At 46.8% G+C, this 44,597-nt stretch carries 44 protein-coding genes, 4 tRNA genes and 1 pseudogene; 8 read left to right on the top strand and 41 right to left on the bottom strand.

Annotated features, from left to right (window positions below; all coding sequences use genetic code 11):
* The 16 genes from RJ32_RS02420 to RJ32_RS02495 all read right to left on the bottom strand — a co-directional run.
* The coding region (locus RJ32_RS02420) for a GTP-binding protein (protein WP_034818770.1) at nt 1-389 on the bottom strand (389 nt) is incomplete at its 3' end.
* An 82-nt stretch (nt 390-471) separates the two neighbouring features.
* A tRNA-Thr gene (locus tag RJ32_RS02425) sits at nt 472-547 on the bottom strand.
* Nucleotides 548-559: 12 nt separating this feature from the next.
* Nucleotides 560-634: transfer RNA gene (locus tag RJ32_RS02430), tRNA-Gly, on the bottom strand.
* Nucleotides 635-679: 45 nt separating this feature from the next.
* Nucleotides 680-764: transfer RNA gene (locus RJ32_RS02435), tRNA-Tyr, on the bottom strand.
* 19 nt (nt 765-783) lie between these two features.
* Nucleotides 784-859, bottom strand: a tRNA-Thr gene (locus tag RJ32_RS02440).
* 150 nt (nt 860-1,009) lie between these two features.
* Nucleotides 1,010-2,308, bottom strand: coding sequence for an adenylosuccinate synthase (locus tag RJ32_RS02445; RefSeq protein ID WP_034818786.1), 1,299 nt, complete (start codon nt 2,306-2,308; stop codon nt 1,010-1,012).
* A gap of 102 nt (nt 2,309-2,410) precedes the next feature.
* The gene (gene hflC / locus RJ32_RS02450; protein WP_034818788.1) at nt 2,411-3,304 is read right to left on the bottom strand and encodes a protease modulator HflC; all 894 of its coding nucleotides are present in this window, start codon (nt 3,302-3,304) and stop codon (nt 2,411-2,413) included.
* Nucleotides 3,304-4,458: an FtsH protease activity modulator HflK gene (hflK, locus tag RJ32_RS02455; protein ID WP_034818790.1), complete on the bottom strand. Its 1,155-nt coding sequence runs from the start codon at nt 4,456-4,458 to the stop codon at nt 3,304-3,306. Before hflK ends, hflC begins: the two co-directional genes overlap by 1 nt.
* 44 nt (nt 4,459-4,502) lie before the next feature.
* Nucleotides 4,503-5,792, bottom strand: a complete 1,290-nt coding sequence (gene hflX, locus RJ32_RS02460) for a ribosome rescue GTPase HflX (protein ID WP_034818792.1) — start codon at nt 5,790-5,792, stop codon at nt 4,503-4,505.
* Between the two features lie 24 nt (nt 5,793-5,816).
* Complete coding sequence (gene hfq / locus RJ32_RS02465) at nt 5,817-6,074, bottom strand: RNA chaperone Hfq (RefSeq protein ID WP_011233595.1); 258 nt, start codon at nt 6,072-6,074, stop codon at nt 5,817-5,819.
* Nucleotides 6,075-6,251: 177 nt separating this feature from the next.
* Nucleotides 6,252-7,202, bottom strand: coding sequence for a tRNA (adenosine(37)-N6)-dimethylallyltransferase MiaA (gene miaA, locus RJ32_RS02470; protein ID WP_034818795.1), 951 nt, complete (start codon nt 7,200-7,202; stop codon nt 6,252-6,254).
* Nucleotides 7,195-8,928: a DNA mismatch repair endonuclease MutL gene (gene mutL / locus RJ32_RS02475; RefSeq protein WP_034818797.1), complete on the bottom strand. Its 1,734-nt coding sequence runs from the start codon at nt 8,926-8,928 to the stop codon at nt 7,195-7,197. Before mutL ends, miaA begins: the two co-directional genes overlap by 8 nt.
* On the bottom strand, nt 8,928-10,238 hold the full coding sequence (locus RJ32_RS02480) for an N-acetylmuramoyl-L-alanine amidase (RefSeq protein WP_051018716.1): 1,311 nt from the start codon (nt 10,236-10,238) through the stop codon (nt 8,928-8,930). Before RJ32_RS02480 ends, mutL begins: the two co-directional genes overlap by 1 nt.
* Nucleotides 10,235-10,693, bottom strand: a complete 459-nt coding sequence (gene tsaE, locus RJ32_RS02485; RefSeq protein ID WP_034818801.1) for a tRNA (adenosine(37)-N6)-threonylcarbamoyltransferase complex ATPase subunit type 1 TsaE — start codon at nt 10,691-10,693, stop codon at nt 10,235-10,237. The genes RJ32_RS02480 and tsaE overlap by 4 nt, the downstream gene beginning before the upstream one ends.
* Entirely contained in the window at nt 10,686-12,206 is a 1,521-nt protein-coding gene (locus RJ32_RS02490) for a bifunctional ADP-dependent NAD(P)H-hydrate dehydratase/NAD(P)H-hydrate epimerase (RefSeq protein ID WP_034818803.1), read from the bottom strand. Before RJ32_RS02490 ends, tsaE begins: the two co-directional genes overlap by 8 nt.
* A 20-nt stretch (nt 12,207-12,226) precedes the next feature.
* Nucleotides 12,227-12,430, bottom strand: coding sequence for a YheV family putative zinc ribbon protein (locus RJ32_RS02495; protein WP_011233589.1), 204 nt, complete (start codon nt 12,428-12,430; stop codon nt 12,227-12,229).
* An 81-nt stretch (nt 12,431-12,511) separates the two neighbouring features.
* On the opposite strand from RJ32_RS02495, the gene RJ32_RS02500 reads away from it, so the two are divergent.
* On the top strand, nt 12,512-14,425 hold the full coding sequence (locus RJ32_RS02500) for an ATP-binding cassette domain-containing protein (protein WP_011233588.1): 1,914 nt from the start codon (nt 12,512-12,514) through the stop codon (nt 14,423-14,425).
* On the top strand, nt 14,422-14,658 hold the full coding sequence (locus RJ32_RS02505) for a YheU family protein (protein ID WP_011233587.1): 237 nt from the start codon (nt 14,422-14,424) through the stop codon (nt 14,656-14,658). Before RJ32_RS02500 ends, RJ32_RS02505 begins: the two co-directional genes overlap by 4 nt.
* Here RJ32_RS02505 and cysQ read toward each other — a convergent pair.
* Together cysQ and nudE are read right to left on the bottom strand one after the other, a co-directional pair.
* Nucleotides 14,630-15,442 carry a 3'(2'),5'-bisphosphate nucleotidase CysQ gene (gene cysQ, locus RJ32_RS02510; protein WP_181813911.1) on the bottom strand — a complete coding sequence of 271 codons (813 nt, stop codon included), beginning with the start codon at nt 15,440-15,442 and terminating at the stop codon, nt 14,630-14,632. The genes RJ32_RS02505 and cysQ overlap by 29 nt on opposite strands.
* 11 nt (nt 15,443-15,453) lie before the next feature.
* A complete protein-coding gene (gene nudE, locus RJ32_RS02515; protein ID WP_034818853.1) occupies nt 15,454-16,011 on the bottom strand; it encodes an ADP compounds hydrolase NudE in 558 nt (185 codons plus the stop codon).
* A 127-nt stretch (nt 16,012-16,138) separates the two neighbouring features.
* Here nudE and sthA point away from each other — a divergent pair, with 127 nt between their 5' ends.
* On the top strand, nt 16,139-17,557 hold the full coding sequence (sthA, locus tag RJ32_RS02520; RefSeq protein WP_011233584.1) for a Si-specific NAD(P)(+) transhydrogenase: 1,419 nt from the start codon (nt 16,139-16,141) through the stop codon (nt 17,555-17,557).
* A gap of 6 nt (nt 17,558-17,563) precedes the next feature.
* Here the strand turns inward: sthA and envZ are convergent, their stop codons facing one another.
* The 5 genes from envZ to RJ32_RS02545 form a co-directional block, all read right to left on the bottom strand.
* The gene (gene envZ / locus RJ32_RS02525; RefSeq protein WP_011233583.1) at nt 17,564-18,874 is read right to left on the bottom strand and encodes a two-component system sensor histidine kinase EnvZ; all 1,311 of its coding nucleotides are present in this window, start codon (nt 18,872-18,874) and stop codon (nt 17,564-17,566) included.
* Nucleotides 18,874-19,599, bottom strand: coding sequence for a two-component system response regulator OmpR (gene ompR / locus RJ32_RS02530; protein ID WP_011233582.1), 726 nt, complete (start codon nt 19,597-19,599; stop codon nt 18,874-18,876). The genes envZ and ompR overlap by 1 nt, the downstream gene beginning before the upstream one ends.
* Before the next feature lie 92 nt (nt 19,600-19,691).
* A complete protein-coding gene (locus RJ32_RS02535) occupies nt 19,692-20,114 on the bottom strand; it encodes a potassium channel family protein (RefSeq protein ID WP_011233581.1) in 423 nt (140 codons plus the stop codon).
* Nucleotides 20,115-20,117: 3 nt separating this feature from the next.
* Nucleotides 20,118-22,670 (bottom strand): EAL domain-containing protein, encoded by a 2,553-nt coding sequence (locus RJ32_RS02540; protein WP_034818806.1) that lies wholly within the window; start codon nt 22,668-22,670, stop codon nt 20,118-20,120.
* A 156-nt stretch (nt 22,671-22,826) separates the two neighbouring features.
* Nucleotides 22,827-23,081: a DUF4282 domain-containing protein gene (locus RJ32_RS02545; protein WP_011233579.1), complete on the bottom strand. Its 255-nt coding sequence runs from the start codon at nt 23,079-23,081 to the stop codon at nt 22,827-22,829.
* A 257-nt stretch (nt 23,082-23,338) separates the two neighbouring features.
* On the opposite strand from RJ32_RS02545, the gene RJ32_RS02550 reads away from it, so the two are divergent.
* Nucleotides 23,339-24,337: an NADP-dependent oxidoreductase gene (locus RJ32_RS02550; protein ID WP_034818807.1), complete on the top strand. Its 999-nt coding sequence runs from the start codon at nt 23,339-23,341 to the stop codon at nt 24,335-24,337.
* A gap of 84 nt (nt 24,338-24,421) precedes the next feature.
* Here the strand turns inward: RJ32_RS02550 and RJ32_RS02555 are convergent, their stop codons facing one another.
* The 3 genes from RJ32_RS02555 to ybaK form a co-directional block, all read right to left on the bottom strand.
* On the bottom strand, nt 24,422-26,227 hold the full coding sequence (locus RJ32_RS02555; protein WP_145914805.1) for a hypothetical protein: 1,806 nt from the start codon (nt 26,225-26,227) through the stop codon (nt 24,422-24,424).
* A 139-nt stretch (nt 26,228-26,366) separates the two neighbouring features.
* Entirely contained in the window at nt 26,367-26,699 is a 333-nt protein-coding gene (locus RJ32_RS02560) for a hypothetical protein (protein WP_034818811.1), read from the bottom strand.
* 9 nt (nt 26,700-26,708) lie between these two features.
* Nucleotides 26,709-27,173, bottom strand: coding sequence for a Cys-tRNA(Pro) deacylase (gene ybaK / locus RJ32_RS02565; RefSeq protein ID WP_034818813.1), 465 nt, complete (start codon nt 27,171-27,173; stop codon nt 26,709-26,711).
* A gap of 146 nt (nt 27,174-27,319) precedes the next feature.
* Here ybaK and RJ32_RS02570 point away from each other — a divergent pair, with 146 nt between their 5' ends.
* Nucleotides 27,320-29,314 carry a methyl-accepting chemotaxis protein gene (locus tag RJ32_RS02570; RefSeq protein WP_034818815.1) on the top strand — a complete coding sequence of 665 codons (1,995 nt, stop codon included), beginning with the start codon at nt 27,320-27,322 and terminating at the stop codon, nt 29,312-29,314.
* Nucleotides 29,315-29,344: 30 nt separating this feature from the next.
* On the opposite strand, the gene RJ32_RS02575 is transcribed toward RJ32_RS02570, so the two are convergent.
* The gene (locus RJ32_RS02575) at nt 29,345-29,767 is read right to left on the bottom strand and encodes a DUF3617 family protein (protein ID WP_034818817.1); all 423 of its coding nucleotides are present in this window, start codon (nt 29,765-29,767) and stop codon (nt 29,345-29,347) included.
* A gap of 207 nt (nt 29,768-29,974) precedes the next feature.
* Here RJ32_RS02575 and RJ32_RS02580 point away from each other — a divergent pair, with 207 nt between their 5' ends.
* Nucleotides 29,975-30,706 carry a FadR/GntR family transcriptional regulator gene (locus RJ32_RS02580; RefSeq protein WP_011233568.1) on the top strand — a complete coding sequence of 244 codons (732 nt, stop codon included), beginning with the start codon at nt 29,975-29,977 and terminating at the stop codon, nt 30,704-30,706.
* A 149-nt stretch (nt 30,707-30,855) separates the two neighbouring features.
* On the opposite strand, the gene RJ32_RS02585 is transcribed toward RJ32_RS02580, so the two are convergent.
* Both RJ32_RS02585 and RJ32_RS02590 read right to left on the bottom strand, forming a co-directional pair.
* A complete protein-coding gene (locus tag RJ32_RS02585; RefSeq protein ID WP_034818820.1) occupies nt 30,856-31,278 on the bottom strand; it encodes an NUDIX hydrolase in 423 nt (140 codons plus the stop codon).
* A gap of 38 nt (nt 31,279-31,316) precedes the next feature.
* The gene (locus RJ32_RS02590) at nt 31,317-31,670 is read right to left on the bottom strand and encodes a hypothetical protein (protein ID WP_145914806.1); all 354 of its coding nucleotides are present in this window, start codon (nt 31,668-31,670) and stop codon (nt 31,317-31,319) included.
* 76 nt (nt 31,671-31,746) lie between these two features.
* On the opposite strand from RJ32_RS02590, the pseudogene RJ32_RS02600 reads away from it, so the two are divergent.
* Nucleotides 31,747-32,899, top strand: a pseudogene (locus RJ32_RS02600) (IS3 family transposase).
* A gap of 218 nt (nt 32,900-33,117) precedes the next feature.
* Here RJ32_RS02600 and RJ32_RS02605 read toward each other — a convergent pair.
* The 12 genes from RJ32_RS02605 to RJ32_RS02660 form a co-directional block, all read right to left on the bottom strand.
* Entirely contained in the window at nt 33,118-33,963 is an 846-nt protein-coding gene (locus RJ32_RS02605) for a metallophosphoesterase (RefSeq protein WP_235598899.1), read from the bottom strand.
* Nucleotides 33,964-34,136: 173 nt separating this feature from the next.
* Nucleotides 34,137-34,763 (bottom strand): FMN-binding negative transcriptional regulator, encoded by a 627-nt coding sequence (locus RJ32_RS02610; RefSeq protein ID WP_034818828.1) that lies wholly within the window; start codon nt 34,761-34,763, stop codon nt 34,137-34,139.
* A gap of 20 nt (nt 34,764-34,783) precedes the next feature.
* On the bottom strand, nt 34,784-35,086 hold the full coding sequence (locus tag RJ32_RS02615) for a DNA-binding transcriptional regulator (protein WP_011233564.1): 303 nt from the start codon (nt 35,084-35,086) through the stop codon (nt 34,784-34,786).
* A complete protein-coding gene (locus RJ32_RS02620) occupies nt 35,083-35,484 on the bottom strand; it encodes a type II toxin-antitoxin system RelE/ParE family toxin (RefSeq protein ID WP_082815431.1) in 402 nt (133 codons plus the stop codon). Before RJ32_RS02620 ends, RJ32_RS02615 begins: the two co-directional genes overlap by 4 nt.
* 160 nt (nt 35,485-35,644) lie before the next feature.
* Complete coding sequence (locus tag RJ32_RS02625) at nt 35,645-36,694, bottom strand: biotin/lipoate A/B protein ligase family protein (protein ID WP_034818832.1); 1,050 nt, start codon at nt 36,692-36,694, stop codon at nt 35,645-35,647.
* A 77-nt stretch (nt 36,695-36,771) separates the two neighbouring features.
* A complete protein-coding gene (locus RJ32_RS02630) occupies nt 36,772-37,440 on the bottom strand; it encodes a YoaK family protein (RefSeq protein WP_034818834.1) in 669 nt (222 codons plus the stop codon).
* Between the two features lie 243 nt (nt 37,441-37,683).
* Entirely contained in the window at nt 37,684-39,045 is a 1,362-nt protein-coding gene (locus RJ32_RS02635; RefSeq protein WP_034818836.1) for an amidohydrolase family protein, read from the bottom strand.
* Between the two features lie 12 nt (nt 39,046-39,057).
* Nucleotides 39,058-39,780, bottom strand: a complete 723-nt coding sequence (locus RJ32_RS02640; RefSeq protein ID WP_034818838.1) for a LytTR family DNA-binding domain-containing protein — start codon at nt 39,778-39,780, stop codon at nt 39,058-39,060.
* Nucleotides 39,744-40,748: a sensor histidine kinase gene (locus RJ32_RS02645; protein WP_034818840.1), complete on the bottom strand. Its 1,005-nt coding sequence runs from the start codon at nt 40,746-40,748 to the stop codon at nt 39,744-39,746. Before RJ32_RS02645 ends, RJ32_RS02640 begins: the two co-directional genes overlap by 37 nt.
* Nucleotides 40,749-40,892: 144 nt before the next feature.
* Complete coding sequence (locus RJ32_RS02650) at nt 40,893-41,333, bottom strand: hypothetical protein (protein WP_034818842.1); 441 nt, start codon at nt 41,331-41,333, stop codon at nt 40,893-40,895.
* A gap of 1 nt (nt 41,334) precedes the next feature.
* Entirely contained in the window at nt 41,335-42,234 is a 900-nt protein-coding gene (locus RJ32_RS02655) for a lipid kinase (protein ID WP_034818844.1), read from the bottom strand.
* A gap of 78 nt (nt 42,235-42,312) precedes the next feature.
* Entirely contained in the window at nt 42,313-43,425 is a 1,113-nt protein-coding gene (locus RJ32_RS02660) for a DUF4241 domain-containing protein (protein ID WP_034818847.1), read from the bottom strand.
* A gap of 117 nt (nt 43,426-43,542) precedes the next feature.
* Between RJ32_RS02660 and RJ32_RS02665 the strand changes: the two genes are divergently transcribed.
* Entirely contained in the window at nt 43,543-44,367 is an 825-nt protein-coding gene (locus tag RJ32_RS02665; protein ID WP_034818850.1) for a hypothetical protein, read from the top strand.
* The last annotated feature ends 230 nt before the right edge of the window (nt 44,368-44,597 follow it).

Here is a 44,597-nt window from a genome sequence, read left to right on the forward strand (position 1 = left end):
TAAGGTACGCCTACCTGACGTGAAAGCAGGATGTGCTCACGAGTCTGCGGCATTGGACCGTCTGTTGCCGCTACTACTAAGATTGCGCCGTCCATCTGCGCCGCACCGGTGATCATGTTTTTAACATAGTCAGCGTGCCCTGGGCAGTCTACGTGTGCGTAGTGACGAGTTGGCGTGTCATATTCAACGTGTGACGTTGAAATAGTAATGCCACGCTCTTTCTCTTCTGGCGCGTTATCGATGGCTGCGAAGTCTTTCGCCGCACCACCATAAACTTTTGCCAAAACAGTTGTGATAGCAGCAGTTAGTGTTGTTTTACCGTGGTCAACGTGACCGATGGTGCCGACGTTTACGTGCGGCTTCGAACGTTCAAATTTTTCTTTAGACATTGCAGCCTCTCTAACAAAATTCTTCGGTGTGTTACCTAAGCTAAAAAGCATGACCGAGGTTTATTAGGGGCCTAAATTGAAATGGTGCTGATAGGCGGATTCGAACCGCCGACCTCACCCTTACCAAGGGTGCGCTCTACCAACTGAGCTATATCAGCACTGACGGAATGTGGAGCGGGTGGCGGGAATCGAACCCGCGTCATCAGCTTGGAAGGCTGAGGTAATAGCCACTATACGACACCCGCAAATTCACAATTTTATGAGGCCACTTCAAAACCAAGGAAATTGCGTGGTGGAGGGGGCAGGATTCGAACCTGCGAAGGCTGAGCCGTCAGATTTACAGTCTGATCCCTTTGGCCACTCGGGAACCCCTCCCGTGTCTTGCAATTTAAATTGGTGCCGGCACCAAGAGTCGAACTCGGGACCTACTGATTACAAGTCAGTTGCTCTACCAACTGAGCTATGCCGGCACCACCGGTTAGGTGGAGCGCATTCTATGGTACTAGATTTGATAGTGCAATAGGTGCGCGTAATTTTTTTAATTTTTTGTTCTGACTGGTCAGTTTTTATCTACATCGAATAAAAACTGACCGTCTTTTAGTAACATACACTACTTTTTCTTACTGCCCAAATGGGTGACGTAAAACAATGGTTTCTTTACGATCAGGGCCGGTCGAAATGATATCTACCGGTACACCGGTTAACGCCTCGATACGAGCGATATAAGCTAAAGCTTCTGGCGGTAACTCTTTATGCTCTGTTATGCCAACAGTGCTTTGCTGCCAGCCCGGCATTGTTTCGTAAATGGGCTCTACCACTTCATAGTCTTCCGCAGACAGCGGCGGATGCTCTGTCACACTGCCATCGGAGAGCTGATAGCCAATACAAATCTTTAACTCTTCAAGACCGTCTAATACATCTAGCTTGGTTAAACAGAAGCCACTAATAGAGTTGATTTGTACTGCGCGTCGCATTGCCACGGCATCTATCCAGCCAGTACGACGTTTACGGCCGGTCGTTGCACCAAACTCATGGCCTTTTTCACCTAAATGCTGCCCCACTTCGCAATCAAGTTCAGTCGGGAACGGACCACTACCTACGCGAGTGGTATAGGCTTTGACAATGCCTAACACGTAATCAATATAACGAGGACCAAAACCGGCTCCGGTTGCAACACCACCAGCCGTTGTATTGGAAGAGGTCACATAAGGGTATGTACCGTGGTCGATATCCAGCAAAGTACCCTGCGCACCTTCAAACATGATTGATTCACCGTTTTTACGCGCTTTATCGAGTAAAGCAGGTACATCAATCACCATAGGTTTTAATACTTCCGCGAACTCTTCACATTGCTTAAGTACGGTATCGAAATCAATAGCGTCAGCTTTGTAGTATTCCACTAAAGAGAAGTTGTGATAATCCACCAACTCTTTCAGCTTCTCACCAAAGCGTTTCATATCAAATAAGTCACCAACACGCAGACCACGACGTGCAACTTTGTCTTCATACGCAGGGCCAATACCACGCCCCGTTGTGCCAATAGCCTCGCTGCCACGCGCGCGTTCACGTGCCTGATCAAGAGCTACATGGAACGGCAGGATTAATGGACAAGCTTTGCTGATACGCAAACGGTCAGCAACTGGAACATTTCGTTCTTTCAGCATTGCCATTTCTTCCATCAGTGCTTCGGGTGATAAAACCACACCGTTGCCAATAACGCATTGAACATTTTTGCGCAAAATACCTGAAGGAATTAAATGCAGAACGGTTTTTTCACCGTCAATAACCAATGTGTGCCCAGCGTTATGTCCGCCCTGATACCGCACAACCATAGTGGCCTTATCGGTTAACAGGTCAACAATTTTACCTTTGCCTTCGTCACCCCATTGGGTGCCTAGAATTACAACGTTCTGACTCATGATTGCCCCGCGTAAAAAAAATCGGAGCGATCTTACCTTTAATCGGAGGGTTTGTACATCGGAGGTGAGCGCCTGATGGTCACATCAGACGCTCGGTCATGATTACTCTTCGGTTTTTCCCATCATATTTTGTAAATAACGGAAAAAGTCACTGTTCGCATCAAGCACTAACATATCATTGCCAGAGCCAAAGGAACTGCCATAAGCTTCCATGCTGCGAATAAATGCAAAGAACTCTGCATCTTTCTGATAAGCATCAGCGTAGATTTTCGCTGCCTGCGCATCACCTTCACCACGTAATTCACGTGACTGACGTTTTGCATCAGCAAGCATTACCGTTACACGCGCGTCAACATCGGCACGGATAAACTCTGCCTGCTCTTTACCTTCAGAACGATGTTCTGTGGCCACAGCTTTACGCTCTGCACGCATACGTTGATAAATGGACTGACTCACTTCAGTTGGCAAGTTAATTTGCATAACACGAACATCCAGCACTTCAACACCTAAATCTGAAGCACTTTCTGAACCTTGTATTAAAGCTTCACGCATTAACTCATCACGCTCACCAGAAACAATGTCAGAAATGGTACGGTTACCAAATTCACTACGCAAACCGCTGTTAATACGACGAGTTAACAGAGCTTCAGCCTGGAGGTAGTTACCGCCATTAGTACTCAGATAGAAAGTAGAGAAGTCATTAATACGCCACATAACGTAGGTATCAACAATCAAATCCTTTTTCTCACTGGTGACAAAGCGGTCAGGATCTCCGTCTAATGTTTGCAGGCGGGCATCCAGTCTTTTCACTTGTTCAATGAAAGGGATTTTAAAGTGTAAACCGGGTTCGAAAACCATAGCTTCACCAGTTTCTGCATTACGCTCGACCTTACCGAACTGAATTAAGATGGCGCGTTCGCCTTCCTTAACTACATAAACGGAGGAAAGACCCAGAACGACCAGGACCACAACAATTATTGCGATTAGGTTTTTCATTAGTTTCGACCTCCGCTGCGGTTACTGCTGCGCGTATTTTGTGTCTCTGTTCCAGTACTTGAGGAACCACCTGAAACATCTTCAGGAATACGCGTCGGAGAGAATGAATTTGTATTACGACCTTGCTTTTCGAGAAGTTTTTCTAGTGGTAAGTACATCATGTTGTTACCACCTTCAACGTCAACCAGTACCTTAGGCGTTTTCGCATAAAGCTCCTGCAGAGTATCAAGGTAGATACGCTGACGCGTAACTTCAGGTGCGTTTTGATATTGAGGCAGCAATTCTTCAAAGCGAGCAACTTCACCCTGAGCCTCAAGAATAATTTGCTCACGATAAGCTTGCGCTTCCTGCAACATACGACGTACCTGGCCTCGTGCCAAGGGTTCTACTTCGCGGGCATAAGCTTCAGCTTCACGAATGAATCGTTCTTCATCTTCCTGTGCCGATATAGCATCATCAAAGGCGTCTTTAACAGCCTCCGGTGGCCGTGCTGGCAGCAAGTTAATATCAACTACCTGCAAACCAACCGTGTATGGATTCATCGTTTTTTCGAGCATATCCAGAGTATTCGCTCTGACTTCCTCACGACCACGAGTCAGCACTTCATCCATTGTTGTGTGACCCACCACAAAACGTAAGGCACTGTCAGTAGCTCGTGATAAAACACCATCAGCATTTTCTACGTTAAATAAATACGCACGCGGATCAACAACGCGATACTGAACATCCAGCTCCACACGAACCACGTTCTCATCCTGAGTCAGCATGTAGCCATCAGTTTTATCTGAGCGGATGTTGTTTACGTCTACATGTTCTACCGAATCAATAAACACGGGGCGCCAGTGAAGTCCCGACTCAACCAGGGTATGAAACTGACCGAAACGCAGCACAACACCACGGTCTGCTTCTTTAACCGTATAAAAACCAGCGATAAACCAAACAATTATCGCAATAATTGCGATAATGCCGACGCCTTTTGCCGGGATACCTGAACTGCCGCCCGAGCCGCCGCCTTTTTTCCCACCAAAACCGAATTTGGAAAACAGTTTGCGAACTGCTTCGTCGAGATCAGGCGGCCCTTGATCTTTGCCGCCTTGATTTTTCCATGGGTCACGGTCATTGTTATTACCGTTTCCCGGTTGATTCCAAGCCATTGAGTGCTCCAAGTTTTTTAAGAAAACTGTTGCTATAAAAAATTCTATTGCTGCACGACTAAGTCGTCCAGTTGGTCGCCATAAGCCTTGTGTAAACGCTGCCAGTCTACCGATGACATGCGCACTTGCAACGCAAGTTCACCATTTTCGTTAACATCTTCCGATGTCACGCTATTCCAACGGTATAATGTACCACGTAATTTACCCATTGAGTGGGGGATTTTCAGAGTCAGCTCGACCATCTGCGGGCCAAGTATCTGCCGTAAAGCCTCCAGTACTTCCTCAATGCCAAGGTCTTGCTGCGCTGAAACCCAGACCCTTATTGGCCTTTGATTGTCATCGTAATCAATCCGGGGCTCGGCCCCTTCCACTTGATCTATTTTATTACAAATAATTAACTGTGGTACATCGCCAGCATCGATTTCTTCCAACACCTCAGCAACCTGATCAATATTATTTTGCTGCTGTTCGTCGCTGACATCAACCACATGTAACAATAAATCGGCCTCTTGAGTTTCCTGTAGCGTCGCTTTAAAAGCTGCGACCAGGTCATGAGGTAAGTGACGAATAAAACCAACGGTGTCAGCCAGAATCACTTCACCAATATCTTCTACTGCAAGTTTTCTAAGGGTTGGGTCAAGTGTTGCGAATAGCTGATCCGCTGCATAAACGCCAGCTTCCGTCAGGCGATTAAATAGCGTCGATTTACCTGCGTTGGTATAACCCACCAGCGATACGGTAGGAATATCCGCCTTTTTACGAGCCCGACGCCCCTGCTCCCGCTGTTTCTGGACTTTCTCCAGGCGCTTTAAAATATTTTTAATACGTCCGCGAATTAAGCGTCTGTCGGTCTCAAGCTGGGTTTCACCGGGCCCACGTAAACCAATACCACCTTTTTGTCTCTCAAGGTGAGTCCAGCCTCGCACCAGTCGTGTCGATATATGACGCAGTTGCGCTAATTCAACCTGCAACTTACCTTCGTGGGTTCGTGCCCGCTGCGCAAAAATATCTAGAATAAGACCCGTACGATCTAACACCCGACATTTGCAAATGGCTTCCAGATTTCGCTCTTGCGTTGGTGATAACGCGTGATTAAAGATAACAATGTTAGCGTCCAGCAGCTTTACCTGCTCGGCAATTTCTTCTGCCTTACCACTACCAACAAAGTATCTGGGGGTTGGGGAGTTACGACTTGTAGTCATCACTCCCATAGTTTTCACGCCCGAAGAATCAGCTAAAAGTTGTAATTCGGAGAGATCTTCTCGGTCAACTTCCGCGGGTAAATCCACATGAACCAATATTGCGTAGTCGCCACCTTCATACCTATCGAACAAGTTGTTCAGACCTCTCTTTCACCATTAATCTTCTATTTCAGCCATATCTTCGCCAGCTTGTTGCGGCAAATAATTTTGAGGAATACGCGCAGGTACAACTGTTGAAATTGCATGCTTATACACCATTTGGCTAACCGTATTCTTTAATAAGACAACGAATTGATCAAAAGACTCAATTTGTCCCTGCAGTTTAATGCCATTAACTAAGTAAATAGATACTGGTATGCGCTCACGACGTAACGCATTTAAGAATGGGTCTTGTAAAGTTTGCCCCTTAGCCATCTTGGATTCCTTTTTATCGTTATTAATATCCAATGTGTAAATAGTAAGCTACAGCACTGCCAATTTGCAGTTCCCTGTATAGACACACTAGACCAGTAAAGAATTTTTGCAATAAGAAAAACGTTAAGAATTACTCATTTAGTCCAGAATTGGATCTGCGGCCTTGGTCGTCTAATTTCAATCCTTACTATTAAAAATCTCTGCGGGCTGCTGCATTGCTGTCATGACTTTCGCCTGCATATTGAGGTCGCCGGTTTCCAGCCAGTGCACTCCCGGCCAGCCCCGCAGCCAGGTCATTTGTCTTTTCGCCAACTGTCGGGTAGCAATAATTCCGCGTTCGCGCATTTCATCATAGCTTAGCTCTCCGGCCAGGTGCTGCCACATTTGCCGATAGCCAACACTGCGTAAGGACGGAAGGTCCGGATGCAAATCGGATCTGGCAAACAAAGTTGCAACTTCCTCTTTAAAAGGTTGCGCCAACATATGGTCGAAACGCTGTTCTATACGCTGATGTAAAACTTTCCGGTCAACTGGCGCCACCGCAAACTGATAAATGGGTTTAGTTAACTGACCATGACGCTCCCTGGTAAGTTCTGTCAGGGGTTTGCCCGCAATTTCATAAACCTCCAAAGCTCGCAGAATTCGCTGAGGATCGTTAGGGTGAATGCGTTTCGCACTTGTGGGATCAACCTTTTGCAGCCGACTGTGCAGTTCGGCTAAACCTTTCTCATGCAGTTCGGCGGTCAGTTTCTCACGCACGCTGGTATCGGACTCGGGCAAATGGGAAAGCCCTTCCAGCAACGCCTTAAAGTACAACATGGTTCCGCCAACCAACAAAGGCACCTTGCCACGTTGCTGAATATCATCAATTAAAGCCAAAGCGTCTTTTTGGAAGTCGGCCGCCGAATAAGTTTCGGCAGGGTCGCGAATATCCAGCAAGTGATGAGGAACTAAGTTTTGCTCTTCGGCGCTGGGTTTCGCGGTACCAATATCCATTCCCCGATAAATCAACGCAGAATCGACAGAAATAATCTCACAGTCCAGTTGCTCACAAAGCGCCAGCGATAACGCGGTTTTCCCTGAAGCTGTAGGCCCATAAATGGCAATAACGGCGTCCTTGCTATGCATTATTCTCTCCGGGTAACGGCAACTTTTGCAACACATCCGCGCTTTCAGCCAATTGCGAACGCCACTGAATAAGCCAGTGCTCTGCCTGAGTCAGACTGTATGATTCAAGACCGGAAAACTGTGCCAACCAATGAGCCAGTTGATCAGCTTCAGCGCCTTCGGTCAGTAATGTCAGTAATTGGGAGAAACCGCTCACTACATTACCCTGACGTAACATTTCCGGCATTTGCTCGATAATTGCCTGCTCACGCTGAATTTTATACACCACACCGCACTGGTTTAATTGCTGCTGCGGCCACTGACTTGCAGGACCGGGCAGATTCGCCAAACTGATTGCCACAGGAACCAGTAAAGGCTGCCCGTTCAGTCCGTCCTGCAATTGCTGAGTAAGTTTTCTGCTAACACACTCAATGTGAACTTTAGCCAGATTAAGCCAGGCCAGACTGTACTCATTGCGAATAAGAGCATAAACACCATTAAACACCGACAGCACACGCCAGTTTTGTGCCGCTTTAAACTCTGCCTCTGACTCCGTGTTTAGCTGCGTGCCAGCATTGCTTTGATGGGCCCGTGCGGCATTTGGCAACAACGACCCGGATGCTTTTCTCTCACCCAGAAAACTCGCACCTGACGCGCCCCGACAGGAGTTCGACTGGGTCCCTGATGACCGTTCATGCGAGCTGTAAGAATGCTGATGACTCATCGCAGGTTGTCCGTTTTCTGTGGCAACCAACTGGTTTAAAGCCTGTTCAATGCGGGTCAGAATAAAGTCATGCACTTGTCGCTGGCGGTGAAAGCGGACTTCATGCTTTGCCGGATGCACATTCACATCGACTTCTTCTGCAGGCAGTTCAAAGTAAAGTACAAAGGTCGGTACCCGCTCGTTCGGCAAATATTTTTCGTAGGCCTGACGTACCGCATGCGATAACAATTTATCGCGCATCATTCGGCCGTTGACAAAAAAATGCTGAATATCCCCCTGATGCCGACAATGCTCCGGCGGGACTAACCAGCCACTTAAGTGGAAGTCACCATCAACAGCGTCAATTGCTGAAGCCTGCTCAGCAAATCCACCGCCGCAAATTTTCGCCAACCGTTGTAATTGCTGTTTTTCAGTCTGAGCAGAAGGAAACGCTCTTACCGATTTGCCGTTATGATTAAGCTGGAATCCAACTTCAAAACGGCTAAGCGCAATCCGTTTTATAACTTCATCTATGTGGCTGAATTCAGTTTTTTCTGTGCGTAAAAACTTACGTCTGGCTGGCGTATTAAAGAATAGATCCTGTATATCGACGGTTGTGCCGTCCGGATGCGCAGCTGGTTCAACAGTCACTTGCATATCCCTACCTTCGGCCCACGCCTGCCAAGCTTCTTTCTGCTCTGGCGGCTTGGATATTAAGCGCAATCGCGACACAGAACTGATACTGGCCAGAGCTTCTCCCCGAAACCCCAGGCTACCAATATGCTCTAAATCGTCCAGACTCTGAATTTTACTGGTGGCGTGACGGCTCAGTGCCAGTGTCAGCTCCTGCTTAACAATACCACCGCCGTTATCGCGAATTCGGATGCGCTTGCTACCACCCTGCTCTATATCCAGAGTTAACTGCGTAGCCCCCGCGTCTAAAGCGTTCTCGACCAGCTCTTTCACCACCGACGAAGGGCGCTCAACCACTTCGCCCGCAGCAATTTGGTTAGCGAGTTCTATAGGTAATTGTTGAATGGCCATCAGCGACTCGGAATCGTCAGTTTCTGACCGATTTTCAGGCTGTTGCTGGTCAGTTTATTTTCAGATTTTATGGCTTTCACTGTGGTGTTATATCGCTGTGCCAGTACCGACAAAGAATCGCCTGACTTCACTGTGTAGCTAAAGCTACTTTGGTTTGCCAGGTAAGTGTTATCTATTGGGTTACTGACAAAATAACGGCGAATACCATTATAAAGAGCCCGGGCCAGCTTTTGCTGATGAGCATTACTGGTTAACAGCTGCTCTTCACGCGGGTTTGAAATAAAGCCGGTTTCCACCAACAAAGAGGGTTTATCTGGTGACTTCAAGACCGCCAGACTAGCCGCCTGGGGGGTCTTTTTATGCATTTTAGTTATCGTCGACATTTCATCGATAATATGTTTTGCCGCCGTGTAAGCTCCTGCGATGGAACTGTCCATTGACATGTCTAACAAAGTTTCAGCTAAATAAGGTTCATGCCCGTTCTTACTCAGAATATCGGTGACCCCGCCAAGCAACTCAGATTGCTGCTCACGGTTCTCAAGCCAACGACCCACTTCAGAGTCTGCGCGACGTTTGGATAACACCCAGACCGAACCTCCGCTGGGCTGTGGCGTTCGAAATGCATCCGCGTGAATCGAAACAAAAAAGTCGGCTTTGGCATCCCAGGCTTTTTGCGGCCGCTCGTTAAGGCCAACATAGTAGTCCCCGGTTCGAATCAAATAAGCCTGCATACCAGGGTCATCATTAATGAGTTTGGCCAATGCACGGGCAATACGAATAACGACGTGTTTTTCGTAAGTTCCGCGTGGACCAATAGAGCCCGGGTCATCACCACCATGCCCGGCATCAATTGCTATGGTTACGCGCCTGTCTTTCAGCTCTGAAACCGATTTTGCCGGCCCGCTCAGCTCTTTGGATTTACCGGGTAAATCAACCACCAACCGATCTTTATAGGACTCATTAGCTGGCAAGGTAAAAAGGTTAGCGTCGCTTTTAGAGTCCAGCTCAATAACAATACGGGTACTGTTAGCGTTCTTAGGTGAGCTTGTGCGAATTTTATCGACCAGCAGCGATTCTTCGCCCAAGTTCGCCAAACCCGCTTTTAACGAAGTATTGTTAAAATCAATAACCAGCCGGTAAGGCTTTTGCTGATACAACGTAAAGTAAGAATAGTCGGGAGTGTCCGACAAGTCGAAAACCACCCGCGTTTTATCCGGAGATGGCCACACACGCACACTGTCTATACTGTTGTCGGCCCAGGCCCACAAAGGAACACAAGCAAACAAAAACACCCAAAATCGCTTCATCATAATGTTTTAATTATTTGTTGTCCGGCTTCAGTTAGCGCACTGAAAGTAAGTTTACGACCCGTGCCAGCATACTCGATTCTTATCTCAATGTCCGCACCGGGAAGCCAACCATAGCCTTTATCGGGCCACTCTATAAAGTTTAACGTATCTTCAGAAAAATAATCTCGAATTCCCATATATTCGAGCTCTTCCGGATCTGCCAATCGATATAAATCGAAATGATGAATACGCCAGCCCTGAAGCTGGTAAGGCTCAACAAGAGTATAGGTCGGACTTTTCACCGCCCCTGAATGCCCCATAGCCTGAATAACACCGCGACAAAACGCCGTTTTTCCGGCACCTAACTCGCCTCTCAGATAAACCACTAAAGGGGTCTGTAAAACTTGTGAAAATTTCTTCGCAAGTGCTAACGTTTCCTCTTCATCAGCCAACTCACATTGGTGTACCTCAGTCATCATCCCTTCCATATCCGTTCACCAACTGTCGTATATAAGGCAACAGATCCGAAGCTAAGGTTCCCCTCTCACCATCGTTTCCTGCCTCTTCGCCCGCTATAGCATGCCATAGGCTACCCGCAATCAGCGCTTGTGCCGGAGCCATTCTTTGCGCTAATAAGCCCGCGATTAATCCGGTTAACAGGTCGCCCATGCCACCGGAGGCCATTGCTGGTGAACCGCGGTCAATCAAACACCTACCTCTGTCGGTTACCAGCAAAGACCCCGCACCTTTAAGTAGTACCTGCGCACCGTATTTTTCACGTAGTTTTGTTGCCGCAGCAAAACGATCCGACGCTATTTCATCGGTCGTAATTTGCAGTAACCGTGCGGCTTCACCAGGGTGCGGTGTTAGTAATAATTTGGGTGAATGAACGGGGTTACTGGCTAATAGATTTAAACCATCGGCATCAATAACTTTCAGCACATCGGTTTCCATCACCTGCGAAAAAACCTCCTGACTCCAGGAGCCTTGCCCCAACCCGGGCCCCAAAGCAACAGCAGAAGCTTCTCGCAGCAGCGGCTTAAGAGCATCGGTTTCTTTTATGCCATGCACCATAGCTTCAGGCTGAGCTGCCGCAACAATTGCCTGCACCTGCGGATGACACGCCACGGACACTTTGCCCGCCCCCGCACGCAGCGCCGACTGCATTGCCAATATCACAGCTCCGGACATGCCCGGCTGACCACCGACAATTAGCACGTGTCCTTGCTCACCTTTGTGAGTGCAGCGTGAACGAGGCGCTAGCCAGCCGCCAACCCGGCCTGCATTAACCCTGAACCAGTCGGCTTCATTTTGCTGTCTAAACGTGCCGCCAATACCTAAATCTTCAAGTTTTAACTCACCGGTATGCTCTTGAGCCTTCCCGGTCAGCAAGCCGCGCTTTAACGCCACCAGACAGACGGTCAGATGAGCGCGAACCGCCGCACCGGGCACATGACCCGTATCAGCATTCAGCCCCGACGGCACATCCACTGACACCACTGGCGTCGTGCTGCCATTCACCCGCTGAACCCAGCTTACCGGGTCACCCTCAAGCGCACGATTCAAACCGACACCAAATAAGGCATCCACCAACACATCAAACTGCTCGGGCGAGCAATCCAGCAAGGGCTTTTCACTTCCGCCTTGTTCACGCCACGCAGCGCGGGCTTTGTGCGCGTCAGACTCCATTGGCTCCGGCAATTCAACATTGGGTTTAAGCGCAAAAACTTGCACCTGATAACCGGCCTTCTGAGCCAGTCGGGCGACAATATAGCCATCACCACCGTTATTGCCTTCACCACAACAGACCGCAATGCGTGCCGGTGCCGGAAAGTAAGATTGTAGCTGATGAAAAACCGCTTTCCCGGCCGCCGACATCAGTTGCGTCATGTTCATCGAGCAAGCTTCAGCGGCTTTTTGTTCGCCCTGCTGTACTTGCTCAACGCGATAAAGACAGTTGATAAAACGGCTGCCGTCGGTGTCTGTCATAATGGCTCCCTACAATTTGTTTAGTCTGGCTTAAATACCCCAATGACCTGATCAAACTGACGCTGGCTACCACCACCCTGCTCTTTAGGTTCACTAAACCGGTGCTTACATTGCACGCACTCAACTTGTTCGGTATCGTTTTCGATGAAGAGCATGAGTGTGTCCATGGCATCGCATTTGGGGCAAACGGCCCCGGCAATAAATCGCTTCTTTTCTCTAGCCACAACAGCTCCTGTGTTAGAATTGTGAGCAGAACACGTCTATGATACCGCAGCTGAACAGCTGTACAAAATGAAGAGTAGTTTATGATCCGTGCTGAAGCTATCACCTTATTGCGTGGCGGTGATGTTTTATTTGAAGACAGTGACTTACAAGTATTCCCGGGACATCGCGTTGGCTTAGTAGGCCGTAATGGCTGCGGCAAGTCCTCGTTGTTTGCCATGCTGCGTGGTGAACTCAGTGCCGACAGCGGTAATATTCACCTGCCAGCGGAGTGGCGAATTGCCAGCGTAGCCCAGGACACTCCCGCACTGGATAAATCCGCTATCGATTACGTAATGGACGGTGACGCCGAGTTTCGGCAGTTGGAAGCGCAACTCGCGCAGGCCGAAAGCGATAACAACGGCGAAGCCATTGCGCACTGTCACGACAAGTTGGCTTCCATCGGAGCTTATGATATTCAGCCCAGAACCGCCAGTTTAATGGCTGGCCTTGGCTTTACTCAGGAACAATTGCAACAGCCGGTAAAAGCATTTTCCGGTGGTTGGCGTATGCGCCTTAATTTGGCACAGGTACTCATAGCCCGCGCCGACTTAATGCTGCTGGATGAGCCCACTAACCATCTGGATGTTGACGCCATTTTCTGGCTGGAAAGCTGGCTGAAACAGTACGACGGAACCCTGCTATTGATATCGCACGACCGTGACTTTCTCGACTCGGTCACTACCGACATTACGCATATTGAGCATAAAAAGCTGAACAGCTACCGCGGTAACTACTCTCTGTTTGAGCGGCAGCGCGCCGAGCACATGGCTCAGCAACAAAGCGAGTACGAAAAAGCTCAGGTTATGCGTCAGCACTTACAAGCTTACGTTGACCGTTTTCGTTATAAAGCCAGCAAAGCCAAACAAGCACAGAGCCGTTTAAAAGCTATTGAGAAGTTGCCTAACCAGGCGCCACTGCGCGCCGAAAGTGGTATCGACTTTCACTTTTTAACACCAGAGAAGCTGCCAAATCCGCTGCTAACGCTGCGCGACGCCAAAGCTGGCTATGGTGACACCACCATTCTTGAGCAGATTAAGCTAAATTTGGTGCCGGGAACTAGGTTAGGCTTGCTTGGCCGAAACGGCGCCGGTAAATCAACGCTGATTAAACTGCTGGCGGGTGAATTGGAGCCGATGGCTGGTGAGCGGTTGGTTAACCCAGGTCTCAGCATTGGTTATTTTGCTCAGCATCAGCTGGAAACTCTGGACTTGGCAGCCTCAGCTCTGCTGCACTTGCAGCGCATTGATAAACAAGCGACTGAACAAAAGCTGCGTGACTTTCTAGGCAACTTTGGATTTTCCGGTGATCAGGCCACACGGTCGGTCGAACCCATGTCCGGTGGGGAAAAAGCACGATTGGCGTTAGCCCTCATTATTTACCAGCGTCCTAACTTGTTACTGCTAGATGAGCCAACTAACCACCTGGATCTCGGCTTACGGGACGCACTGGTTGCGGCTTTGCAGGAATACGAAGGCGCGTTAATTGTCGTTTCGCACGACAGACATTTGCTACGTACTACGGTAGATGAATTTTGTCTGGTTGCCGACGGCAAAGCAGAAACTTTCGACGGCGATTTAGATGCCTATCACGATTGGTTACAGCAACAGGCGGCTAATGACAAACGTAGCGAGCAACCCGCTACTCGCCAACGCGATGACCGCAAACAGCAAAAACGTAAGGAAGCCGAGGCGCGACAAAAAACTAAGCCTTTACGCCAACAAATAGAGAAGGCAGAAAAGAATATTCATTCGCTGGAGCTGACGCTAGCCGATATTCACGAGCAACTGAGTGACAGCACCTTGTATGACGATGCCAATAAAGCCAAATTGCAAAAGCTGTTAGACCAGCAGGCACAGGCGCAAAAAGATCTGCAACAACAGGAAAACCTCTGGATGACAGCAGAAGAAGAACTGGCAGAATTAACAGAAGAGTTGCAGCAAGCGGAGGATAAATGATCATTCCCTGGCAGGAAATTGATCAGGAAACCCTGAACAATTTAATGGAATCTATTGTACTGCGCGAAGGAACCGATTACGGCAGTCAGGAGCTCAGCTTTGAAACGAAAGTGGAGCAACTGAAGCAACGCCTGAAGTCCGGCGAAGCCGTCATTGTTTACTCTGAGCTGCATGAAAGTGTCGATGTAGTCAACAAAGACAGTGTTACCGGAAACGAGCCTGACGGGCAATAAATATTTCTTCCCAGGGCACGTTCTGGTCACCCAGAACTAAGAAGTTCGGGTTCAGCAGACTAACCGTACGGTTGTAGGTAATGGGCTCAAAGTTCTCATTCACTATGCGACCGCCAGCTTCTCCTACAATAACTTGCGATGCAGCGGTATCCCATTCTCCCGTAGGCCCCAGACGTAAAAAACAATCGGCTTTGCCCTCGGCAATAAAACAGGCTTTTAGTGAACAGCTACCCGTTGGTAAAGGCTGAATATCACGTTTTGTCTGCAAACGATTAAACACAGGCTCTCGTGCCTGTTGGCGGCTTATTGCAATAATAATAGGGTCAGCCTGAGGGTCACTAAACTTGCGCACGCTTATGGACTGCTTTTCGTTCTCTTTTTGTTTAAAGGCGCCAGCACCTTTGCGAGCATAGTAAAGCGTTTCCCCGACCGGCCAGAAAATAACGCCAATGACAGGCTCGTTGTTTTCTACGTAAGCAATGTTGACAGCAAAGTCTCCGGAGCGGGAAATAAACTCCTGAGTACCATCTATCGGGTCGATAATAAAATAGGCCTTCCATTGACGACGCTCATTATAGTCCTGATGTTCGCTTTCTTCAGAAATAACCGGAATATCAGGGAATGACTGCTTGAGTCGATCTTCTATTAGTTCGCTGGCAACAAGATCTGCGGTAGTCACTGGAGAATCGTCTTTTTTCTCGGCCGTTTTATAGTCACGCAGCTCGTACATTGACAGAATAACGCCACCTGCTTCGAATGCTATTTCCTTCAGTTTCTCCAGCATTGTTTCTGCCACTACTGTGCCTCACTCAGATTACGCAAAAGCATTAACAGCGCCGCAACACTTCGCGCTTCAGAAAAATCGGGTTGAGCCAGCAGGTTGTCAATATCGTTTAATGGCCAGGTCACTTTTTCCAACGGCTCAGGTTCGTCGCCCGGCAATCTTTCGGGGTATAAATCGCGAGCTACGAAAACACTCATTTTGGCGGAGAAAAACTGAGGCGCGAGAGACACTTCCATTAAGAATTCAAGTTGACGGCTGCCGTAACCAACTTCTTCTTTTAGCTCACGCTGAGCAGCCTCTTCCGGGGTTTCGCCCGGGTCAATCAGGCCTTTGGGGAAACCGAGTTGATAGTCGTGAAGGCCTGCAGCGTATTCCCGAATCAGTAACAAAGTTTCTTCATCCAGGCAGGGAACAATCATAACCGCGCCGCGACCGCTGCCTTTCATGCGCTCAAACTGACGCTGCTCACCATTGCTAAATTTAAGATCGACGGCCTCAATACGCATTAAGCGGCTTTGCGCTACAACACGACGAGCCAGAATTTGCGGGACTTGTTTTTCTTTACTCATACAACGGTTCCAAGTCATTGTCTCTCTTTACTATAACGACTCTGCGCACAGAAAACAGTGTCAATTTACGCTTTTCTTATACAGTGCTACTATCTAAAGCCCGTACACCGGTAGTGAAGCGAGTAATATGACTGCAATAAAGCCTGAAACCGAAACAGAATTCGATGTCGTTGTCATCGGTACTGGTCCCGGCGGCGAAGGCGCTGCCATGCAATTGGCCAAAAGCGGCTACAACGTTGCCATAGTAGAAAAACATAAAGCCCTTGGCGGCGGTTGCACGCATTGGGGAACCATTCCATCCAAAGCTTTGCGACACTCCGTCAGTCGTCTAATTGAATACAATAATAATCCATTGTTTTCCGGCCCTGGCTGGCAGAGCGGTATGACTTTCAGTCACATACTGCACTATGCAGAATCGGTTATTCGTAAACAGGTGAAATTACGCAGTTCGTTTTACGACCGTAACGACGTTACTGTGGTGCACGGTACAGCTTCTTTTTTAGACAAGAACCGCATTCGGGTCACCAAACTGGACGGCTCTGTCGATGACTTGATCACAAAACATGTCGTTATCGCTACAGGGTCACGCCCATACAACCCGAAAGACGTCGACTTTTCGCATCCGCGCATTTACGACTCAGATAAAGTGTTGTCGTTGTCTCATGAACCTAAAACCATTCTGATATACGGTGCAGGTGTGGTGGGCAGTGAATACGCCAGTATTTTCCGGGGTATGGGCGTTAAAGTTGACTTAATAAACCAGCGTGAACGCCTGCTTTCTTTTCTGGATGCTGAAATTTCAGATGCGCTGAGTTATCACTTGCGCAACAGTGGCGTTGTCATTCGCCACAATGAAGAATACGAAAGCATTACCGGGCACGATGACAAAGTGGTGCTGAAAACTAAGTCTGGTAAGACCATGGCTGCCGACTGTCTGCTTTTTGCTAATGGCCGTTCCGGTAACATTGAACAGCTTGACTGCCAGGCGGTGGGGCTTGAACCCAACTATCGCGGCCAATTGGAGGTAAATGAAAACTACCAGACCAGTGTCGATAATATTTATGCAGTTGGCGACATTATTGGTTACCCCAGTTTAGCCAGCGCAGCATACGATCAGGGACGGATCTGTGCTTCCGCTATTATTAACGGTAATTGCGACAAAGCACTTATCAGCGATATCCCTACCGGTATTTACACCATCCCGGAAATCAGCTCGGTTGGTAAAACTGAAGAAGAACTGACTGAAATGAAAGTACCTTATGAGGTCGGCCGTGCGCAGTTTAAGCACCTTGCACGGGCGCAAATCTCCGGTGCCGACGTGGGTTGTCTGAAATTATTATTCCACCGTGAAACGCGAGAACTGCTGGGGCTTCACTGTTTTGGCGAGCGAGCTTCCGAAATTATCCACATTGGTCAGGCTATTATGGAGCAGAAAAACGGTGGTAACACCATCGACTACTTCGTCAACACCACCTTTAACTATCCGACCATGGCGGAAGCCTACCGGGTTGCGGCTCTTAACGGTATTAACCGCCTGTTGCTGTAATCAAGATTACTGCCGTTGCTGATTCAGCGGCAGTTCAATCCGCACGCACAAGCCGCCTTCCGGGCGGTTTTGCAGTTTTATACTGCCGTCGTGCCGGTCGACAATGCGCTTAATAATAGCCAGCCCCAGACCGGACCCAACGCCACCACGCGCTTTATCCCCCTGAGTAAAAGGCTCAAATAATGTGGCCTGCTGCTCTTCGGGAATGCCCGGGCCGTCATCCGTTACTCTAAACCAAACACGTTTTTGCTTTTTATCATGCCCGGAGCTGACCACCACTTGATGTTTCCCGTAACGTTCGGCATTTTCCAGCAAATTAATAATGACTCGCTTCATAGACAAGGGCCGTAACCAGACTCTGGGCAACTTGCCTAAATCCAGCTCAAACTGCTTTTGCCAGTTATCCGGAACATTCGCCACAGTTTGCTCTATCAGCTCATTCAGCGACTCTCTGCTGCTCGACTCCTGCTGATCAAGACGAACATAATCGATAAACTGATCAATAATGTCGTTCATGTCGTCTATATCTTCAATAATGCCCTGAGCCAGGCAGTCTTCGCCCTGCGGCATCATTTCCGCAGCCAGACGAATGCGAGTAAGAGGGGTTCTTAAGTCGTGAGAAACACCGGCCATTAAAAGGTTGCGGTCATTTTCCAACTCGCGAATACCGCGCGACATTTGATTAAAAGCGCGAGTCACCGCCACAATTTCGGTCGCCCCTTTTTCAGACAGCTGCTCAGGGAACTCTCCCCGTCCAACTCTTCGGGCGGAGTCCTCCAGAGCTTTTAACGGTCGGTTTAACCAGTTGGCAAATAGCATACCGCCGAACACGCTCAGCAAACCAATGAGTACCAGGTACATCACCAATGGCGAGAAGCGGCCCTGCTGCATACTATCCAGGGGCACGCGTATCCAGAAGTCAGGCGCACGCGGAGGTTTTACCCACAAATAGAATTTATTGCCCTGAGCTACCCGTACTTGCGCTTCACCACCCAGCATATCACTCATGTCATCCGATAAATAACCATAATAGGTTGAGTTACCTAAGCCCTGCTTTTCAGCGGCTTCATCATTAAAGACTTCAATGCCGGTCGCTTCAGTATAACTGGTCATGAGCTCGCGCTCGGTTTCAGCTAAATGCTGACGGGGGATAAACATGGTGCGGATGTGTTTAGCAACCAGCTCATTAATTTGTTCTATAGAGGGTCTGACAACATAATTGCTTACCATCACGTAAGAAACGAGCTGGTTAATAAGCAACACCAGAGCCAGCAGCGCAACCGTGCGGGCAAACGCTGACTTAGGAAAAAGTTTCATCAGGACTTCAGTTGACCATCCGGCACAAACACGTAGCCCAGACCCCACACCGTCTGAATATATCGGGGCTTAGTCGGATCGACTTCCAGCATACGTCTTAAACGAGACACCTGCACGTCAATCGAGCGCTCCAGCGCACTGTAGTCACGACCACGAGCCAGATGCATTAACTTGTCGCGCGAAAGTGGCTGCCGTGCATTATTAACAAGAGCTTTGAGTACCGCAAATTCACCACTGGTCAGCGGCATAGGTGTGTCGCCGCGAAACATTTCGCGAGTACCCAGATTCAGCCGAAATTCACCGAAGGTTATTTCCTGATCTTCCTGCGAGGGAGCACCAGGAGCTTCGGTACCCCGCCGGCGCAGTACCGCTCTGACGCGAGCTAACAGCTCTCTAGGGTTAAAAGGCTTAGCCAGATAGTCATCAGCACCGAGTTCCAGGCCAATAATACGGTCCACTTCGTCGCCCTTTGCGGTTAGCATAATGACCGGCAGATTGTTTCCCTGGCTACGCAAACGCTTGCAAATGGAGAGTCCGTCTTCGCCCGGCAGCATTAAATCCAGTACGAGTAAATTAAAGTTTTCCCGGGTCAGCAAGCGGTCCATTTGCTCAGAGTCCTGCGCCACCCGTACCTGAAAGTTTTGCTCAGTAAGATAACGCTCCAGCAAGCTTCGCAGCCGTGCGTCATCATCTACCACTAAAATTTTTAATGTTTCCTGCATCATCAGTTTTGTTTTCCAAGCTGGTATGCCTCAGCCATAAAGATACACCGCCTGACAGCTTTATAGAAGCAGGCTTCTGTTAGCAAATGTTTCAGTTAACGGTGCCAGTAACGCTGCATTTCAACGTATAGAAACGAAGCCGTCCAGGTAATTAAAACTAAACCAGTTAAACTCTCCACACCAGTTAAAAAGCGGAGTGCTCCCGAAGGCTCTATATCGCCAAAACCAACCGTACTAAAAACCGTGAAAGAAAAGTATAAAGCATCCAAAAAACTTCCATCAAAATTACCGACTAAGGTGCCAAAACCTTCTTCGTGATGCATAAAGTAATAAGCAAGCGCAAAAATAGAAACCTCTACGGTATGCGCTATGATTGCGAGCATGACCCCAAACATCAGTCGAATTTGACTGAACATTCTCATGTGAGTGATCAGCCAGCCTATTCGGTTAAGCGCTTCGTAGTGAAAAATAACCGCTAAGCCGACAATAATCGAGTTACAGATAAAGGAAATTAGCATTGCTTAAACTCGCTCATCAGACATCCAGAAGTGGCTTGGTTCTGGCCTGGCAAAATAGTACCCCTGAAAACAAAAACACCCCATTTCCTGTAGTTTATGCAAGTGCTCCTCCGTTTCGACGCCTTCGGCGATAATGGCTAAATCAAGACTTTTGCCCAGTGCTATCACCGTTCTTACTATAGCTTCATCACTGTTACCGTTTTTCATGTCTCGCACAAAAGATTGATCTATCTTTAACGAATTTAAGGGCAAACGTTTCAGATAGCCCAAAGAGGCGTAACCGGTTCCAAAATCATCCAACGCAAAGGTCACTCCCAGGCGTTTTAGCCTTTCCATATTCGCAGCCGTGTTTTCAATATCATCAATGAGTAAACTCTCGGTTACTTCCAGCTCAAGCAACTCTCCGGGAATACCAGCCGCCGTTAAACGGGCTTCAATATCTTCTACAAATCCGGGGTATTTAAACTGGCTGGCACTGACGTTTATCGCAACACGTCCGCCTTTATCACTTATAGCGTGTTGCAATTTGGGAATGGCTGCCAGTACCTGATTCAGCACCAACCGATGCAGGTCGGGCATGAGTCCCTGACTTTCGGCTAACGGAATAAACTCTGCAGGAGACACCCAGCCAAGTTCTTCGTCGTACCAACGGAGTAACGCTTCAAAGCCCAAACAACGCTGGCTGGCCTCATCCGTTAGCTGTTGGTACTGCGGCTGCAAATACACTTCCAGTGACTCTGTCGTTATTGCCTGTCGTAACCCAGTTATCATCTTTTGCCGATAATTAAATTCGCGCTGTATGCCCGTATTAAAAAATTGCAGCTTTGATGCATTGGTCTCTTTTGCCTGCGACAGCGCTAGGTCGGCTCCCTGAAGTAGATCTCCGGTGTTTTGCGCATCGGAAAACAAAGTGACGCCCATACTGACTGATATCGACTCCGTTTTTTCGCCTAATTGGTAAGGCTCACTTAAACGCTCTACCAACACCTGCAGGCGCTGACGCAGATTCTTATCGTCCAGCAGATTAATACCGCTTTTACTCTTTAACAGCACCATAAATTCATCGGCCCCCAGACGTCCGGCAGTTTCAGTCTGAAGCAGCTCAGACTCCAGTCTCTGGCCAAACAGAACCAAAAGCTCGTCTCCCGCGTCATGGCTTACGCTGTCATTCACTTTCTTGAACTGGTCGATATCCAACATTGCCAGCACACCATCATCTCCGCCATTTTGATAACGATAAAACTCGTCTTTCAAACGCTCCAGCATGAAACGTCTATTCGCCAGGCCGGTTAAAGGGTCGAAGTACGCAAGAGACTGAATTTCTTCTTTCATGCTCTGGTATTCTGAAATGTCAGTACAAATTCCGCACAAGCCAATAACCTTCTTATTGGCATCATATAACGGCACTTTTACAGACCAAAAATGAAGCGGATTTTTTTTGTCAGGCAGAAAGCTCATTTCTTCCTGAGCCGCCCGTTTACCGCTTTTTATTACTTTGTTGTCAAAAACTTTAAGCGTATCGGCGGTGCTTTTATCAAACAAATCGGCATCGGTTTTTCCGATGAAATCACCCAGTTTTAACTGAAACAGTTTTAAAACCTGCTGGTTCGCATACTGATACTTCAGGTCTTTATCTTTGATAAAAATATAAGCTTCAACACTGTCTAAAATGGTATTCAAACGATACTTACTTTCAGCCAGCGCTTGTGTTTTTTCGGTAACCTTGCGACGCAAAAGCAGATTAAACCCAACAACAGTCAAGAATAGTAAGACCAATGCCGTCATTAACCACCAAACGTAAACAGAAATTGTTAAGTGACTTTGCCCTGAACTCCAGCGTTCAATAATTTCATAGTAATCGGAGTTTTCATCGGCTTTTAAGCGCTTTAGCTCTCTGTCCAGAGTTGACAGAATATCTGCATGAGAACCTTTAGGAACGGCAAAGAAAACCTCATTAGGAAGAAACATGATGGGGGTCATTTCAATGGCATATTCTGTCACTTGCTTATCGCCAAAAAGCTGATCCGCCGAAGTGGCGTTGACCTTTCCCGCAACAACCGCATCAAACCCTTCGGCAAGGCTCTGCACCGGATAAAGCTCACTGTTTAGATCAAAATTCTCAATTAATTGTTTTAGATACTCTTCCTGAACAGAGTCCCGCAGTACCGCCACACGTTTGTTGTTCAAATCTAAAAGGTTGGTAATTTTTTCTTCTTTCGGCGCATAAAGCTGTGACCAACTCAATAAAGCAGGCTCATTATGAAAACTAGCCCAAGTCTCTCTTTCATCGTTTTTCACAACATCCGGGAAAATATCAATTCGCCCCTCGCGCAAGAGCTTTAAGCATTGATCCCATTCACATTCTACCGGCACCAGTTGCCAATTATGACGCTGTGCAATAGTCATAAGAAGCTGGCCATGAATACCGCTCAACTGGCCGTATTCATCGAACATGATTTTGGGCGGGTTGTCATAAACACCCACTTTCAATGTTACATCCTGAGCCATTGACCCCGAAGCAAGTAGCAATAAAGCAATAGCAATAAGGTTTCGCAAGAAGGGTGGCACCTAATGTTAGTGAGTTGTATAACCCTAGAATAGGCTCATTTGAGTCATGAGAAAAGACCTAAAATAAAAGGCCCTCCAACAGGAGGGCCGCGCAACTTATAGAAAGCTTCACTTAGAAGCGTTACATGTCTTTATTTCTATCATTTACTTCTTACGAAGATCCTGCAGAGCTTCGTTCATTTTAAACAGAACAATAAGAAGCTCACACCAAATTCTGGCACCAACGCCTCCGGCCAGAGCGTAAAATATCCCTTTAAGGAAGTTACCAAAGGTAAAACCTTCATATCCCATAAACATAGTGCTTACCCCACCAACAACGGCGGCCAAAAGCAAAATCCAATACACAAAGGTAATGATCTTCGGTGTCAGCATATTGTTAAAAAATAGAACGTCTTTCATTTTTTATCTCCTTGTTATATAGGCGTAAACAGTTTTTATAGTAAGAAAAGAATAAGCCGACAGAGTTTACGCAATGTCCGACATCCTTTTCAGAACAGCAACTATCTGTTTGATATTAATCGACTTAGATACAGTTCACAATATCCGGCAACTAGTGTTTACAAAAGAATGTGATAAATCTCACAGCATTGGCCTTTCATTAAGTAACCTGAGTAGCCATATATGGCTTACATACAACCTAATAAAGAGGGAACTCTATGACGACTTATAAAGCGATTAAACTGGTTAAGCGCCCTGAGCCGGGCCCAGTCTCAGCGGACATTTTTGAAGTAACGGAAAAGGAGCTCCCGAAAGCCGGTTCCGGTGAAATATTAATAAAACAGCGGCAAATGTCGCTTGATCCTGCGATGTTTGGCTGGATGAGCCCCGATACAGAGAGCTACATACCACCAGTTGAATTAAACACGGTAATGCGCAGTTCGGGTGTTGGAGAGGTTGTCGAGAGTAACCATCCTGAGTTTGAAGTCGGCGACCGGGTTATGGGCATGATGGGCTGGCAGGAATATGCACTGAGCGACGGAAAAGGTATTAACAAGGTTCAGGCCGACGTACCTGACGAAACTGTACTCTCAGTATTCGCCTTACCCGGGTTAACTGCTACGCAAGGGTTACTTAATGTAGGTAAACCTAAAAATGGAGAAACCATCGTAGTAACAGGCGCTGCAGGTTCAGTCGGCTCAATTGTCGGTCAGATAGCAAAAGCCGAAGGCCTTAAAGTGATAGGTGTTGTCGGGAGTGACGAAAAAGCCAACTGGATAGTCAACGAACTTGGTTTCGACGGCGCGATTAATTATAAAACTGATGATTTGCGCGACCAACTGACTAAGCTGACTCCTGATGGTGTAGATTTATACTTTGAAAATACCGGCGGTCCCATTCAAAACCTGGTGGTTGAACGTATGAACGCGCACGGTCGTGTGGTGGTTTGCGGCATGATAGCCGACTACGATAAAGAAGTGCCCAGCCCCGGACCAAGCTGGGTGCCTGTTATTAAAAAGCGCCTGACAATTCAGGGCTTTACCATGCCAGATCACTTCGACCAAATTCCAAGCTTGCTGCAACAACTGACGCCTTACGTTATGTCCGGCAAAATAAAACACCGTTCGCATATTCTTGAAGGGCTGGAATCAGCCATTGAGGGACTGAACATGTTCTTTACCGGCGACAATAAAGGTAAGTTGATTGTGAAGCTTTAAGCCATTTTATATGCGGCTTTTCAGTGAGGCTATATTACAGCCCTGAAAAGCCGCCTTTCTAATGAACTCGATAAATACTCATCATTAAAGCTCAACATCCAATTCAAAATCTACTGATTCAGTTTCACCCTTATACCAAATTTCAAAGCTTTCCGGATGACCATAAAAATAATAGACATCTACTGGCTTGCCATCTTGGCGCGGTAAACTTAGTGTACTTATCTCAGCTAAGTAACCCTGAGAGTCTTTGGCAAAAACGTGATTGCGCCGTTGCACCAACCGCGACTCAACGTCCTCAATTTCTCTTGGCGTAAACTCCGCATAATCAACAATTAGCTTGTTTCCTTCGATATTCACGCCTGTCGGGAGGTCATTTTTTGCGTAGTTCTCTTTAATGATATTGGGCGCGGTTAACACCGATATATTTGCTTTCACGCGCGTTGGTGGCACACTGAAAAGTTCAGGATCATATTCCAGCCGACTAACGGTGAAGCGAAAAGCGCTGTTCTTGTCATCAATTTCCGTTACCGGTTCACCGTCGGCGTCAAAAAACTGCACGTCGCTACTGTACGCTATATCGTAACGATCAAAAATATGAATAAATAAGTCACTTTGCACTGTCGGATAATGCAAAAACACTTGCTTCGGATGCTTTATTCCCGGGTCATGTGTAATATTTCGCTGACGAATTTCGAGCTCGTCGTGCATTGCTTCTGCGCTCAAATCCACATAGCTGGCATTCACCTCTGAACCGCCGTTATATATCGGTAATGTTGTCTTAACCGTCGGTAAGTCATCGAAATCAATCTGCTTCGCTGGAGCTTTTTGTGCAAACGAATATACGGGTAATTCAAGTATCTGCTTAACTTCTTTTCGTGACTCGCCACCGGCTAATATCGTTACTTCGGCAGTCTCAACCGGACCATGAAACGCAAACGCACTATAAAGCGTCGAGCTCTCATCTTCGGCCATACTCTCATTTAAATCATTAAGAGCTTTCTTTGCCTCGGATTTATTGAGGTTACCGTTTGCGGCCTTATCAATTAGTTCTCCTAACAGAGACTCCACGCGCTCATAGTTTTTCATCGGAACCCTGTCAGTAATACGATTCCGGATATATCGTCCGTTCTTAGCTTTCGCTTCGCCAATAATATCCAGCTTACTCAAAGTCGTTTGAGGGTTCGTTTTAACATGGACTTCAATGACATAAGAATAGTCATTCATTTCAACTAGGGTGACTCTGTAACCATCTTTATCTTGAGCTTTCCCAACATCATCTGCGGTTAACTCAAACTGAATTAGCTTCTCCGGTAAGTCAGTAGAGAACTCTCCCTTAATCGCTGTTGGCTGCGGCGCGCTCTTATTTTCCAGAGCTGGCACACAATAAACTTCACCCCGGCGGACAATATCTCTAGTTTCCATTTCCCCTTTTGTAAAGTCCGGAATACGGAGCTTTTCGCCATTATCCAGTAGCAACGCATCAAGCTTCAGTTCGTTAGCAAAAGGAAAGGAAAAGCCTTTGCGCAAAGCAAAACCGTGCCCGTCTGAGTATCTCCTACACTCCATGAAATTCGTACGTTTCACTGCCAGGAGACTACTCACAAAGGCATCACTCATTGCCTGGTAATCATTATAGTCGCTCAGACGCACCAGCACAGAAGTCGAATACTCAATTTCGTAAGGCTTCATATCTAATGAGAGTGATTCCATCACTTCATAATAATTAGACTCTTCTTCCATCCATAAGAACTTAGCCAATGCTTTGTCATCAAGAGTACGGAGTTGCTTATAGCGTGCGTTATTGAGTTGTTTTCGCTGCTCTATCTGTTGCTGCATAGAGGTATTTTCCTTTGGTTCAGCGTCTACTTGCCAAAGCAATGTTGCTAACATTACGGCGATACCGACTCCCTTCATGCCTATGCTTTTCATCCGCTTATTGTTCCCTAACCACCAACGTTTTTTAAAGTGTACCGAAATATATGAAGCCTCATCTATTTTTACAGAACTTTAACGCTGCCAAGTAAGTGCCTTAACCCGCCAAAAATCGTAGTACACTCATTACTGCGCTGTACGCAATTGAAGCCATGGATTTGGCGCGTCGAGGCCGGAGTAGCTCAGAAATAACAATGTTCCCGCCCTGCTCCAGCTTTGCGCGCCAGAAAATAAAAGAAGTCACCTTTAAAGAATAGGTGCTGCTGGAAATAACGATATTTGAGCGGATAAATGGCAACAGCAGCAGAGAGCGGCTGTATATCACATCATCTCCATTAGAAATTTTAAACCGGCTGGTCAGGCGATCGTAGGATACCAATATTCGCGTATCGCCCACCTGATGGCTTTGCTGCTGAATCCTTTTAAACATGCTTTTCCATTAAGTAATATTAGTAAACTCACCGCTCACCAGCATTTTTAGATCTTCAGGGGCTAATTCCATATCTAGCCCCCTACGCCCGGCGCTTATGAATACGGTGGAGTTATAAGTTGCAGAGGTATCAATTATGGTTCTGAGCTGCTTTTTCTGGCCAAGCGGACTAACGCCTCCCAGAACATAACCCGTAGCACGTTCGACATCACTTTTAGTTGCCATTGTAGCCTTCTTTGCACCCAAAGCTTTTGCTATCAACTTAAGGCTTAACCGTGACGAAACCGGAATGATGCCTACAGCCAATTCTTTACCATCAAGGCTGACAACTAAGGTTTTGAATACTTGTTCCTGCGGAACGCCCAACTTCTCGGCAGCTTCGCCACCATAAGATTCACTGGCCGGGTCATGGGAATACTCGTGTACTTTAAAAGAAATCTTATTCTTTCTGGCAACATCAATTGCGGGAGTCATTGCGCTTTACTCTCTATTCGGCACTGCTTGTTTTCTTTAAAAGACGTACATTACTAATTACTTGTCCAGCCTCAAAAAATTGAACTTTTTATTATCTATGTTAATACTTCCTTATAAAGTTTACCTTATTTTCAGGATTGGCTTCTATGACCAAGACAACGCTAATGATTCGCCAGCAAATCAATCTTGGGTTTGTAATCGTCTTGGTATTGGCACTGGCTGTTATCGTTGCCGTTGTCGAAATGAAGGTAAAACCTGATTTAATTTCCCAGCAGCAACAACAGATATCGGTCAATCAAGCCGGGCTGTCTGACTTACTTACCGCTCGACTCGGTCAAATTGAACTGCTGACAAGTACGTTAGCCCTGGCTGCATCAGAACTTCCTAAAGATGAAGATTTATTCAAACAGCTTTTCCCATCCATTATTGATAACCACGGCGACTCGGCTATTTCCGGCGGCGGAATCTGGCCCGAACCCAACACTTTTACCGACGGTGTTCAACGTCGTAGCTTTTTCTGGGGGCGTACCGACAATGGCATAGAATATCTGGATGACTATAACGTAGCCGGTGGCTCTGGTTATCACAATGAAAGCTGGTATAAGGCCGGCAAAGGAGCGCCTTCAGACCGCTGTACTTGGTCAGAAGCTTACATCGACCCTTTTACTCAAACGCCTATGGTAACTTGTACTATTCCTATTCAGGAAAACGGTCGCTTCGCCGGAGTTGCTACAGTGGACATGATGCTTGACGGCATCACTGAGATATTTGAACAGTACGGAGAAGATAATGAGGGTTATGTCTTTGCTGTTGATTCCGCGGGACAAATGATTAGCTTTCCACAATCTTCAGTTCAGATTGTAAAAGACGACGACTCCCTAATGACAGCCAGTGAACTGGCGAATAAAGCGACATGGCTGGAAGATACTCTCAATACTGCCGTCAACCTTCAGGGAACCCAAACAATCGAACTGGAAGAAGACGCTATTTTAGATGAAGCCGCACACGTTGACCTGATAAAGCATCCGCAAACTGGCTGGACAATTGGATTAATTGTACCGAAAGACAAAATGACCTCAGTGGCTCAGGATATGGGACTTTTCCTGATGCTGGCTATTGGCGCTCTGCTATTGGCCGTTGGCATTCTGGCGGCATTCTTTTTCCGTAACCTACTGGCAAAAATTCAGCAAACGACCAAACAGATTCAAGGGCTTATCAGCGGCGGTACCGCTCAGGCTCTTGACGTTGGTACCATGAACGAAATAGGCGAACTGCGACAGGCAGTAAATGCTTATGGCAATAAGCTGAAGTCGATACTCGACGAAATTCATAATGAATCGAACAATCTGGTTCATGATGCCGACAAACTGAAGATATTCAGTAATGAGTTTCTGGATAAAGCCAACAGCCTGAGTGATGAAAACCATACGCTGGCGGCGGCAACTGAAGAGCTGGGCGCCAGCTCACAGGATGTCGCTAACTTCGCCGATGAGACCAAAGTTACCGTTGAAAGAATTCATCAGGATGTACTCAATAGTGGTCAGGAAATGGCGCGCGCAACAACGACCATGCAAACTCTGGCCAAAGCCATTGCGGATGCGCAGCGGAACATTCTAAAACTGGATGAGAACAGTAAACAGGCTAACGGCATGTTGAGTGTGATTCGTGATATTTCTGAGCAAACGAATCTATTAGCACTAAACGCCGCAATTGAAGCCGCTCGTGCCGGAGAAAGTGGTCGGGGTTTCGCGGTTGTTGCCGATGAAGTCCGCAACCTGGCGGCAAAAAGCCAAAGCTCAGCCGTAGAAATAGAAGCCGTGCTTAATCAGCTGCAATTAGGCTCCAAAGAGTCGGTCGCTTCCATGGAGCACGGGCAGAACCAAACTAAGAATGCCGTTGAGTCGACGGAATCCACGTCGGCACACTTGCAGCAAGTGGTTGAGGCCTTCTCTCAAATAACCGAAAAAGCCACCCAGATAGCCGAGGCTTCTGCCGAACAACAAAAAGTATCGAACGAATTAAGCGAGTTTGTTAATCGTCTGCAAGCACTTACAGCCAGTAATGCCGATGATTCAAATCACTTAAGTCAAATGAGCGAAAAGATTGATGCCATTGCCAAGAGGTTAAATGCAATGAATTAGAGAAGCTCCTCCTGACGTCATTGCATCCTCTTATTGCTCGCACTCCGACGATACCCAGGAAGCCTCGCGATAGGTCGTTACTGAGCTATCGTTAGTGGTTGTAACCTCACTGGAATAATGTTCGTTGCTGTGCACCGTAATCAATGCATCGACTTCCGTAGTACGCCCACCGGCTTCGCACGACGCCGCAACTTCAATTTTATCTCCGTCCCGGGAGATATCCATATCCTGACACCCGGTCTCATTCCAACGTTTGCGCATAGTAGCGACCATATCGCTACCTTCCTCAGCTGTGAGACACTCCTGCGAGCTTTGTTCTCGCGTAAGCTGCTTAGGAATACCCTCTCCTTCCATTGAAGAAGTAATTTCCCATACCCCCGGTTTCAGGTCATTCGCCAAAACTGAGAATGAGCAGGCTAGAAGCAGCATGCCTGATAGTAAAATCCGTGACATAATTTTCTCCTTTAAGTGGGCGCGCACGCCCGTTAGTCATTTTTTGGATAAAGCTTAGAGTATTTAGACTAACTTGCATGCATCACACCAGCTTTAGGTACAAAAATTACATTTATTTACACTCACTATTTCATTCGGGTTACGCTTACAGAGAAAAAACGCTAATATGAACAAAATCGCATCATCACCACATGCAAGGGAAGACACATGAAAAGCGCAACCCGAAGCAGACCACAAAGTATCCACTCCTGGGTTGCTCAGGAACTGGGTTCTCGAATCGTGGGTGGCGTCTATTTGCCTGGTCAGTATATCCCGAATGAAAATGACATTGGTGCAGAGCTGGGTGTATCGCGCACAGCATTACGTGAAGCCTTTAAGCTGTTAACCGCTAAAGGGCTAATCGAATCCCGTCCGAAACTGGGCACGAGAGTCCGTCCGCGTAAAAACTGGAATATGTTTGACGCGGAAGTTTTGCGCTGGTGTTTTAGCAGCAACCCAGACACGAAGTTTTACATGTCGCTGTATGAAATGCGGGAAATTATTGAGCCTAATGCAGCCAGTCTGGCAGCTATGCACCGTACTGACGAGCAGTTAGCCGCATTAACTGAAGCTTACCAGGCAATGGAAGAGGCTCAAATTGGTACTGACGCTGTGTACAAAAGCGACTTAGAGTTTCACTTAGCTTTACTGGAAGCCACTAATAACGAATTTATGGCGTCGTTAGGTGTAACCATTGAAACTGCTCTGGAAAATTCATTTCGTTTAAGCAGTGCTATAGCGGAAGAATATGTCGATTCACTACCCGGTCATAAAGCAGTGTTCATGGCCATTAAAGAGCAGAGCCCGGTAGTCGCCCGTGAAGAAATGCAGACGCTTTTAGTCAACGCCAGACATGCTCTGGAGCACACACTGGCGGAACTGCACAAAACACCGGTTTAAGACAACGATAATCTGTTCAACTTTAGTAACGCTATTTACTCACGCACATTTGCATTGGGCGTGCGTTACTCGTTCTAATTTAGATTACGGAATAAGCCAGCTAAAACAAAAAAGCTACCAATAATTGGTAGCTTTTTTTGCTCTGCTGCTCAAGCTTTTGAGTTGCTTGTTAGCGGGGGTGTATAACCCTGGCTGATAAGCGTCGCTAACGGCGGGAATAACGGCTGCGGAAGCTCATTCCAGTCAAACCAGTCCCAACCTTCACACTTATCCGGTTCCAGAGTTTTAGCTTCTCCGTTCAAAGGCTCCGCCAGCGCAAAAATGGTTACATAGTGCTTATTATCTGCCTGAAACACATTGTTGGTGAAAGGCCCGCTCCGAACACTCGACAGTTCAAGCCCGGTTTCTTCCAGAACTTCACGTCGTGCACAGTCTTCAATCGACTCGCCAAATTCAAGATGTCCGCCTGGCGCAGACCAGGTACCAGCACCGTGAGCGCCTTTCCTTTTACCCAGAAGTACACGACCATTTCGAATGATAAGAACACCCACTCCAACCTGCGGTGAAGACATAAATAAAACCTCCTTGTAGTTAATACGTTAGCTCGCCTTTATTCTTTCCAGAATAAATCAGCAGCGTCTTTCTCTCTTGCCATCGCCTGCATGTCCGGCATAACTTGCTTCCCCACAAATACGAATACATCCTCGTATACTGCGTTAACGACGTTCCAGCTTAATTCCGATTCACCGGCCAAAGCATATGGATGAAAACAAACCACTCTATCAGTAATTTTATTCGCAACTATTTCCAACCCCGCAAAATTACCGTTATCTTCACGGCGAGCAAAAACATAAACCTTTCCTGTGCCAGCTCCTCCTCCCCCAACACCTTCGGTAATAAATTCGTATTGGGAGTTCCTGTCCAACAAGGTCCAGGGAGCAAAGTTATGCAGGTTTTGGCTCATAAACCATCGCAAGGGTTCTACCCAGATTTTACGGACACATCCATAAAGAGGCATAATGTGCCCATAAGGAGTGTTCATGACCAAACGAAGAAAATACAGTACAGAATTTAAACGAGAAGCCGTTGAGCAGACACGGCAGCCCGGAGTCAGTTGTCGACAGGTTGCACTGGAAATTGGTGTTAACCCAAATATGCTGTCCCGATGGAAACGTGAGTTAGAAGAAGCGCCCGGTAGTGCGCACAAAGGCTCAGGCACGCCGCGCGACGAAGAGGTTGCCCGGCTTAAGCGCGAGTTGGCTCGGATAAAAAAGGAGCGTGATTTTTTGCGCGAAGCGGCAACGTTCTTCGCAAAAGAGTCGTCCTGAGATATCAGGCGATCGAACGTTGTCGCGAACAGTTTCCGATACGCTTAATGTGTCGTTGTATGAAAGTCTCAGCCAGCGGCTATTATGACTGGGTAAATCGCCAACCGTCGCGTCGTGCCGTTGATAATGAACGATTGCTGACGCGTATTAAAGAGATCCATGAAGATAGCGGCGGTATCATTGGTGCGCCGCGCATGCATGAAGATCTCAAAGAAGAAAAGGAAACGGTCAGTCTAAATCGCGTTGCGCGATTAATGGCATTGCATGGGTTACAAGGTTGGCCGCGCAAAAAAGGGCGTGGTCGCAAAACACCATCTCAGCGCCCGGATGGTATTAAAAACCACCTGGGACGAGACTTCAAAGCCTTTGAGCCGAATACCAAGTGGGTAACTGACATAACCGAAGTGAAAACGGACGAAGGAAAACTTTATCTGTGTGTTGTGTTGGATCTGTTCAACCATGTCGTTGTCGGCTGGTCAATGCACCACCGGCAGGATAGAAAAATGGTTCTGCGAGCGGTGGAGATGGCAGTCTGGCAACGTCCTGAGGCGACACAGGCAATACTGCATTCAGATCGTGGAACGCAGTTTACCAGCGGCGATTATCAACGGTACTTAAAAAACAACGACTTATTGGGGAGTATGAGTGCTGTCGGACATTGTGCCGATAATGCGGCTTGTGAAGGCTTTTTCGGTATGCTCAAACGCGAACGCGTGAACCACCGGAAATACCGAACCAGAGACGAAGCTCGTGCCGATATATTTTTTTACATCGAGCGGTTTCATAATCCGAGAATGCGACGTAGAGTAGCGAATCAAGACAGGAAGTTTACAAACGTTTTAAACCGTCCGTAGAAACGGGGTAGAACCCCAAAGAGTTAGGTAGTTTTTCATCCATTTTGAAGTGTGTCATTACAATCCCTTGTGCGTTTAATGAGATAGTTGAAGTTGTTTATATTATCGATACTTCAGGCACTTTGGGGAAGGTTTGCTTTATCTTTACAACTTATCAGAAAGGCTAGTTGATGGGCAAAAACATAGAGAATAGCCTGCCGGAAACTATTCCGACAGGCTTTTTAAAACATTATTTACCAGGGAGTTCAAACCGATATTCATGACGCGCCAGCGGTTTTTCAACGTCTACCTGGTAAGTTTCTACCAATACCTGTCCGTCATCAAAAATACTGAACACACGGAACATTGGCGTGTGACGGGTTTCGTCCGGTATTTTTGTGCGTTCCAGTGCGGGCATATGTAAATAATGAACACCGTCAATTTGCTTAGAGTGGTTAACTCGTTCCATATCCATATGCAAGTCGCCTGACAGCACTGCTGCTAAATTCGGTTGCGCAACAATGTCTTTAAACCCTTCATGCGTCACGCCTTTATCTGCATTTTCAGGGTACACACCCGTTTGTGCACCGTGAACAACAAGCAGTACAGGTTTCGGAGCCAAACGCTCTATTTGCTCCTTCATCCAGGCAATGCCCTCGTCGCCAAAATCCCGACCGAAATCCGGAGAAGCGAACACCAAAGCAACAGAGTCGCGCTCCAGAACATAGCTTGGTTTCTCTATGGAAATTTTACCGTCATTCCACAAGTTCGCATATTTCAGGTAGCGCTCTACAGTAGAGCCATGCTCCTCGTTGCCCATAATAGGATAGAACGGCAGGCTCAGGCGCTGCAGTACCGGTGTCACGTTTTCGTATTGAATCACCGTGCCTTTATGCGCAATGTCACCTACCCCGACAACAAAATCCATAGTGCCGTCTTCCGCCAATTTGTTTACATCATCAACGGCCGCTGACACACCCGGGAATTCTGCTTTGGGTTTAGGCTCAGCATCACCCAGTACAGCAAACTTCAATACCAGACTGTCGTCAGAACGAGAAGCCTCAGCACCATTAGCAAAAACGCTGGTTAAGGTCATGCATACTAGCAAGGAAATAACAGATAAGACTCGGGTTACGGACATATAGCAACGCTCTGTGTTGGTGTTTAATCACGAGGCCGGATGCTATCGAATGAATGTGTCAATGGCATGACGATTTAATGACAGAGAGTACACTGATACCGCAGTCGAATCGCTAAAATCAGCTTTTACTAACTAACGAATTTAGACATCGCGCAGCTCTGCGGTTGATCACTGCCTTCAAGACCTGCTTTAACTCCTGCTTTATTTCGTTCTGGCAAGTTTTGGCTCGCTTTCAATTTACCGGTCAGGGTTTCAATTTCTATCTCTATACCAACAATAGCCTTAACTAAGCGGTCGGTGAAGTCCTCAGGGGCATCATTTACCTGCCAGGGCTCTTTCATTCCTGACTCGTGCTGATCTGTTAGTTTCATTAAATGCTGCTTTAGCCAAGTTGCATCTTCAACGATTCTCGCTTTACCTGCCGCATGCACAGCCAGATAATTCCAAGTTGGTACAACTCGCCCTGATTCTGCTTTAGAGGGATACCACGAAGGAGAAACGTAACCGTCCGGTCCCTGAAAAACGGCTAACACGCGACCACCATTTTTAAGGCGCTGCCATACCGAGTTATTACGTGCCACGTGACACTGAAGCGTTCCTAGAGATTCGCCTTCTTCGCGACTTAAATGAAAAGGAAGGTGGTTTGCCTCAATGCCATCTTCATCGGCAACAATTAATATGCCAAAACCGTAATCGCGAATATATTGGTGCAACTTTGCGTTGTCATCTTCCTCGAAATGCTTTGGTACGTACATTCTTAGGGTTCCAAATTAGTTTAAGCAATAACTTCTAAACCTTTTTTTTCAGCAATAGAAAGCATTTTAAGCGCCGCTCCGCGTGGCTTACTGTCGCCCTGCTCCCACTTCTTAACCAGTTTATCGCTGACATTCAAATATTGTGCGAATACGGGCTGTGATAACTTATATTTCAGTCTAAGAGCTCTAACCTGTTCAGCGGAAAACTCATGGACAGTGGTCAAGCACAACGCATCAAACTTGCGCATCGTTGTCTTATCTATCACACCCGAGTTTTTCAAACCCTTAGCCGTTTTATGAACAGACTTTAAAATATCACTCATAAATCACCTACCTCGATAAGCTCATCCTCTTTGACAAGCTTACCTAACCGCTTTTTATCAAAGCTGATAAACATTCTAGCTAGCTCTTTTAAAGCAACCTTCTCTTTAGAACTGATATTAGTCTTTTTATTTTTCGCAAACACATAAAGGAAAAAGTACTTTTTACCTATAACAGCACCAACAATTGTTCTATACCCGCCGCGTTTTCCTTTATTGCTATAGGCAATACGCTTTTTATAAACATTACCGCCTAAGTCTGCATCAATAAGGCCTTTACTCATTTCCTTGCAAGCATTAATCAGATCTTCGTCAGACATTGCTTCTTTTTTCATTAAAAAAGCAAATTCCTTTGTCTTATAAATCAAAGTATACTCCGTTAGGGTATATTTTAAAAGCATGCAAACACTCTAAACTAAACATAGCGATCTAGACAGCATGGAACGCGGACTTTTATGTCTGTGAAGAGAGTTTTTTTGTGTACGTATTGGCAAGGGTCAGCTCTGCAGCGTTAGTCAGGTTCTTAGCTGGACGGAAGGTAATCATAATAACTTCCCATGTTTAAGTTACCTTGTATAACCATTCTTCCGTTAAATATTTTGTTTCTACCAGAGCCCTTGCCGCGGATAACTCTTTGGGTAAATAGTCATCAACTTGGGTTTGATAAGCCTGAGTAAACTGATTCATAAACGCATCGATAATGGCGGTTCTGGTTAAGCCTGTCTGGCTACGCATAGGGTCAACTCGTTTATTGGCACTAGTAATGCCTTTATCCGAGAGTTTCTCACGGCCAGTACGTAATACCTGTAGCATTTTATTGGCATCGATATCATAAGCGAGAGTCGCATGATGTACGACAACACCATTGGCAAAGCGCTTTTGTGCTGCTCCGCCTATTTTGCCTTGCGCAGAAGCTATATCATTTAGTGGTTTATAGTAGGCTTTAATACCAACCTCAGCTAACGCCGCCAGAACCCAGGCATCTAAAAACTCATAAGACTTTTCAATGCTCATGCCATCAACTAATGAAGTGGGTACCGTTAATGAATAAGTAATGCAATTACCGGGTTCCATGAACATAGCGCCGCCACCTGTCGCCCGGCGCACAACTTGCACATTGGCCTCTTTCGCAGCGGCCATATCCACTTCATTTTTTACTGACTGAAAAGAACCAATCACCACCACAGAATCGTCCCAGTCCCAAAACCTTAATGTTGGGCCTCGTAAACCTTTGGCAACTGAATCGGCTATCACTTCGTCTAACGCGGCATGTTCTACTGCGGGCAGTGTTACTGGTGGAATAAGAGTAAATTGATGATCTAACCAGCTGCTCGCCTTACCTAAGGCACGTCGTACAGCTGTAGCAACAGCTTCGGCGGAAAAACCAAACATCATTACGTCTTCATCAAGTGCTTCATCAATTGCGGCAGCGAGCGTTTTATGGCTTGATGTTTCGGGTAGTCCGGTTAAAGCCTCATTGATTAAGTTTAGCGCAGAGTCAGGTTCTAAGAAAAAGTCGCCTGAAATACTGACCTCACTCAGACAACCATCTTCTAAATTAACATCAGCAACGACTAACTTACCGCCTGGTACTTTATATTCTCCGTGCATGACTTCCCCTAATTAATTCATTTCAGAATATTAACCCACCCAAGCTCCAGCGGCACATAGCCACCTTTTAGGCGAGTTTATTTATGCTGGCCTGATTTTCTATAATGCACACGATACAAGAAAGCGAGCGCCAGACAAATAACGGCTGGTACTAACAACGCCTGGAACTGTAATAACATGAACAGATAGGCGCCGGATGTTCCTCCGGTAACAAAGCCGGCAATGATTAATCCAAACAATACCGCTTTTCTTTTATCGAAAGCTTTGCCGCGCATAACCGATCCAAACATAATGCCTAAGTCAGTAAAAATACCGGTGAGGTGCGTGGTCCGTACAATGGCACCGCTGTACGTCGTTGCCAGGGCATTCTGCATACCGCAGGCTAATGATGCGGTGAAATGACCGTAAAATGATCCTTCAGACAGTAAGTAAAACGAAGCAAATATCAGCAGTGATTCAGCTGCGAGAGCAATGTCGTAACGACGGCTTAACTTTAGCTGTGTGCCGTGCAATAGATATCCAGACAGACCGGCACCGACAAAAAACGAGAACAACACACCGGCCAAATGCAGCACCTCATCGAAAGAGCCCGACAGCATACTGGTACCAAACAAAGTGGCAGTACCTGAAACATGAGAAACCGCCTGGTGCTCAAAACCAAGCAAGCCAATAGCGTTTATGCAGACAGCTATAAACGCCAGCACAAACGCGCCATACTCAATCCATTTAGGTAATTTAGATATCAATGCTGATTAATCCATAACGGCAAGCTATGCAAAGCGGGACTCGACACGTACCCGCGCTTTAATGGAGTCGCGATACCGGGACTCTTTGCTGGAATCGCAAAACTGTCCCGTCAGCCAATGTATGTCGTATTGTTTTTGTTGTTGTGACAACGTCTTTCCCTGCCTAAACGGTAATTTTTTGCATCCGGTATCTTCTAATTCTGACCTTTTATGCACCGTTTTGCAGTACTTTTTTGCGCTCTCCTACACCTCAAACCCAAAAAACAACTTCATGTACTGAAAGAACCCTGGGTTGGCGTAATTCAGCATAGGTTCTCGACTCACTTTTCTGCCGTGTAGGTAAATGTCCTCCACCTCAGTTGAAAGGCTTAAGTCCTCAAAAATACGGCGGTCGTGCAGAGTGAAGTGCGCAGGACGACCTTCTTCAATTCCCCAGTCTACGCCGAGGAACTCGTAGGCCTTAAGGGTGGAGCCCAACACAATATCCCAGGGAGACATACTCATTTGCTGCAAAAAGTACATTTCTCGATGGAAGCCTACGCCCTGGAATACGGCGAAATTGCCACCGTCGGATCCAACCAGTATATTGACTCCAGCGGCATCTAAACGCTTAATCGCATCGTTCCGGTTTTCGAGAGCGCCATCTGCCTTTATCCCTGCAACCCAGTCAAAATACACTTTATTTTCTGCGGTTATCGGGTAGTCGCTCAACAGATCTTCCTCGACTAATGCGTCCGTCATTGGAACGGAAAGTACAGAGGCTGCAAGCTCATCGGAGCCTGAGTCGTGCAAATACAGTAGCTCGTTTATAACACTCACCGTAGGAATAATGACAGTACCCTGTTTTACCAATAGCTCGGGAATATCGTCAGGCATAGCGTGCCAGGGCAAATGGGTAACAGCATCAGCGCCTAATTCTGAGGCCTTGCGAATATCACTCCAGGAACCGATATGCACCACCGACTTAATATTTAGACGCCTTGCTTCGTTCAAAAAAGCCTTAAGCGTAGCCTTATCAATAGTGGGTTTACTGCCGGCATTATCAAATACAACTTTCACCACATTAGGCTTGGAGCCGCTTAAATCTCTCAGCTCTGCAACCGCCTCCTCTGGTGTGCTGATCAATCGCGTTTCACCAAAGTCACAGTGTCCGGTTGGCACGGTAAAGCAGGGACCTGCGGCAAACACGTAGGCTTCGTCGCGCTCCTCTGTAAATTGCTGATCTCGATACTCGAAAATATCATTCTCATCGCTATATAAATCGAGCCAGCCATGCACTCCGGCATACAACATGGCATTCGCGGTGCCGCGTATACCGATGTATTGATAGTCGCTACGATCCAGCGATGAATTGCCCATGCTGTGAGAGTGCATATCGATAAAGGCAGGCATTATCACTTGCCCTTTACCGTCACGCACATCGGCATGCGACAAGGGGACCGAGCTATCCACAATTTGTTTGAATTTACCGTCCGCAACTTCAATGTTAACGGGCGTTAACTCGCGTGTCTGAAAGTCTGGCAACAACACATTGTTTATCACAAAGTCGCTTGCTAAAGCCTGCGTGGTTATAAACAACGCGACGAATAACCCTAATTTTTTCATATTGTTCTCCGGTTATAAGTTAAGATATTTTCTTAGTGTTGCAGCGCCACGTCGGCTGGTCGTAATGGTGTCGTTTATGCCTTCAAAACGAAGTAAAAGCGCACCGTTTTGCCACTTTTCTATTTGATGAATATGTTGGATATTTACGATGCTGTTGCGGTGCACCCGCAAAAAGGAACTTGGCAACTGGCTCAACAGTGATTCCAGACTTGCATCCAAATGGTGTTCGCGCTCAAGGCATTGCGCTACTACCAGTCCCTGTGAGGCTTTCACAAATCGAATATCGGACGATTGCAGCATGCGTATTTTATCGCCGATTTTCGCAGTGAGCTGCACTGTAGCGGGTTCTGCAACCTGGGGCTGCGCTAATACTACGCGCTCTAAAGCATGACGCAGTCGCGGCAAATCAAAGGGTTTCAGTAGATAATCTAAGGCCTGTTTCTCAAATGCTTTCACGGCATACTGGCTGTAAGCCGTGGTAAATATCACATGGCACGGGTGCTTTATTGCTTCAAGCACGTCAAAGCCTGACAACTCACCCAGCTCAATATCTAACAGAACCAAATCTGGCTTAAGTGAATTAATGCCGTGTATTGCCTGAGGAGCATCAGCACATTCCGCAACAACTTCAACGCCTTCCATTTGCGAGAGCTGCGTATTTAACTTCGAGCGCGCGGGCGCTTCATCTTCGACAATAATTACACGCAGGCGTGAATGGGTAAGGTGATTTCGCACACCGCACCTCCATGCTCTGACGTATCGTTACAAAGCGACAGCTCACCACCTGCAATATCAACACGTTGTTTTACAATATTGAGACCCTTACCAGCTCTAGATTGCTCATCCAACGACTGCTCAGAAAAACCTTTACCGTTGTCTTTTACTTTGAATATCAACTTGCCCTGCTCCACTTGCACGCTAATGATCAACTCAATAGGTCGGCGCTTCACGTGTTTCATAACGTTCTCAATCAGCGGTTGCAGTAACAACGGCGGCACCTTCAATTGCCGCGTATCCACCGAAGACGCAATTTGCCAGCTAATGTTCAAATTGTCGGTGAACCTTGCCTTCTCAACCGTTAAATAGGTTTCACAAACAGCAAGCTCCTGCTCCAGCGGCACCCACTTGTTTTGCTGATCAACGGAGTAACGCAGTATGTCGGAAAGTTTATGCAATACATCGTCGGCTTTGTCAGGTGATGAGTGGATAAGCGCGGAAATGGTGTTCAACGAGTTGAACAGAAAGTGGGGATTTAAACGGCTGGTCAAATCAGCCAGCTGAGCTTCTTTACGCAACCGTTGCTCCTGAACAAAGCGCTGATATAAAAGGTACATGTGCGTCATCGAGAAGATGAACACACCCCACAGAAATGCCGACAGCCCCTGCTCCTTTATCGGAAACTGGTACTGCGGAAACGCCAGCGCATGCAGTCTGCCGACGATATTGGCGCCAGCAAACATCATCAGAACGTACAACACGCCTTGCGCCACTACGTGTAAGCGGGCAACATGCTTGTTCTGTTGAGTCCAGTAGAACAGCCAAAACGGGCCGAGGTAAAAAAAGGCCAGCCAAATTGACAGGCTTATCGCAATAACGTGTAAGTTTTCGCTATCAAACTCTAACCACTCTAGCCCTGCAGGTATTAAGTAGAGAATAATCAGCAGCGCCGTTATCGACAGTTTTTCTTTTTTATTGAAAGTCATGTGTCAGTGCCGTTAGGAAACTGACTGCTAAGCTAGCCCAGCCGCCCGGCAGATACAAACAAGGAATGCGTGAGCGGTAGGAATTTAGGTGTGAATGGTTCTGAATCGTAGGTTAGGTTATTTACCCGCTCGCCGTATTACATACTAATTTTTTAACGCCTGAATTGATTTTTTTGTGTCACTAAGGTTCTCAGCCAACGCGTCGAGTAGCTCCTGATACTCCGCCGACTTTTCGCCCAGTTTGGTGCTATTTACCAAAGATGCCAGCTCTTCATCTTCCTGCAGGCACTTATCCAAAATAGCGGTTTTAGAATCCGCAGAGAAAAACTGAGTGAGTTCCCCTTCAATTATTTGCATCAGCTCTTTATCAGGGTCGGGTTTAGCCGGCAGCTCGCCGAGATCCTTAACGATATTTTCAAACGGCTCAATAAAGGAGGCTCTTTCACTGGCAATGCTATCAAGCTCGTTAGCAAGGTTATCATCTTCAACCACCTTCGCTATTTCACGGTAGTAATCCTTTGTCTCAATGACTAACTTCAGCATTTCCATGCTATCGGCCTGATTATCTGTGCGTAATATCGACATATTATTCCTTGTTTTTATTTGGCACTGGCATATCGCCAACAATAACTTCAATCGCCTTTGGGATCACTTCAAACTCAGCCGGAGTATCGGTTTTAAACTCGCCGTCGGCCTGAATCTGTTTGGGTCTGGAAGTTTTAATACTAATTTCCCGGGCTTTTTTACAGACCACGCGCTCTGCCTTTCCTAAATTACCGTGACGGAAATTTACCCCCAGCAATAGCAACCGCCACCACCGTATTGGCTTCAAACAAAATAAATTCAGTTGTCCATCCAGCAACGTGGAGTCATCATCGACAATATTCCCTCCACCATAAAAGCGACCATTACCCACCGCCAGGTGAATAGCTCTTACTGAGCCTTCCCAATCATCTGCTTTTATAGCGACTTTAAAACTTTTATTGCGTTTAACTACGCTGGTAAAAGCTCCCAGATAAGCAAACACACCGAAATATTTCTTCATTTCTGATGTCAGCTCGCGGGTTACCTCTACGCCTAAGCCAACATGAGCAACATTCACAAAGTAACTATCGTTCACCTTCGCCAGGTTTATGCGTTCCCGCTTGTCGTCAATGATAGCCTGTGCGGCTGCGACTACGTCCTGTGGAAGCCCTAACGAACGCGCGAAATCATTCGCCGTACCCATAGGTAAAATGGCTAAGGTTTGTTTGCTTTTATAAACCGGTTCCAACGCAGCACTGATAGTTCCATCGCCACCGGCAACAATAACTACACCTTCTTTCTCACGGTGATTTTCAATGCAGGAAGCCATGTGATATGCACTTTCAGTGACGCAAACCTCTACCTCAATGCTTGAGTTTCTGAGCAAATCAATAGCTTCTGTTAGCACCTCAGAGTGACCATTCCGACTCTTCGGATTCACCACTAACAATGCATGTTGCAATGACTTACCTCTTCCTATTAAGCGCTGCTTCCAATATAAGCGGTTTGTTCAAAGGCTGCAAAGTACTGACAGAATATTTTAAATCGACTCATATGAGCCGTTTTCAGTTTCTTGTACAAGGATCATGAAATCAATGTACAGCGAGACCACTTCATCTTGCTCATTGACTCCCCAAAATGCGGGATAAGCGCCATCGCCAAAACCGCTGGTACAAATAACGCAGTCATCTTGCCCTGTCATTGATAACAGCTCTGTTTTCCCCTCCAGGCTCCATTCGTTAAAGAGCTTTTCTTTTCTCAAATGGCTTAGTTCCACAAGGTTCGCAACATCGAATATAGCCAAGTTTCCAGCGTCGACACCATAAACTCCATTACCGCTCGGTGTATTCGCCGCGTACCATTTTACTGCCTGCTCGCTTTCACTTAGCTTTACCCGAATACCAGCGACTCGATCATGAGTGGTTACCGTTTCAACAAGATACTCGCCCGGCGTTACCCTCCGTTGCAGCGGTTCAAACCGGTAAATATCGTAGCCAAAATCTAGAATCCCGAGAATGCCCGAGCTAATTTGGAGCTTTCCGACCTCTTTCAGTTTTGTCTCTCCTTCATCTAAATGCGGGATTGTGACACGCCGGTTTTGCTGAAAAAGAGTCTGTTCATTAAGGTTTAAATTCTCTTGTCTATTCATAAACGGAGCAGCGGAGCTCGACATAGCAAGAATATCAGCATGTTGTTCAGGGGCAATAACCGGGCTTTTGGGAGGATGAAAAAGAGTATGTATCCGCGTTATTTTCCAGTCTTTTTCTGCATCTAACTTGAGCTCGTAGGCATGATAATTTGAAGGCCTACCCTCATCTTGGTGCAGCTCGGTAAGCAGCTGAGCCAAGTCGCCTTGAATATCACATTCAATGATTTTTTCGTTATTCGGGTCGTAGTCAGCGGGCCCAAACGAATTGTCAGACCCTGAACCACTACCGACAAGGAAGTGAGCTTTATCGACAGCGGACATAAGATCACGCCAGTAGCCAAAATCAAACCCCTGACCGTTACCCTCTTCAGCCTTGCTCTTTGTCTCGGCTTTCAACCATTGTTCATACCAATGGGAAATAAACGACTTAACCCTCTCTTCAGGTGAATTCATTGGCTCGTCGTAACTACTCTGCTTCCCGACAACATTATTTGAATTCTGCATGTTTGATTTTGAACTCCAATTTCATCTGGCATCTTGTCTTAACGCTTTCTTAACTTTTACTTTCCACTACGCTATGTGAATATACATACTTACATTTTGTTTCGAAAGGATTTTGGAATGGCAACAAAGCTTTTTGGTCTTATTTTAATGAGTACGGTTTTAATTGGTTGCAACGACTCCGATTCAGAAACCGAAGTTAAAGAGACTCAAGTTCAGAGCAATGAAAGCGCTACTGAACAGCCTAGTAATGAACCTGAAACCCGCACCATTAAAGTATCCGGCAAGGTTATATTTGAAAAAGGAGTCGGCAACGTGGAAGTCTGCGCCGATTTAAAGAGAACCGGCAGTTGCAGCTCTAAAGACCCTGTTACCACAACCAATCCCGACGGTAGTTACGAGCTAAGCTGGGAGTCCGAAGCTCCTCACCTAGATTACAACTTAATCGCATCCTGGCCTAGAAAAGACCCTTTACCTAAAATTACAGAAACAATGGCTCCGTATTGGGAAACCGTAGCCGTTGGAGCCCGCGACATCTACGACGGTGTTATCAACCCGCTGACCACAGCGGAACTTTCAGTAGAGCACGCGATGAGTATGCGAGATTACACCGATCAGGAACTGCAGGAAGGCCTCGACGAATTACGTGAAATTTATGCGGACATCTATGATTTGCCAGCTAACGAAGTTTATACCAAAGTAACTGAATCAGGCCGGTACGCGGACACAATGGCGATACAAAGCAGACTTGGCAGTCACACTATCGGTTTAGTCACTGACCCTTTAGCGCCAGCTCACGTAGCACGTAAGCTTAAAGACGAGATGCTGGATAAAGTCGACGCAGAAAACACCTCTGTTCAGCGGTACTTTATACGGAACTCCAAAGACATCAAAAAGCGAGTCCGCGAAACACTGATTGAACTTGGCTATCTGACTGAAAGTTAACGAAATGACGCTGCGCGGCTTTGGAGTGCATTCAAAGCCGCAACGAAGAACCACTGCACCACTTATTTGTAATGCCCATTAACCTACAGCGATGCCTCGGGCATTTCACCATGCCAACACTCAAGCGCAACAATCACCTGCTCATCACCATCACTGATATACAGCTGACCATCGCTTATCATTACGCCCCAGTGTGTTGAGCGATGTAATTTTTCAGCAATTTCCGCTAG

This window comes from Idiomarina sp. 28-8, assembly GCF_000320945.2.
GTDB classification, from domain to species: domain Bacteria; phylum Pseudomonadota; class Gammaproteobacteria; order Enterobacterales; family Alteromonadaceae; genus Idiomarina; species Idiomarina loihiensis.

Excerpts from the sequence above, each read along its gene's own strand:
- RJ32_RS02445 (WP_034818786.1), bottom strand. The coding sequence starts at position 2,308 with ATGAGTCAGAACGTTGTAATTCTAGGCACCCAATGGGGTGACGAAGGC.
- hflC (WP_034818788.1), bottom strand. The coding sequence starts at position 3,304 with ATGAAAAACCTAATCGCAATAATTGTTGTGGTCCTGGTCGTTCTGGGT.
- hflK (WP_034818790.1), bottom strand. The coding sequence starts at position 4,458 with ATGGCTTGGAATCAACCGGGAAACGGTAATAACAATGACCGTGACCCA.
- hfq (WP_011233595.1), bottom strand. The coding sequence starts at position 6,074 with ATGGCTAAGGGGCAAACTTTACAAGACCCATTCTTAAATGCGTTACGT.
- miaA (WP_034818795.1), bottom strand. The coding sequence starts at position 7,202 with ATGCATAGCAAGGACGCCGTTATTGCCATTTATGGGCCTACAGCTTCA.
- mutL (WP_034818797.1), bottom strand. The coding sequence starts at position 8,928 with ATGGCCATTCAACAATTACCTATAGAACTCGCTAACCAAATTGCTGCG.
- RJ32_RS02480 (WP_051018716.1), bottom strand. The coding sequence starts at position 10,238 with ATGATGAAGCGATTTTGGGTGTTTTTGTTTGCTTGTGTTCCTTTGTGG.
- tsaE (WP_034818801.1), bottom strand. The coding sequence starts at position 10,693 with ATGACTGAGGTACACCAATGTGAGTTGGCTGATGAAGAGGAAACGTTA.
- RJ32_RS02490 (WP_034818803.1), bottom strand. The coding sequence starts at position 12,206 with ATGACAGACACCGACGGCAGCCGTTTTATCAACTGTCTTTATCGCGTT.
- RJ32_RS02500 (WP_011233588.1), top strand. The coding sequence starts at position 12,512 with ATGATCCGTGCTGAAGCTATCACCTTATTGCGTGGCGGTGATGTTTTA.
- RJ32_RS02505 (WP_011233587.1), top strand. The coding sequence starts at position 14,422 with ATGATCATTCCCTGGCAGGAAATTGATCAGGAAACCCTGAACAATTTA.
- cysQ (WP_181813911.1), bottom strand. The coding sequence starts at position 15,442 with ATGCTGGAGAAACTGAAGGAAATAGCATTCGAAGCAGGTGGCGTTATT.
- nudE (WP_034818853.1), bottom strand. The coding sequence starts at position 16,011 with ATGAGTAAAGAAAAACAAGTCCCGCAAATTCTGGCTCGTCGTGTTGTA.
- sthA (WP_011233584.1), top strand. The coding sequence starts at position 16,139 with ATGACTGCAATAAAGCCTGAAACCGAAACAGAATTCGATGTCGTTGTC.
- envZ (WP_011233583.1), bottom strand. The coding sequence starts at position 18,874 with ATGAAACTTTTTCCTAAGTCAGCGTTTGCCCGCACGGTTGCGCTGCTG.
- ompR (WP_011233582.1), bottom strand. The coding sequence starts at position 19,599 with ATGATGCAGGAAACATTAAAAATTTTAGTGGTAGATGATGACGCACGG.
- RJ32_RS02535 (WP_011233581.1), bottom strand. The coding sequence starts at position 20,114 with ATGCTAATTTCCTTTATCTGTAACTCGATTATTGTCGGCTTAGCGGTT.
- RJ32_RS02545 (WP_011233579.1), bottom strand. The coding sequence starts at position 23,081 with ATGAAAGACGTTCTATTTTTTAACAATATGCTGACACCGAAGATCATT.
- RJ32_RS02550 (WP_034818807.1), top strand. The coding sequence starts at position 23,339 with ATGACGACTTATAAAGCGATTAAACTGGTTAAGCGCCCTGAGCCGGGC.
- RJ32_RS02555 (WP_145914805.1), bottom strand. The coding sequence starts at position 26,227 with ATGTTAGCAACATTGCTTTGGCAAGTAGACGCTGAACCAAAGGAAAAT.
- RJ32_RS02560 (WP_034818811.1), bottom strand. The coding sequence starts at position 26,699 with ATGTTTAAAAGGATTCAGCAGCAAAGCCATCAGGTGGGCGATACGCGA.
- ybaK (WP_034818813.1), bottom strand. The coding sequence starts at position 27,173 with ATGACTCCCGCAATTGATGTTGCCAGAAAGAATAAGATTTCTTTTAAA.
- RJ32_RS02570 (WP_034818815.1), top strand. The coding sequence starts at position 27,320 with ATGACCAAGACAACGCTAATGATTCGCCAGCAAATCAATCTTGGGTTT.
- RJ32_RS02575 (WP_034818817.1), bottom strand. The coding sequence starts at position 29,767 with ATGTCACGGATTTTACTATCAGGCATGCTGCTTCTAGCCTGCTCATTC.
- RJ32_RS02580 (WP_011233568.1), top strand. The coding sequence starts at position 29,975 with ATGAAAAGCGCAACCCGAAGCAGACCACAAAGTATCCACTCCTGGGTT.
- RJ32_RS02585 (WP_034818820.1), bottom strand. The coding sequence starts at position 31,278 with ATGTCTTCACCGCAGGTTGGAGTGGGTGTTCTTATCATTCGAAATGGT.
- RJ32_RS02590 (WP_145914806.1), bottom strand. The coding sequence starts at position 31,670 with ATGAGCCAAAACCTGCATAACTTTGCTCCCTGGACCTTGTTGGACAGG.
- RJ32_RS02605 (WP_235598899.1), bottom strand. The coding sequence starts at position 33,963 with ATGACCTTAACCAGCGTTTTTGCTAATGGTGCTGAGGCTTCTCGTTCT.
- RJ32_RS02610 (WP_034818828.1), bottom strand. The coding sequence starts at position 34,763 with ATGTACGTACCAAAGCATTTCGAGGAAGATGACAACGCAAAGTTGCAC.
- RJ32_RS02615 (WP_011233564.1), bottom strand. The coding sequence starts at position 35,086 with ATGAGTGATATTTTAAAGTCTGTTCATAAAACGGCTAAGGGTTTGAAA.
- RJ32_RS02620 (WP_082815431.1), bottom strand. The coding sequence starts at position 35,484 with ATGCTTTTAAAATATACCCTAACGGAGTATACTTTGATTTATAAGACA.
- RJ32_RS02625 (WP_034818832.1), bottom strand. The coding sequence starts at position 36,694 with ATGCACGGAGAATATAAAGTACCAGGCGGTAAGTTAGTCGTTGCTGAT.
- RJ32_RS02635 (WP_034818836.1), bottom strand. The coding sequence starts at position 39,045 with ATGAAAAAATTAGGGTTATTCGTCGCGTTGTTTATAACCACGCAGGCT.
- RJ32_RS02645 (WP_034818840.1), bottom strand. The coding sequence starts at position 40,748 with ATGACTTTCAATAAAAAAGAAAAACTGTCGATAACGGCGCTGCTGATT.
- RJ32_RS02650 (WP_034818842.1), bottom strand. The coding sequence starts at position 41,333 with ATGTCGATATTACGCACAGATAATCAGGCCGATAGCATGGAAATGCTG.
- RJ32_RS02660 (WP_034818847.1), bottom strand. The coding sequence starts at position 43,425 with ATGCAGAATTCAAATAATGTTGTCGGGAAGCAGAGTAGTTACGACGAG.
- RJ32_RS02665 (WP_034818850.1), top strand. The coding sequence starts at position 43,543 with ATGGCAACAAAGCTTTTTGGTCTTATTTTAATGAGTACGGTTTTAATT.